At 65.3% G+C, this 54,801-nt stretch carries 55 protein-coding genes and 1 tRNA gene (1 of these 56 only partly in view); 24 read left to right on the top strand and 32 right to left on the bottom strand.

The genetic code is table 11. The features are described from left to right. A protein-coding gene (locus HYH08_RS35755; protein WP_220014513.1) for a serine hydrolase crosses the window boundary here: on the bottom strand, positions 1 to 917 show its 5' portion. 145 nt of this gene lie to the left of the window's left edge; 917 of the gene's 1,062 nt are visible here — the first part of the coding sequence; the start codon lies at positions 915 to 917; its stop codon lies beyond the left edge, outside the window. Between the two features lie 289 nt (positions 918 to 1,206). Between HYH08_RS35755 and HYH08_RS35750 the strand changes: the two genes are divergently transcribed. After that, positions 1,207 to 1,599, top strand: a complete 393-nt coding sequence (locus tag HYH08_RS35750; protein WP_220014512.1) for an ArsR/SmtB family transcription factor — start codon at positions 1,207 to 1,209, stop codon at positions 1,597 to 1,599. Between the two features lie 2 nt (positions 1,600 to 1,601). Then, on the top strand, positions 1,602 to 2,093 hold the full coding sequence (locus tag HYH08_RS35745) for an SRPBCC family protein (protein ID WP_220014511.1): 492 nt from the start codon (positions 1,602 to 1,604) through the stop codon (positions 2,091 to 2,093). A gap of 127 nt (positions 2,094 to 2,220) precedes the next feature. On the opposite strand, the gene HYH08_RS35740 is transcribed toward HYH08_RS35745, so the two are convergent. Genes HYH08_RS35740 through HYH08_RS35730 form a run of 3 tightly spaced genes read right to left on the bottom strand, consistent with a single transcriptional unit; the run spans position 2,221 to position 5,355 of the window. Next, positions 2,221 to 3,447, bottom strand: a complete 1,227-nt coding sequence (locus HYH08_RS35740; protein WP_502789364.1) for an ABC transporter substrate-binding protein — start codon at positions 3,445 to 3,447, stop codon at positions 2,221 to 2,223. Between the two features lie 15 nt (positions 3,448 to 3,462). Then, complete coding sequence (locus tag HYH08_RS35735; RefSeq protein WP_220014509.1) at positions 3,463 to 4,437, bottom strand: Bug family tripartite tricarboxylate transporter substrate binding protein; 975 nt, start codon at positions 4,435 to 4,437, stop codon at positions 3,463 to 3,465. Positions 4,438 to 4,473: 36 nt separating this feature from the next. Beyond that, the gene (locus tag HYH08_RS35730; RefSeq protein ID WP_220014508.1) at positions 4,474 to 5,355 is read right to left on the bottom strand and encodes an IclR family transcriptional regulator; all 882 of its coding nucleotides are present in this window, start codon (positions 5,353 to 5,355) and stop codon (positions 4,474 to 4,476) included. A gap of 200 nt (positions 5,356 to 5,555) precedes the next feature. Between HYH08_RS35730 and HYH08_RS35725 the strand changes: the two genes are divergently transcribed. Then, positions 5,556 to 6,398: a hypothetical protein gene (locus tag HYH08_RS35725; protein WP_220014507.1), complete on the top strand. Its 843-nt coding sequence runs from the start codon at positions 5,556 to 5,558 to the stop codon at positions 6,396 to 6,398. Between the two features lie 3 nt (positions 6,399 to 6,401). On the opposite strand, the gene HYH08_RS35720 is transcribed toward HYH08_RS35725, so the two are convergent. From HYH08_RS35720 to HYH08_RS35700, 5 genes are all read right to left on the bottom strand, one after another. Next, on the bottom strand, positions 6,402 to 7,604 hold the full coding sequence (locus tag HYH08_RS35720; protein ID WP_220014506.1) for an ABC transporter substrate-binding protein: 1,203 nt from the start codon (positions 7,602 to 7,604) through the stop codon (positions 6,402 to 6,404). Between the two features lie 41 nt (positions 7,605 to 7,645). Further along, complete coding sequence (locus HYH08_RS35715; protein WP_220014505.1) at positions 7,646 to 8,497, bottom strand: fumarylacetoacetate hydrolase family protein; 852 nt, start codon at positions 8,495 to 8,497, stop codon at positions 7,646 to 7,648. Between the two features lie 22 nt (positions 8,498 to 8,519). Beyond that, positions 8,520 to 10,028 (bottom strand): bifunctional 3-(3-hydroxy-phenyl)propionate/3-hydroxycinnamic acid hydroxylase MhpA, encoded by a 1,509-nt coding sequence (mhpA, locus tag HYH08_RS35710; protein ID WP_220014504.1) that lies wholly within the window; start codon positions 10,026 to 10,028, stop codon positions 8,520 to 8,522. 83 nt (positions 10,029 to 10,111) lie between these two features. Next, entirely contained in the window at positions 10,112 to 10,531 is a 420-nt protein-coding gene (locus HYH08_RS35705; RefSeq protein ID WP_220014503.1) for a nuclear transport factor 2 family protein, read from the bottom strand. Between the two features lie 87 nt (positions 10,532 to 10,618). Next, the gene (locus tag HYH08_RS35700; RefSeq protein WP_220014502.1) at positions 10,619 to 11,311 is read right to left on the bottom strand and encodes a helix-turn-helix transcriptional regulator; all 693 of its coding nucleotides are present in this window, start codon (positions 11,309 to 11,311) and stop codon (positions 10,619 to 10,621) included. 100 nt (positions 11,312 to 11,411) lie between these two features. Between HYH08_RS35700 and HYH08_RS35695 the strand changes: the two genes are divergently transcribed. From HYH08_RS35695 to HYH08_RS35685, 3 genes are all read left to right on the top strand, one after another. Continuing rightward, complete coding sequence (locus HYH08_RS35695) at positions 11,412 to 11,564, top strand: hypothetical protein (RefSeq protein WP_220014501.1); 153 nt, start codon at positions 11,412 to 11,414, stop codon at positions 11,562 to 11,564. 140 nt (positions 11,565 to 11,704) lie between these two features. Then, positions 11,705 to 12,304, top strand: a complete 600-nt coding sequence (locus tag HYH08_RS35690) for a TetR/AcrR family transcriptional regulator (RefSeq protein ID WP_220014500.1) — start codon at positions 11,705 to 11,707, stop codon at positions 12,302 to 12,304. 55 nt (positions 12,305 to 12,359) lie between these two features. After that, a complete protein-coding gene (locus tag HYH08_RS35685; RefSeq protein WP_220014499.1) occupies positions 12,360 to 12,623 on the top strand; it encodes a hypothetical protein in 264 nt (87 codons plus the stop codon). Between the two features lie 94 nt (positions 12,624 to 12,717). Here the strand turns inward: HYH08_RS35685 and HYH08_RS35680 are convergent, their stop codons facing one another. Beyond that, the gene (locus HYH08_RS35680) at positions 12,718 to 13,509 is read right to left on the bottom strand and encodes a DNA-binding transcriptional regulator (RefSeq protein WP_220014498.1); all 792 of its coding nucleotides are present in this window, start codon (positions 13,507 to 13,509) and stop codon (positions 12,718 to 12,720) included. 147 nt (positions 13,510 to 13,656) lie between these two features. Between HYH08_RS35680 and HYH08_RS35675 the strand changes: the two genes are divergently transcribed. Next, positions 13,657 to 14,640, top strand: coding sequence for a VOC family protein (locus HYH08_RS35675; protein ID WP_220014497.1), 984 nt, complete (start codon positions 13,657 to 13,659; stop codon positions 14,638 to 14,640). A gap of 6 nt (positions 14,641 to 14,646) precedes the next feature. Here HYH08_RS35675 and HYH08_RS35670 read toward each other — a convergent pair whose 3' ends face one another. Both HYH08_RS35670 and HYH08_RS35665 read right to left on the bottom strand, forming a co-directional pair. Continuing rightward, positions 14,647 to 15,300: a response regulator gene (locus HYH08_RS35670; RefSeq protein WP_220014496.1), complete on the bottom strand. Its 654-nt coding sequence runs from the start codon at positions 15,298 to 15,300 to the stop codon at positions 14,647 to 14,649. Further along, the gene (locus tag HYH08_RS35665) at positions 15,297 to 16,682 is read right to left on the bottom strand and encodes a sensor histidine kinase (protein WP_220014495.1); all 1,386 of its coding nucleotides are present in this window, start codon (positions 16,680 to 16,682) and stop codon (positions 15,297 to 15,299) included. Before HYH08_RS35665 ends, HYH08_RS35670 begins: the two co-directional genes overlap by 4 nt. Positions 16,683 to 16,871: 189 nt before the next feature. On the opposite strand from HYH08_RS35665, the gene HYH08_RS35660 reads away from it, so the two are divergent. Next, complete coding sequence (locus HYH08_RS35660; protein ID WP_220014494.1) at positions 16,872 to 17,738, top strand: DUF3280 domain-containing protein; 867 nt, start codon at positions 16,872 to 16,874, stop codon at positions 17,736 to 17,738. Positions 17,739 to 17,965: 227 nt separating this feature from the next. On the opposite strand, the gene HYH08_RS35655 is transcribed toward HYH08_RS35660, so the two are convergent. Genes HYH08_RS35655 through HYH08_RS35645 form a run of 3 tightly spaced genes read right to left on the bottom strand, consistent with a single transcriptional unit; the run spans position 17,966 to position 21,043 of the window. Then, complete coding sequence (locus tag HYH08_RS35655; protein ID WP_220014493.1) at positions 17,966 to 18,997, bottom strand: L-idonate 5-dehydrogenase; 1,032 nt, start codon at positions 18,995 to 18,997, stop codon at positions 17,966 to 17,968. Positions 18,998 to 19,018: 21 nt separating this feature from the next. Then, a complete protein-coding gene (locus HYH08_RS35650; RefSeq protein WP_212345747.1) occupies positions 19,019 to 19,786 on the bottom strand; it encodes an SDR family oxidoreductase in 768 nt (255 codons plus the stop codon). A 12-nt stretch (positions 19,787 to 19,798) separates the two neighbouring features. Beyond that, complete coding sequence (locus HYH08_RS35645) at positions 19,799 to 21,043, bottom strand: mandelate racemase/muconate lactonizing enzyme family protein (protein WP_502789363.1); 1,245 nt, start codon at positions 21,041 to 21,043, stop codon at positions 19,799 to 19,801. A 133-nt stretch (positions 21,044 to 21,176) separates the two neighbouring features. Here HYH08_RS35645 and HYH08_RS35640 point away from each other — a divergent pair, with 133 nt between their 5' ends. Together HYH08_RS35640 and HYH08_RS35635 are read left to right on the top strand one after the other, a co-directional pair. Beyond that, a complete protein-coding gene (locus tag HYH08_RS35640) occupies positions 21,177 to 21,944 on the top strand; it encodes a GntR family transcriptional regulator (RefSeq protein WP_220014491.1) in 768 nt (255 codons plus the stop codon). A 114-nt stretch (positions 21,945 to 22,058) separates the two neighbouring features. Beyond that, the gene (locus HYH08_RS35635; RefSeq protein WP_220014490.1) at positions 22,059 to 23,423 is read left to right on the top strand and encodes an MFS transporter; all 1,365 of its coding nucleotides are present in this window, start codon (positions 22,059 to 22,061) and stop codon (positions 23,421 to 23,423) included. A gap of 48 nt (positions 23,424 to 23,471) precedes the next feature. Here HYH08_RS35635 and HYH08_RS35630 read toward each other — a convergent pair whose 3' ends face one another. The 9 genes from HYH08_RS35630 to HYH08_RS35590 form a co-directional block, all read right to left on the bottom strand. Then, positions 23,472 to 23,699: a hypothetical protein gene (locus tag HYH08_RS35630; RefSeq protein WP_220014489.1), complete on the bottom strand. Its 228-nt coding sequence runs from the start codon at positions 23,697 to 23,699 to the stop codon at positions 23,472 to 23,474. Positions 23,700 to 23,797: 98 nt separating this feature from the next. Beyond that, the gene (locus HYH08_RS35625; RefSeq protein ID WP_220014488.1) at positions 23,798 to 25,048 is read right to left on the bottom strand and encodes an arsenic transporter; all 1,251 of its coding nucleotides are present in this window, start codon (positions 25,046 to 25,048) and stop codon (positions 23,798 to 23,800) included. 25 nt (positions 25,049 to 25,073) lie between these two features. Continuing rightward, positions 25,074 to 26,336, bottom strand: a complete 1,263-nt coding sequence (locus HYH08_RS35620; RefSeq protein ID WP_220014487.1) for an MFS transporter — start codon at positions 26,334 to 26,336, stop codon at positions 25,074 to 25,076. A gap of 31 nt (positions 26,337 to 26,367) precedes the next feature. Next, positions 26,368 to 26,985 carry a hypothetical protein gene (locus HYH08_RS35615; RefSeq protein ID WP_220014486.1) on the bottom strand — a complete coding sequence of 206 codons (618 nt, stop codon included), beginning with the start codon at positions 26,983 to 26,985 and terminating at the stop codon, positions 26,368 to 26,370. 36 nt (positions 26,986 to 27,021) lie between these two features. Further along, positions 27,022 to 27,723: a hypothetical protein gene (locus HYH08_RS35610; protein ID WP_220014485.1), complete on the bottom strand. Its 702-nt coding sequence runs from the start codon at positions 27,721 to 27,723 to the stop codon at positions 27,022 to 27,024. Between the two features lie 110 nt (positions 27,724 to 27,833). Beyond that, positions 27,834 to 29,195: a sigma-54-dependent transcriptional regulator gene (locus HYH08_RS35605; protein WP_220014484.1), complete on the bottom strand. Its 1,362-nt coding sequence runs from the start codon at positions 29,193 to 29,195 to the stop codon at positions 27,834 to 27,836. Further along, positions 29,180 to 30,634 (bottom strand): sensor histidine kinase, encoded by a 1,455-nt coding sequence (locus HYH08_RS35600; protein ID WP_220014483.1) that lies wholly within the window; start codon positions 30,632 to 30,634, stop codon positions 29,180 to 29,182. The genes HYH08_RS35605 and HYH08_RS35600 overlap by 16 nt, the downstream gene beginning before the upstream one ends. A 3-nt stretch (positions 30,635 to 30,637) precedes the next feature. After that, positions 30,638 to 31,078 carry an EamA family transporter gene (locus HYH08_RS35595; RefSeq protein ID WP_220014482.1) on the bottom strand — a complete coding sequence of 147 codons (441 nt, stop codon included), beginning with the start codon at positions 31,076 to 31,078 and terminating at the stop codon, positions 30,638 to 30,640. A gap of 155 nt (positions 31,079 to 31,233) precedes the next feature. Next, the gene (locus HYH08_RS35590; RefSeq protein ID WP_220014481.1) at positions 31,234 to 33,711 is read right to left on the bottom strand and encodes a PAS domain-containing hybrid sensor histidine kinase/response regulator; all 2,478 of its coding nucleotides are present in this window, start codon (positions 33,709 to 33,711) and stop codon (positions 31,234 to 31,236) included. A 214-nt stretch (positions 33,712 to 33,925) separates the two neighbouring features. On the opposite strand from HYH08_RS35590, the gene HYH08_RS35585 reads away from it, so the two are divergent. From HYH08_RS35585 to HYH08_RS35570, 4 genes are all read left to right on the top strand, one after another. Further along, entirely contained in the window at positions 33,926 to 35,044 is a 1,119-nt protein-coding gene (locus HYH08_RS35585) for a zinc-binding metallopeptidase family protein (RefSeq protein WP_220014480.1), read from the top strand. 172 nt (positions 35,045 to 35,216) lie between these two features. Next, entirely contained in the window at positions 35,217 to 37,232 is a 2,016-nt protein-coding gene (locus tag HYH08_RS35580; protein WP_220014479.1) for an acetyl-CoA carboxylase biotin carboxylase subunit, read from the top strand. Between the two features lie 220 nt (positions 37,233 to 37,452). Continuing rightward, positions 37,453 to 38,319 (top strand): isocitrate lyase/PEP mutase family protein, encoded by an 867-nt coding sequence (locus tag HYH08_RS35575; RefSeq protein WP_220014478.1) that lies wholly within the window; start codon positions 37,453 to 37,455, stop codon positions 38,317 to 38,319. Beyond that, entirely contained in the window at positions 38,316 to 38,615 is a 300-nt protein-coding gene (locus HYH08_RS35570) for an acylphosphatase (protein ID WP_220014477.1), read from the top strand. The genes HYH08_RS35575 and HYH08_RS35570 overlap by 4 nt, the downstream gene beginning before the upstream one ends. 69 nt (positions 38,616 to 38,684) lie before the next feature. Here HYH08_RS35570 and HYH08_RS35565 read toward each other — a convergent pair whose 3' ends face one another. Beyond that, the gene (locus HYH08_RS35565; RefSeq protein WP_220014476.1) at positions 38,685 to 40,205 is read right to left on the bottom strand and encodes a PAS domain-containing hybrid sensor histidine kinase/response regulator family protein; all 1,521 of its coding nucleotides are present in this window, start codon (positions 40,203 to 40,205) and stop codon (positions 38,685 to 38,687) included. 152 nt (positions 40,206 to 40,357) lie between these two features. Between HYH08_RS35565 and HYH08_RS35560 the strand changes: the two genes are divergently transcribed. Genes HYH08_RS35560 through HYH08_RS35550 form a run of 3 tightly spaced genes read left to right on the top strand, consistent with a single transcriptional unit; the run spans position 40,358 to position 43,030 of the window. Next, positions 40,358 to 40,915, top strand: a complete 558-nt coding sequence (locus tag HYH08_RS35560) for a GbsR/MarR family transcriptional regulator (protein ID WP_220014475.1) — start codon at positions 40,358 to 40,360, stop codon at positions 40,913 to 40,915. Positions 40,916 to 40,931: 16 nt separating this feature from the next. Then, positions 40,932 to 41,597, top strand: a complete 666-nt coding sequence (locus tag HYH08_RS35555; RefSeq protein WP_220014474.1) for a DUF4166 domain-containing protein — start codon at positions 40,932 to 40,934, stop codon at positions 41,595 to 41,597. Continuing rightward, positions 41,594 to 43,030, top strand: coding sequence for a TIGR01777 family oxidoreductase (locus tag HYH08_RS35550; RefSeq protein ID WP_220014473.1), 1,437 nt, complete (start codon positions 41,594 to 41,596; stop codon positions 43,028 to 43,030). Before HYH08_RS35555 ends, HYH08_RS35550 begins: the two co-directional genes overlap by 4 nt. A gap of 4 nt (positions 43,031 to 43,034) precedes the next feature. Here HYH08_RS35550 and HYH08_RS35545 read toward each other — a convergent pair whose 3' ends face one another. After that, positions 43,035 to 43,886, bottom strand: coding sequence for a LysR family transcriptional regulator (locus HYH08_RS35545; RefSeq protein ID WP_220014472.1), 852 nt, complete (start codon positions 43,884 to 43,886; stop codon positions 43,035 to 43,037). Positions 43,887 to 43,997: 111 nt separating this feature from the next. Between HYH08_RS35545 and HYH08_RS35540 the strand changes: the two genes are divergently transcribed. Continuing rightward, positions 43,998 to 44,420, top strand: coding sequence for a tautomerase family protein (locus tag HYH08_RS35540; protein ID WP_220014471.1), 423 nt, complete (start codon positions 43,998 to 44,000; stop codon positions 44,418 to 44,420). Between the two features lie 45 nt (positions 44,421 to 44,465). On the opposite strand, the gene HYH08_RS35535 is transcribed toward HYH08_RS35540, so the two are convergent. Further along, complete coding sequence (locus HYH08_RS35535) at positions 44,466 to 45,179, bottom strand: DNA helicase (protein ID WP_220014470.1); 714 nt, start codon at positions 45,177 to 45,179, stop codon at positions 44,466 to 44,468. 199 nt (positions 45,180 to 45,378) lie between these two features. Beyond that, a complete protein-coding gene (gene lipB, locus HYH08_RS35530) occupies positions 45,379 to 46,116 on the bottom strand; it encodes a lipoyl(octanoyl) transferase LipB (RefSeq protein WP_220014469.1) in 738 nt (245 codons plus the stop codon). Between the two features lie 97 nt (positions 46,117 to 46,213). Between lipB and HYH08_RS35525 the strand changes: the two genes are divergently transcribed. After that, positions 46,214 to 46,456: a FliM/FliN family flagellar motor switch protein gene (locus tag HYH08_RS35525; protein ID WP_011088012.1), complete on the top strand. Its 243-nt coding sequence runs from the start codon at positions 46,214 to 46,216 to the stop codon at positions 46,454 to 46,456. Between the two features lie 180 nt (positions 46,457 to 46,636). Next, positions 46,637 to 46,721 (top strand) — tRNA-Leu (locus HYH08_RS35520). Positions 46,722 to 46,847: 126 nt separating this feature from the next. Here the strand turns inward: HYH08_RS35520 and HYH08_RS35515 are convergent. Beyond that, on the bottom strand, positions 46,848 to 47,786 hold the full coding sequence (locus HYH08_RS35515; RefSeq protein WP_220014468.1) for a GlxA family transcriptional regulator: 939 nt from the start codon (positions 47,784 to 47,786) through the stop codon (positions 46,848 to 46,850). 92 nt (positions 47,787 to 47,878) lie between these two features. On the opposite strand from HYH08_RS35515, the gene HYH08_RS35510 reads away from it, so the two are divergent. Continuing rightward, the gene (locus HYH08_RS35510) at positions 47,879 to 48,565 is read left to right on the top strand and encodes a DJ-1/PfpI family protein (RefSeq protein ID WP_220014467.1); all 687 of its coding nucleotides are present in this window, start codon (positions 47,879 to 47,881) and stop codon (positions 48,563 to 48,565) included. An 86-nt stretch (positions 48,566 to 48,651) separates the two neighbouring features. Then, positions 48,652 to 49,920 (top strand): ABC transporter substrate-binding protein, encoded by a 1,269-nt coding sequence (locus HYH08_RS35505; protein ID WP_220014466.1) that lies wholly within the window; start codon positions 48,652 to 48,654, stop codon positions 49,918 to 49,920. A 31-nt stretch (positions 49,921 to 49,951) separates the two neighbouring features. On the opposite strand, the gene HYH08_RS35500 is transcribed toward HYH08_RS35505, so the two are convergent. Beyond that, the gene (locus HYH08_RS35500) at positions 49,952 to 50,209 is read right to left on the bottom strand and encodes a hypothetical protein (protein ID WP_228748294.1); all 258 of its coding nucleotides are present in this window, start codon (positions 50,207 to 50,209) and stop codon (positions 49,952 to 49,954) included. A 295-nt stretch (positions 50,210 to 50,504) separates the two neighbouring features. Here HYH08_RS35500 and HYH08_RS35495 point away from each other — a divergent pair, with 295 nt between their 5' ends. Then, positions 50,505 to 50,879, top strand: a complete 375-nt coding sequence (locus tag HYH08_RS35495; protein WP_220014465.1) for a hypothetical protein — start codon at positions 50,505 to 50,507, stop codon at positions 50,877 to 50,879. Between the two features lie 4 nt (positions 50,880 to 50,883). On the opposite strand, the gene HYH08_RS35490 is transcribed toward HYH08_RS35495, so the two are convergent. After that, positions 50,884 to 52,212 (bottom strand): polysaccharide deacetylase family protein, encoded by a 1,329-nt coding sequence (locus HYH08_RS35490; RefSeq protein WP_220014464.1) that lies wholly within the window; start codon positions 52,210 to 52,212, stop codon positions 50,884 to 50,886. A 161-nt stretch (positions 52,213 to 52,373) separates the two neighbouring features. Continuing rightward, positions 52,374 to 53,180, bottom strand: coding sequence for a polysaccharide deacetylase family protein (locus tag HYH08_RS35485; protein WP_220014463.1), 807 nt, complete (start codon positions 53,178 to 53,180; stop codon positions 52,374 to 52,376). An 83-nt stretch (positions 53,181 to 53,263) separates the two neighbouring features. Between HYH08_RS35485 and mgtE the strand changes: the two genes are divergently transcribed. Then, positions 53,264 to 54,685 (top strand): magnesium transporter, encoded by a 1,422-nt coding sequence (mgtE, locus tag HYH08_RS35480; protein WP_220014462.1) that lies wholly within the window; start codon positions 53,264 to 53,266, stop codon positions 54,683 to 54,685. The last annotated feature ends 116 nt before the right edge of the window (positions 54,686 to 54,801 follow it).

Here is a 54,801-nt window from a genome sequence, read left to right as displayed (position 1 = left end):
TTGAGGCCGCCCGGCTTGTCGACGATCGTGACGTCGGGCAGGTGCACGGTCTCCCAGGCCATGCCTTGCCCGAACTTGTCGTCGACGCGGAAGACCTCGTGCTGCGTCATCCGCAACGCCTCGCGCAACTGCGGATCGACCGACCGGCCGCTGACGCAGGCCGCGATGAAGGTCGAGAGATCCCGCGCCGAGGAGAACATCTGGCCGGTGCCGGGGAAGTCGAAATAGCTCTGCTGGTTGCCGGGTGGCCCGATCGCCATGCCCTGGTCGGAATAGCCCTGCACCACGCGCTGCATCCAGGCCGCGTCCATGACGGCGCGGTTGTCCTCGCCGCGATCCGGCACCGAGGTCGCCAGCATGCCGAGCGGCTTGAAGATGCGCTGCTCGAACAGTGTTGCGATCGGCATGCCATAGCAGCGCTCGAGCACGAGCTGGAGCAGCACGTAGCCGGCATGGCTGTAGATGCGCTGCTTGCCGGGCGCTTCGCCGGCCTCGGGCTTCCAGGCGTTGAGCATGTCGACGAACTGCGCGCGCGAATATTGCTCGTTCGGCCAGGGCGGGTGGTCGGTCGGCAGCAATAGTCCGGACGTGTGCGTGGCGAGTTCGCCGACGGTGACGCGGCGGACATAGTCGCCGGTGAGCTCGGGCAGATATTTCGGCAAGGCATCGTCGAGCCGCAGCTCGCCGCGGAGCGTGCCGAGCGCGACCAGCGTCGCCTCGAACGGCTTGCGCAGCGAGCCGACGTTGAACAGCGTGTCCGGCGTGACCGGCCGCCGCGTGGCATCGTCGGCAAAACCGTAAGTGAAGAACTCGACGTGGTGGCCGGCATAGAGCGCGGCGGCGAGGCCGCCCGGCTGGTCCGGCGTCGCGGTCGGCGCGAGTTCCGCGCCGACGATGTCGCGCATCTGCGCGATCATGTCGGAATCCGCCGATGCCCGCCGCGGCGCAAGCGCGAGGGCCAGGGGAACGAGCGCAGCCTGGCCGAAGCTTCGCCGGGTGATCGGAGATGAGGTGACAATCGGCGGCACGTGCTCTGATGAATCATGCTTGTGCGCCCCCGATCCATCTTTAGCGGGGCGGGCGCGATGGCCCAATTCACGATTGCGCGTTGTGGGTTCCGTGGGAGGGCCGCGGCATTCCAATTTAACTTAGCCATTTGGCTAACAATCATTGACACCGGCGAGGCGCAGCTTTATAGTTAGCTCCATGGCTAACCAATTATCCCGTCTCGACCAGGTCTTCGCGGCGCTTGCCGATCCCACGCGGCGCGCCATCGTGATGCGGCTGTGCGCCGGCGAGGCCTCCGTCGGCGAGCTCGCCGATCCCTTCGACATGGCGCTGCCGAGCTTCATGAAACACATCCATGTGCTGGAGACGAGCGGGCTGGTTCAGTCCGAGAAATCCGGCCGCGTGCGCACCTGCCGTCTCAGCCCGGATGCGCTGCTCGGCGCGGAGGACTGGTTCCAGCAGCAACGCGCGATCTGGGAGGCGCGGCTCGACCGGTTCGAGGCTTACGTGATGAAGCTCAAGAAGGAGAGGGAGGCTGCGAGGCGGCCGTCCAAGACGACAAGCAAGACAACCAAAAGGAAAGGTTCCTGACGATGACGAGTTCTGCCAATCCCGCTTTGTCGCAATGGTCGCTCGACCGCGAGATCGTGATGTCGCGCGTCATCGACGCGCCGCGCGATCTGGTGTTCGAGGCCTGGTCCGATCCGAAGCATCTGCCGCAATGGTTCGGGCCGAAGGGTTTCAAGCTCGAGACCTTCGAGATCGACGTGCGCGTCGGCGGGGTCTGGCGCTTCAACATGATCGGGCCGGACGGCACCGTCTATCCGAATCGGATGCGCTTCCGCCGCATCGAGCGTCCCTCGCTGATGGAGATGGATCACGGCGCCGACCAGGACGAGGATCCCGGCATGTTCCGCTTCACCGTCACCTTTGCCGAGCAGGCCAACGGCAAGACCGTGCTGATGATGCGGCAGCTCGCCTCCAGCACCGAACAGCGCGACGGCATGATCGGTTTCGGTGCCGTCGAATACGGCTACCAGACGCTGGACAAGCTCGCGGCGTATGTGGGTGGGATGAAGCGGTAAGTCACGCTCTCCGTCGTCGTGCCCGGGCTCAGCCCGGGCATCCGCGTCTCCTCACTGCGATGTCTGGTGGATGGCCGGATCATAGGCGAGCGGAAGCGGGGAGATCGGACCGCCTCACCGGACAGCCTCACTCCTTCGCGTCGTCCGTGATGATGTCGCCGAGCTTCTGCCACCGTTGGCCGTCGAATTGCACCATCTGGAACTGCTTGTTGACGCGGTAGTCGGTTGGCGTCGTCGTGACAGAAATACCCGGCAGCGTCAGATCGAGCTCGATGTTCTTGAGGTTGGCGGCCTGACGCATCACGTTCTCGCGGGTCAGATCATCGCCGCATTGCTTCAGGACCTGCACCAGAAGCTGGGCGGTGATGTAGCCGTAGACGTTCAGATTCGAATCCTTATCGCCATCCGGGTAATATTTCGCCATGAAGGCAAGATAGCGTTTCATGCCGGGATCGTCCTTCCATTCGGCATCGGCGGAATCCTTGACGTAGCCGACGCTGACGACGCCCTTGGCGTTGTCGAGCCCGGCCGGCTTGAGTACGGCGCTCACCGAGGAGGCGTTGATGTCGATGATGTGCAGCGGCTTCCAGCCGATCTCGGCGACCTTCTTGATCGCTTGCGCCGCCTGCTTCGGTGTCGTGGCGCTGAACAGGACGTCGGCCCCTGCGTCTTTCAACCGCAGGATCTGGGAGTCGATCGTCGGCTCGGTGATTTCGTACGAGGTCTCGGCCACGACCATCTTCGCCTTGTCGCCGAGACCGGCCTTGAGGCCGGCGAGATAGTCCTTGCCGAGATCGTCGTTCTGATAGAGCACGCCGATCCTGGCGTTCGGATGGTTCTTCAGGAGATACTGCGCATAAATCCGGCCCTCGACGAGATAGGATGGGTTGAAGCCCATCGTCCAGGGAAAGTTCTTCGGATCGGTGAAGCGCGCGGCGCCCGTCGCCGCGAAGAGTTGCGGGACCTTCTTGGCGTTGAGATATTTCTGTACGGCGACGTTTGGCGCTGTGCCGATGATCTGGAACGTCAGCAGCACCTCGTCGCTCTCGACCAGCCTGCGGGTCTGCTCCACGGTCTTGGGTGGCGAATAGGCATCGTCATACTGGATCAGCTCGACTTTGCGGCCGTTCACGCCGCCCTCATCGTTGATCATCTTCATATAGGCGGCCTGGGTCTTGCCGATCACGGCATAGGCCGAGGCCGGACCGCTGAGCGGCACCGTCTGGCCGACCTTGATCTGGGTGTCGGAGGCGCCCGGATCGTATTTCTTCTGGGCTTGGGCGGTCGCGATCGACAGCGCGAGAACCAGCGCGGAGGCGGCGGTGCGTTTGGTGAGTGCGTTTTTCATGTCCATTCCCGTTCGTGACAATCATTCGCCCTTGAGGCCGGCCTCGCGGATCAGCCCGGTCCACTTTTGCGTCTCGCTGTCGATGAACTGGCCGAATTCGGCGGCGCTGCCGGCGCGCATCTCGAGGCCCTGGGCGGTCAGCCTGTCCTTGATCGCGGGAACGGCGAGCGCGCGCAAAACCTCGGCCTGCAGCTTGTCGACGATCGCGCGCGGCGTTGCCGACGGCGCCATGAAGCCGTACCAGCCGGCCGCGGCCACGTTTGGAAAGCCCTGCTCGCGCAGGGTCGGCGCTTGCGGGTAGAGCGCGCTGCGCTCGGGAGAGGCGACGCCGAGCACGATGAACTTGCCGCTCTGGATATAGGGCAGCGCGGTTGGCAGTGCCGTGAGCGTGGCGTCGACGCGGCCGGCAAGCAACTCGGTATATGACGCCGCATCGCCGCGGAAGGGAATGTTGAGACCCTTGACGCCGGCATCCCGGAACAGGAGTTCGCCGGCAAGATGCGGCTGCGAGCCGGCGCCGGGCGAGGCGAAGGTCAGTCCGTCCGGCTTCGATTTGCCGTACGCGATCAACTCGGGGAGCGCCTTGAACGGCGCGTCCGCGCTGATGATCAGGAACAGCGGCGCGAGCACCGCCATGGCGACCGGCTGAAGGTCTTTGCGATCGTAGGTCAGCTTGCCGAACAGGGCTTCGGCGGTGGCGTAGGGAGCCGCGACGTAGAGAAACGTGTAGCCATCACCCGGCGCATGCGCGACGAGATCGTTCGCAATGCGCGTGCCGGCGCCAGGCTTGTTCTCGACGATGAATTGCTGGTGCAGGCTGCGACTGAACTCCTCGGCCAGCAGGCGTAGCGAGATGTCGTTGGATCCGCCGGGCCCGTAGGGCGAGATCAGCCGCACCATGCGCGACGGCCAGGACTCCTCAGTGCGCGCGGAGAATGGAAAGCCGGTAAGGGAAAAGGCGAAGGTGCCCAGCAATGTTCGGCGTGTGATGGTCATGTTGGCCTCCCGGTGGTGGAGCGCCAGCGTTCTTGTTCATTTCCTGGCCCTCGTCTTGTTTTGCTTTTGTGTTTCGGTCGCCGGCCCGGCTGCGTCGACGATGGTGCGGATGCTGTCGGCGAGCGCGGCGATGCGCGGGCCGATTTCGCCCTCGAGCTGGCCCGGTTGAAGCCGGAACGCGGGGATGCCGCAATTGATGGAGAACGACTGCTTCGTCTCGCTGGCGTGAAACAGCGGTGCGGCGACGGCGTGGATCGAAGCTATGTATTCGCCCCAGCAGGTGCAGAAACCGCGGCTGGCGCATTGCACAAGGCCGGCGCGGTATCTGTCGCGGAACGCCGACCACAGCTCGGCATCCTCGTTCGCAATCCGCGCTTCGAGCAGCGCAGCTTCGGGCGGTGGCAAGGTCGCCGCCGCGGCGCGGCCCATCGCGGTCATCACGACGGGAATGGGCATGCCGACGTCGGGGACGTGCGGGCCGACATCGCCGGAGCGCGCGGTCTCGACATAGATCATCGATGTGCCGTCGAGCAGCCCGACCGAGACCGTGCCGCGCACGCTTTGCGCCAACTCCTGCATCATGGGACGCGCGACCTGACGGAACTGCATGTCTGCGAGCAGGGGATGCGCCATCCGCAAGGCGCGCGCGCCGAGGCGATATTTCGCGCGTTCGGAATCGTAGCGGAGGTAGCCGAGCTCGGCGAGCGTGTGCGTCAGCCGTGCCACCGTCGGCCGCGGAATCCCGGTCAGCCGCGACAGCTCCATGTTGCCGAGCAGTGTCGTCCCGGCCTTGAAGGTCTCGAGCACCACGAGACCTTTTGCCAGCGTCGTGGCGAACGCGGCGTCATCGGCACTTTCCGCCAGCACCGCGGCGGCGGACGAGGAAGGCGGAGGCGGTTTGGACGCGGTTCGAGCCATGCGCGTTTAATGAACCCGGCCGCCACCGTTGTCCAATAGATTCACAAAATCATCTAATATCGTCCACTATGCGGACATCGTGACGAGAGCAAAAGATGCGCGGAAAGCCCCGCAGCGCACAGATTTTTGTCGTGATTCCATGGCGTCTTGTGACAGCATTATTACGAAGACGTGTCACATCGATTACGGCGGAGCGATTCATGTTGCAGTGGCAGGCGCGGTCAAATCCCCTCGCGTGGTGGTGGGGGGCCCTGACGCTGGTGAGCGCCGCCAACATCCTCGTCTGGTTCATGCTGTACCGCGAGTTCTATCCGACCGTTGCGGGCAGCCTTGGCGGCGGCTCCGACATCGGCCTGATGTTCCTGCTGTGCGCGGCCTATGTGTTCGGCTGCGCCTTCCGCTCGGTGCTGCCGCGCGCCGACGTGCAGCGCATCTGCCTGTTCGACACCTGGCTCTCCAGCGTCTTCGTCGGCCGCACGGTTGCGACCGTGGCCGAGGTGTGCTTTGCGGCGCAATGGGCGATCATCCTGCATCAGCTCGGCAAGATGACGGGTGCCGAGACCGCGGTGAACATCGCGCTGCTGATCGTGCCCATCATCATCATCGCGGAGTGCTTCTCCTGGTACGCGGTGGTGACGACCAACTTCCTCTACAACGCGATCGAGAACTCGCTGTGGGCGGTGACGTTCTTCCTCGCCGGCATCGCGCTGTGCCGCCTGGTGCCGGAATTCCAGGGCCCGGTGCGCTGGGCGCTAATCGCGGGCATCGTCGGCATCGCCTGCTTCCTCGCCTTCCTCGTCACCGTCGACGTGCCCATGTATCTCAGCCGCTGGCGGGCGGGGCATGAAGAGGGGGGCCGGTTCTTAGGGCTGCTGGAAGGCCTGCACGACGTGTCGACGCGCTGGGTGGTGACCCACGACATCGCGCACTGGAAGGGCGAGCTCACCTGGATGTTCCTGTATTTCAGTGCCGCGGTGTGGTCGAGCCTTGCGCTCTGCGCGCTCTACGCCATGGAAGGCTATCTCACGCGCTATCTGGCCTGAGAGTTACTTGCCCACGAGCCCGCACTTGCTGCGGTCGAGCGGGCGAAAAGCCTGGTCGGGCGGGATGGTCGCGACCAGCTTGACGAAGTCCCACGGGCCCTTGGACTCTCCGGGCGTCTTGACCTGCACCAGATAGAGATCGTGCACCATGCGCTGGTCTTCGCGGATGCGGCCGTTCGGCGTGTACGCATCCGACACGGGCGTCGCCTTCATCTTCGCCATCACGGTGGCGCTGTCGTCGGAATCGGTGTCCTTCACGGCTTGCAGATAGTGGCGCACGGCGGAATAGAATCCGGCCTGGATCTGTGACGGCATCGCCTTGCGGCGGGCATAGAACGCATCGGAGAACTTTCGGGCCGCCGGCGAGACGTCCTCGAAGAACGAGGTGACGATGAGATCGCCGCGCGTCGCCTTCAGCCCGACCGCCTCGATGTCGACGTTCTGGAACGACATCGGCACGATCTTCATGCCCTGGTCGGCGAGGCCGAATTCCTCGGCCTGCTTGATCGCGGTGGCGTTGTCACCGGCGACGTTGATGGCGAGGATTTTTGCACCCGACGACTGCGCCTGGAGCAGGAACGACGAGTAGTCGGGTGTGCCGAGCTGGGCTTTCACGCTGCCGGCGACCTTGCCGCCGAGCGCTGCGATGCGGTCGCGCGCGGTGGCCTCGATCGAATGGCCGAAGGCGTAATCGCCGGTGATGAAGAACCACGGCTCCTTGCTGGTCTGCATGATGCCGGAGACGACCGCGGTCGCGGTGGAATAGGCGTCCTGGGTCCATTGCACGCTGGTCGGCGCGCAGGCCTCGTCGGTGAGCTGGTTGGCGCCGGCGCCGGAGACGAGGAAGATTTTTCCGTTGCCGCGCACCAGTTCCTGCACCGCGAGCGCTGCGCCGGAGCTGCCGCCATCCGCGATCGCCTGCACGCCGTCGCTGAACCATTTGCGGGCGAGCGAGGCCGCAAGGTCCGGCTTGTTCTGGTGATCGGCTTGCAGGATCTCGATCGGCCTGCCGTTGACCTTGCCGCCGAACTCCTCCGCCGCCATCCGCGCCGCCTCGACCGAACCCGGTCCCATCGCGGTCGCGAAGATGCCGTTCATGTCGGTGAGGACGCCGATGCGGATGGCATCGCTCTTGATCTCGGCACGCGCGGCGCCTGCGAGCGCCAGCGCGATGAGCAAAGTGGATGTCGTGCGGCTTGTCGTCATGGCGTTTCCTGATTTTATCGTTGATTGAGCGGCGTCGGCGGTCAGGTCGGCTCGGCGATGACCTCGTTGCGCAAGGTTCCGATGCCGGAAATCTCGACCTCGACGGTGTCGCCGGGGCGCATCCACAGCGGCGGCGTGCGCTTGGCGCCGACGCCGCCCGGCGTGCCCGTCACGATGACGTCGCCGGGGGCGAGCGGGCAGATCGTCGAGATGTAGGCGATCAGCTCGGGGATCGCCGTGATCAGGAGATCGGTGGTGGTGTCCTGCACCGCGGTGCCGTTCAGCCGCGTCTGCAGGGTGAGCTTGGACGGATCGGGAATTTCGTCAGTTGTGACCAGCCAGGGGCCGAAGCTGCCGCTCTCCGCAAACGTCTTGCCGGAAAGGAACTGGCTGGTGTGGCGTTGCCAGTCGCGGATGCTGCCTTCGTTGTAGCAGGAATAGCCGGCGATATGGCCGAGCGCATGGCTCGCGGGGATGTGACGGCCCTCCTTGCCGATGACGAGCGCGAGCTCGCCCTCATAGTCGAAATCGTCGCTCACCTTTGGTTTCACGATCGGCTGGAGATGGCCGACCTGGCTGCAGGGAAATCGGACGAACAGTGCCGGCTTCTCGGTGACGGTGCGGCCGGTCTCGGCGACATGGTCGCGATAGTTGAGGCCGACGCAGATGATCTTGCCGGGATCGGGGATGACAGGCGCGAAGGCGATCCCGTCCAGCGGATGATCGGGGGCGGTGGATGCGACCAGCTTTGCCGCCTCGGCAAGGCGACCGGCTTCGAGCAATTGCCGCAGCGTGGTGCAGGGCGCCATCCGCGTGCCGAGGTCGACGACGCCATTGCCCTTGACGGCCCCGAAAGAGGCGCGGCCATTGGCGATGAAAGAAAGCAGCTTCATAGGATGTCCTTGAGAGGTTCGGTCAGGCCGCGGACGGCTCGTGGGTTGGAGGCGTGATGGCGGCGATGAGCCGGTCGAGCTCGGCATCGTTGCGGGCGGCGCCGCGGATGTAGCGGTCGGGGCGAACCAGCGCGGCGATGATGCGGTGCTCGCGGAGCCAAGGACCGATGCCCTCGGCCTCGTCGCCGGTGAGGAGTTCGATTCCCGACTGTGAATGGGCCAGACGCGACGGCAGCGTGGCCGCGCTCGCGACAAGGAGGACGTGGCCGTAGCCGATCCGGTCGTCGCCGCGGCTGCCGTCGTTCAGCTTGAACTGCGGCGCGAGATGGCCGGCCAGAGGCAGGTCGCCGAGTGCAAGGCCGGGGCCGAGCAGGGGCTTCTTCACCTCCAGCTTGACCGGCGCGTTCTCGCGCGCTTCGCCGGCGGCGAGGCCGGCTTCGATCGCCTTGGTGTTGATGACGCCGCCGAGGCGAATCGCGAGCTCGATGAACTCGCGCACATGCGGCTGGCGCTCGCTCTGATAGGTGTCGAGCAGCTCGGATGCCGCGCCCTCGCGGATGACCGCGGCGAGCTTCCAGGCGAGATTGGCGGCATCGCGGATGCCGGCGCACATGCCCTGGCCGAGGAACGGCGGGGTCTGGTGCGCGGAATCGCCGGCGAGGAGCAGCCGGCCGCTGCGCCATCGCTGCGCGATCACGGAATGAAAGGTGTAGACCGCCGCGCGCTCGAGGTCGGCATCCTCGGGCGTGATCCAGCGCGACAGCAGTTCCCAGACTTTCGCCGGCTGCGCCACCTCCTGGGAGTCCTCGTCCGGAAGCACCGTGATCTCCCAGCGCCGGCGGGTGCCGGTGCCGCGGACGTAAGTCGCAGGCCGCCTGGGATCGCAATGCTGAAGGCTGTAATCGCCGAGGTCGTCGCGCTCGCGCTTGAGCAGCACGTCGATCACCAGCCAGCGTTCGTGGAAGCCGAGATCGTCCATGCCGGAGCCGATGAAGCGGCGAACGAGTGACCGCGCGCCGTCGCAGCCGATGACATAGGCGGCGCGGACCTCGGTCAGCCTGCCGTTGGACAGGTCCTCATAGCGGACGCGCACGCCGGTCTCGTCCTGATCGAGCGCGAACACGTCGCAGCGGCTGCGCAAGGTGACGTGCGGCCAGCGCGCAAGGCCCGAGATCAGGACATCCTCCAGATCGGGCTGATGGAAGCGGTAACTGAGATTCCAGCCCATAAGCGTCGGCGTCTGCGGCCGTGACCAGTCCAGCAGCATCTTGCCGTTCGCATCGAGGAAAAGCATGCCGGGGCTGAGGATGGTTTGCGGCACGATCGCGTCGGAAAGACCAATGGTCTGGAACACGCGCATGCATTCGTCGTCGAAATGCACCGCCCGCGGCAAATGATAAGTCCGCGCCTCGCGCTCCAGCACCAGCGTCCGCACGCCGCACAGGCCGAGCAGGTTGGCAAGCGTGGCGCCGACCGGGCCGCGGCCGACGATCACGACATCATAGTCTTCGGGGGCGGATTTATCTTGCATGGGGGTATCTCTTCCCCAAGCCGCGCTGCAGTATCAACGCCGCCGCGCCAAGTGTCCGCCCAGCGGACAATTGGCCGGTCGGGCTAAACGATCGGCAGTGTCGGTGCGTCACCCTTGCGCCAGACGTTGAAGGTCGCCTCCCATTTGGCGATCGCGTCATCGCGCATGGTCAGAATTTCGATCCCGCGGCCTTCCATTGGGAGCCCGTCGCATCCGTCCTCCCATTCGGCGTCCCAGTAACAAACGATGACGTTGCCTGAAACGGCGCGTAGCTGCTTCTGCAATCGGTAATTCTTCTGCCGAGCGAATCGTGCCCTCAGAAATGCCTCGAGCGGCGGCTTGCCGCGGGTTACGGGAAAGTCCGCGAAGTGGACCACGACGTCGGACGCGAAGGTTTCCATGACTAGCGTGATGTCACCGGTGTTGAGAAGCCGCTCAGCACGCTCGAGCACGGCCTTAGCGTCGTCAAACGTGAGTTCCCCATTGCATCGATTTGCCGGCATATGAATGCTCTCATTGTGCGACCGGAACGATCGCGTGAAGAGCCTGAGTCTGCGATATCGCTGCGACAGATTTCGTCAGCAGCGCTGTCAGCTCGGCTTGGGCAGACCTTCCAGTTTGCGCCATTCCTTCATCAAGGTGCGGCGTTGTCGTGGGTATCGTTCTCCGAGCACCACCAGGTCCGCGATTCGATCGGTCCGGAAATGACGATAGTCCTCGCGCAGTTCACACCATGCGGCGAGGAGACGGATCTGGGCGCAGTACGTTATGGCAATGGGCCATATCCGTCGCTCGGTCGCGACCCCGTCTCGGTCGTGGTATGCGATCCTCACCTTTTGCTCGGCGCGTATCGCGCCACGAAGGGGCGCGAGGTCGACGGGATCAATCACGGAGGGTTTGATAGGACCTGCAAATAGCCCTGATGCCTCGATCTCGCTGCTCCGGCCCTCCGGCAACACGGCCGCAATCTTTGCCAACGCGTTTTGCGCAGCCGAGGCCAGGGCGGAGTCGGCCGCTCGCGCGACCATGCAAGAACCGAGCAGCAGCGCTTCGATTTCGTCGCTGGAGAACATCAATGGTGGCAACATAAATCCGGGACGAAGCACGTAGCCGATCCCGGCTTCTCCCTCGACCGGCACGCCCTGGGCAACTAAAGTCTGGACATCGCGATAGATCGTGCGCAGCGACACGGCATGCTCTGTGGCAAGTTGGGTGCCGCGGACAGGGTGGCGATATCGCCGCAAAGTCTGAATCAGATCGAGCAGCCGTTCGGTTCGTGACATTACATCCTTCCTCGGGTCCGTCGACAGCGGATCATTTGGTCGTGCTTCCGATCCTCATCTGCTACAGATTGACCGGAATTGCCGCCGCAGTCTCCCGAAGTTGCGCCGCAAACTGCGTCTATTCGCCTTCGCCATGGATCGCGTAACCGCGCCCGGCAGTCTTTTCGATCATCCGGTCGAGGCGGCCCTGTTCGAGGAAGGGACGGTCGTCGGCCTCGTCGATCCGGCGGACGATGAGGTCACGCTCGCGTGACGGGCAGGTGCGGAATTAGCCCTTGCAACGGGCGCCCGCGAGTATATGTTCAAATGAACATATACTCGTCGGTGGTGATGCCTAAGGCCAGGAAGAAGAGTGTTGTGCCGTCCCGCCCGCGAGGGCGGCGTAGCAAGGATATGCCGGATGGCCGCCAGGCGCTGCTGGCGGCGGCCACTCACGCATTTGCCTGCCACGGTTTCGACGGCGCCGATCTGCGCAGCGTTGCTGCGGCCGCCAATGTCAGTGCCAATTTGGTTCGTGTTCACTTCGGCAGCAAGGCCGCGCTCTGGGAGGCGTGCCTCGATCGGGTCGTGGCGATCGGACTTCCCGCGATCGCCGGTGTCCATCAGATCGCCAGCGATTCCACGCGTCCCCTAGGAGATCGGCTGTGCAGCGTCATCTCGGAGATTGCCGCATTCTATGCGGCGCATCCGGAGGTCAGGGAATTCGTTCTCCGGCATGCCACCGAAGCGCCGGAGCGGGCCGTGCTGGTGTCGGATCGACTTCTGCGTCCTGCCTATGCGACGGTGCGTGAGCTTTTTGCCGCCGGCATTGAAGCCGGCATCATCCGCAGCCGTCATCCGGCGTTGTTCTTCGCTCTTCTCAACGGCGCGCTGAACCAGCCACCCGCTTTTCCGATGCTGCTCAATCGGATTGCGCCCGAGATCGACCCGGAAACCTCTCGCGATCTTTTGATCGAGACGACCATTGCGACGTTTCTGCATCTTCCCTCATGACGCTGGACGCCATCGCCAGCTTCGCCAGACATCCAACCCGAGAGTGAAAGTCCCCATGAAAATTCGTCTTGTTCTTGCTTTGCTGGCCGCAACGATCACCCCGGCCCTTGCCCAGTCCGGGCCGACCGAGGCCGACCAGCGGCAAGCCTGCATGGGAGACGCGCTTCGGCTTTGCGCCGCCTACGTTCCCGACCGCGCCCAGATCAGGAATTGCATGGCGGCTCAGCGAGATCAGCTCAGCCCGCAATGCCGCGTTGTCTTTGATGCGTCTTCCCAGGCGTCGAATCCGCAACGGCGTGCCGGATCCAGGGCGCCCTAAAGCATGATCCGGAAAAGTGCGAAGCGGTTTTCCGAAAGATCATGCGTAAACAAAGAACCTAAGCGCGATGGGTTCATCCAAATCTCATCGCGCTTTAGGGCTCGACTGGAATGGTCGCCGCCGTTTCGCGCAACGCCGTCACGAACCCGGTGACGGCTTCGTCGAGGGAAAGCGCCGACTTGATCCAGATGATGGAGATGCATCCGAACACGGCGCCGTCGCGGACGATGGGCACGGCTATCGATGCCGTCTTCGGATTGTATTCGCCCTCGCTGCGGATCGCATAGCCACGCGCCTGTGTTTCGGCAATCATCCGGTCGAGGCGGCCTTCGGCGAGGAAGGGACGATCGTCAGCCTCGTCGATGCGGCGCAGATGACTGACGATCAGGTCGCGCTCGCGCGCGGGGCAGGCGGCGAGATAGGCACGGCCCGCTGACGTCCGCAGCATCGGCAGGCGCTTGCCGATCATGCCGCGGTCGATCGAAAGCGGGCTGCGGGAATGGGTGGTCTCCTGCACCACCATGGCGGCGTTCTCATAAGTCGAGAGATCGACCGGCCAGACCAGGTTCTTGCTCAATTCGGCGAGATAGGGCGCGGCCGCCTGGCAGATCACCACGCCGGGGTCGTAACCATCGCCGAGGCTGAGGGCGAGCCGGGTCACCCGAAAACGATCATCGCTGGCGCTGCGGGCGACATAACCGAGTTCCTCCAGCGTTTCGAGCAGGCGATAGACGGTCGGGCGAGGCAGGTCGAGCGCGCGGGCGACGTCGCCGGCGCGGATGCCGCCGGAGCGGTTGACCTCCTGCAGCACGTCCAGCCCGCGCTTGAAGGCGCGGACGCCCTCAGACTGCCGCGGCTGTCCGTTCCGCGTCCGCTCCTTGGACACTTCGTATTTCCTCCCTTGTGGCGGATCGCGGCGCGATTATCGTCTTTGCGAACGCGAAGCGATTGCGGCACGCCACCGTAGGATCGCACGCGGCCGGTATCAAGTTCGCCGCATTGCAACGAACGCGATGCTTTCGGGAGGATGTCGATGGAAATCACCGCGCTCGGCTATATCGGGATCAACTCATCCCAGCTCGATCAGTGGGGCCGGATGGCGACCGGGCTGCTCGGCATGCAGCAAGTCGACCGCGGCGGCAAGATGCGCGCGTTCCGCATGGACGATCGCAAACAGCGGCTGATCGTCGACGGCAGCAGCGATGCGGGTCTGGCGGTGATGGGCTGGGAGGTTCCGTCGACCGCTGAGCTGGATCATTTGGCGGGTCGGCTGGAGGGCCATGGCGTCAAGGTGGCGCGTGGCTCGCGCGCGCTTGCCGAAGAGCGGCACGTCGCCGAGCTGATCGTGTTCTCCGATCCTGCGGGCAATCGGCTGGAGGTGTTCTGCAAGCCGGAGGTTGCGAGCGAGCCCTTCAAGCCGGGCCGGCCGATCTCGGGCTTCCGCACCGGTGCACTCGGCATGGGGCATGTCGTGCTCAATGTCGAGGATGTCGCGCCGCTGCTGCCGTTCTATCGCGACGTGCTCGGCTTTCACGTCTCGGATTTCGGGCTGAAGCCCTATGGGCTGTACTTCTTCCACGTCAACGGCCGGCACCATTCCTTTGCCATGGTTGGCTCGGGGCGCAAGGCGCTGCATCATTTTATGGTCGAGCTTGGCAGTCTCGACGATGTCGGGCAGGGCTACGATCTCGCGCAGCTCGAGGACGGCCGCGTCGTCTATACGCTGGGCCGTCACACCAACGACCATATGACCTCGTTTTATGTGAACACGCCGTCGGGCTTCTTCATCGAATATGGCTGGGGCGGACGCATCATCGATCCCGCGACATGGCAGCCGCACGAGACCTTTGACGGTCCATCGCTATGGGGGCACGAACGGCTCAACATGCCGGACGAGCAGCGCAAGCGGCTGCGCGACATGCGGCTTGATGCAGCGGCGCGCGGCGTGCGTGTCGCCGATCCCCGCGTGCCGCCGCTGAACTGCGCGTGGCTGGACCAGGTGATCGCGCAGGAATGATCGGGATCAGGCCTCGCCGAGATCGACCTCAGTGAGCAATCCCTGACGCAGCGCGAGGCGAACCAGCTCGATGTCGGAGCCGACCCCGAGCTTGTCCTTGATCAGCGAATGCAGATTCGCCACCGTCTTCGGGCTGACGTGCAGGGTCTCGGCGATCTCCTCCGTCGTGTTCTCGGCGAGCAGCAGCCGCAGCACCTCGAACTCGCGTGGCGTGAGCACGTCGGCGGCCGAGCTTTCGCCGGCGAGGCGGCTCAGCGCGAGCTCGTGGTCGATGTCGGGGCTGATGGCGATCTTGCCGGCGAGCACGTCCATCACCGCGCGGACCAGCGTCTCGGGCGGACTGGTCTTGGTGACGTAACCGCGCGCACCGGCGCGGATCGCCTGCACGGCGAAGCCGGCATTCTCGTGCATGGTGAAGACGAGGATCTTTGCGGCCTTGTCCCATTGCCTGATCCGCCTGACCGCCTCGATGCCGCCGATGCCGGGCATGCTCAGGTCCATGATGACGAGGTCGGGCGCTTCGGATTTGAACAGGCGGTAGGCTTCCGCACCGTCGCCGGCCTCGGCAATGACCCGCAGGCCCGGCTGTTTCTGGAGCACGGAGCGATAGCCTTCGCGGACGACGGAATGGTCGTCGACCAGCAGGATCGTCGCGCTCATGCGGCGCGCTCCAGCGCCGGCGGATCGGCGGCGGGGAGGGGAATCACGACGCGCAGCGCCGAGCCGCCGTTGGGGCCGGCCTCGAAGCTCAAGCGCCCGCGCAGCGCCGCGACGCGCTCGCGCATGCCGAGCAGGCCCATGCCCGATTTGGAGGCAGGATCGTGCGAGCGTCCGTCATCCTCGATCGCCAGCGCGATCTCGTCGGTGTGCATCGCCAACTCCAGGCTCACCTTGGCGGCGCCGGCATGCTTGGCGGCGTTGGTCAGCGCCTCCTGCACGATGCGGTAGAGACTGGCGCTGATCGCGGCCGGCAGGCTCTCGAATGCGCCGTCGAAGCGGATCGAAAACCGCGTCTCGCCGCGGCTGCGCCCGTTCCACCCCGCGACCAGACCTTCGAGGCTGGCGACGAGCCCGAGCTCCTCGACATCGGGCGGGCGCAGCCGGAACAGCGCGCCGCGCAGCGTCTCCATCATCCCGGTGGCGGTCCGCGCGATGCCGTCGCATTCGCCGAGCAAAGACGGGCAGTCCTGCGCCGCGGTCTGGCGGGCGGAGGCGGCGAGGGCGCGGATGGCGGCCAGCGACTGGCCGAACTCGTCGTGCAGCTCGCGGGCGAGATGGCGGCGTTCCTCGTCCTGGAGCGCGATCAGCTTTCGCGTCAGCTCGGCGCGTTCGGCGAGCGCGGTGTCGAGGCTCTCGGCGAGATGGTTGAAGACGTCGCGGATCGCGGACAGCTCGGCGAGGTCGAACGGTGGCAGCCGCGCGGTGAGGTCGCCGGCGGCGATCTGCTCGAGCCCGGTACGAATCATGCGCGTCGGGCGCAGCGCGCGGGCCAGCGCAGCATAGACCAGCACGCACAGCAGCGGCAGCGCGATTCCAAGTGCCAGCATCAACCGGCCGGCCTCGTGCCAGGCCTCCGCCGTCTGCACCGCCGGATCGACCGAGACCACGGTGTCGCCGAGTTTCACGCCACGCACGATCACGGGCCGCGCCGCCTCCCGGCCGGGGTCGAACAGGCTGTGATAGAAGGCGGTGAAGATTTGCGGCGGCGGGCTCGCCGGGATGGGCGCGCCGCTACAGAAGCGCTGAAGGATGTCGCCGCTGGCGCCGCGGAATGCCAGGCACAGGCCGGGCGTCATCACGTAAGCCGAAACCGGGTCAAGGTCGGGAAAATCCGAGCGCGGGTTGGTGCCCCACTGGATCTTGCCCTGTTGCAGCTCCAGCGTCTTCGCCACGATGGCGGCGATCCCGTCGATGCGCGCATGGGCCGCGCGGTCGGCCGTGATCAGGAAATACGCTGAGATCGCCGCGAAGCAGGCGGCCGATATCGCGGCCACGCGCAACGTCAGACGGACCTTGAGATCGAACCTCGGACGGTTCCACATCGGCGGGCACCTTGGTGCGAGCGGGTTTGTCGCTTCCGCATTAAACGGCAGAACGGAAGCTGCGGAAAGCACTGCGCATAGTGCGGTGCAACGTCGTGAAATTTTCCCGGCTCAGGGCGGGACCTGTGCTGCTGCGCAGTCGGAGATCGCCCCCCAGATTGCGGCGCCCCTCCATCACACGAGGCCCGCATGCGCCGTTTCAGCTCGATCCTCTCTGCCTTCCTTTTCGTCGTCCTTCCGGCGGCCGCTTCGCCAGCCGGTGCCGAGGCCGCCATCGGCGTTGCCGTGGACGATTTCAGCTACACCGACACCTCGGCCGAGCCGGCCGACCAGAGCGCGGCCCATGAGCGCCGGCTTGCCGCGTTCATGGCCGCGCTCAGGCGGGACATCGCGGCTGATCAGCGCTACCGGCTGGCGCCGTCGGCCCAGGATGGCGCAGCGTTCAAGGTGATCGGCGGCATCCAGAAGACCAGCACGCTGGTGCAATGGGCCAAGGTCGCCGTGATCGACGTGAACGCGAAGAAGCTCGTGATGGACAAGCTCTATATTTTCCGCGGCGACAATGATGAATCCTGGGAGCGGGCCGAGATGTTCGTGTCCCGCGAGGTGATGGCCGCGCTCGCAACACCCGCGCCGGTCGCGCTCGCCGTGTTCGATTTCGAGCTGGAGGATACGACGGCGGCTTCAGCAGGCGCGTCGGCCACGTCGGATGCCTCCTACCTCGCGGAAGTCACCGCCGGCGTGCGCGAGGCGCTCGGCCAATCCGGCCGCTACCGCATCGTCGAGGTCGGCGGCGAGGCGGCAAGCGTGCGCGCCTTGCGCGATTGCAACGGGTGCGAGGCTGCGATCGCGCAAAAGCTCGGCGCGGATCAATCGCTGATCGGCGTGGTGCGGCGGGTCAGCCGCACCGAATACACGCTGGGCTTCCAGGTTCGCGACGCCAAAACCGGCGCGGTGCTGGCACGCGGCGACAGCGGCCTGCGCATGGGCGCGGATTATTCGTGGAAGCGCGGAGCCGTGCGGCTGGTCAGTGACCGGCTGGTCGAGAACCGGTAGGGCGGTCGTTGTAGTCGATCGGCGGTGCTTGCTTCAACGGGGAGAGGTCGGATTGCGCCTGGCGATGCGAAGCATCGTTTAGTGCAATCCGGGTGAGGGGCCGCAGCATTCGGTGAGAGCTTAAGCCCTCACCCGGATCGCATCTTGCGATGCGATCCGACCTCTCCCTACGGGAGAGGTGGTCTGAGTTCTGGGCGCGCGACTGAATCAAGCAAGCCGCATCGCGCTCAGAACGTCAGCTGTACCTTCATCGACTGCGAACGGTCGGTGGCGAGCTCGAAGGCGGCGACCGCGTTCTCGAAGGGCAGGGTCGCCGTGATCAGCGGCTTCACGTCAATCAGGCCTTCGCCCATCAGCCGCACCGCGAGCTCGAACTCGGGATCGAAGCGGAAGGTGCCGCGGAGCTGCAATTCCTTGGCGACGATGGCGTTGATCGGCAGCGTCATCTCGCCGCCGAGGCCGAGCTGCACCAGCGTCGCGCCGGGACGCAGCACGTCGAGCGCGGTGCGCAGCGCCGCCTGGTTGCCGGAGGCCTCGAACAGCGTGTCGAACACGCCCTTGCCGGCGCGCCAGGGATCGAGCGCGGTGGCATCGGTCGCGACATTGATGGCGCGGCTGGCGCCGAGCTTTCTTGCGACCGCGAGCGGCGCATCGGCGACATCGGTGACGACGATCTCGGACGCGCCGCCGAAGCGCAAGACCAAAATCATCAGCGCGCCGATCGGGCCGCAGCCGGTGATCAGAACGCGCTTGCCGAGCAGGGGGCCGGCCTGCTTGCCGGCATGCAGGCACACTGCGAGCGGTTCGGCAACCGCGGCCTCCGCCAGCGACAGCTTGTCGGAGATCGGCACGGCCTGCGTGGCGTCGACCGTGATGAACTCGCGAAAGCCGCCCTGCACATGGGGGAAGCGCATCGCGCTGCCGAGAAAGCGCATGTCGAGGCACTGGTTGCGCATGCCTTCCTGGCAATGCAGGCATTGGCCGCACGGCTTGCTCGGATTGACCGCGACGCGCGTGCCAGCTTGAACGCTGGTGACACCGTCGCCGATGGCTGCAACCACGCCGGCGATCTCATGCCCCAGCGCCATCGGCTGCTGAATGCGGACGACGCCGAAGCCGCCGTGGTGGTAATAGTGCAGGTCGGACCCGCAGATGCCGCCATTGGCGATCTTGACGCGGACCTCGCCCGGGCCGGGCGCCGGATCAGGATAGGTATCGATCCGCAGATCTTTCGGGGCATGAATGACGACGGCGCGCATGGTCTCGTTCCCTGTTCGCGATTACATCGCGGCGATCATGCCGCCATCGACATAGATGATCTGGCCGTTGACATAGGTCGAGGCGTCCGACGCCAGGAAGATTGCCGCGCCGACCAGCTCGTCCGGCTTGCCCCAACGCTTGGAGGGGATGCGGCCCATCAGCCAATTGTTGAAGTCGGGATTATTGACCAGCGCCTCGTTCATGTCGGTGAGCATGTAGCCGGGGCCGATCGCATTGGCCTGGATGCCGTGCTGGGCCCATTCCACCGCCATCGAGCGCGTCAAATTCTTGATGCCGCCTTTAGCCGCAGTGTAGGGCGCGATGGTAGGACGCGCGAGCTCGCTGCCGAGCGATCCGATATTGATGATCTTGCCGCGCTTGCGCGGGATCATGCGCTTGCCGGCCTCGCGACCGATCACAAAGGCGCTGGTCAGATCGGTCTCGATCACCTTGCGCCATTCGTCGGTGGTGAATTCCGCCAAGGGCTTGCGGTGCTGGATGCCGGCATTGTTGACGAGAATGTCGACCGCAAGGCCTTCGCGATCGAAACGCTCGAAGGCGGCGACGATCGCCGGCTCGTCGGTGACGTTGAAGGCGGCGCCTTCGGCCTGATGTCCGGCGGCGCGAAATTCGGCGACGGCCTGCTCGACACGCTTCGGGTCGACGCCGTTGATGATGATCTTGGCGCCGGCTTTGGCCATGCCTTCGGCGATGGCGCGGCCGAGCCCGCGGGAGGAGCCGGTCACGAGGGCGGTGCGGCCGGACAGGTCGAACAAAGCGGTGCTCATCTCAAAAAATCCTCAAGCGTTGGAGCGGCGCACGGTCAGATCGGAGCGCTCGAATACGGCGGGCAGAAGGTCGACGCCAAGGCCCGGTCCTTCCATCGGGAAGACGTAACCGTCCTTGATGGTGGGCATCGTGGTGACGAGCTCGTTGTACCAGCCCCTGTAGAAGGCGCGCACGGATTCCTGAATCAGCGTGTTGGGCTGGCTGAACGACATGTGGATGGCAGCGATGAATCCGATCGGGCCGATGCAGTCATGCGGCGCAAAGGGCCGGTGATAGGTCTCGGCCATCGCCGCGATCTTGCGGCCCTCGGTGAGGCCGCCGGTCCAGCACAGATCCGCCATCACCACATGCATGGCGTCGCGATCGAGCATGTCCTTGTAGGGGAAGCGCGAGCCCAGCGTCTCGCTGGCGCAGACCCAGACGTCGGTGGAACGGGCATATTCGGCGAGCGCCTGCGGCGAGTTCATGCGGATCGGGTCTTCGTACCAGGTCGGCTTGTAGGGCTCGAGCGCGCGCGCGATCTGCTTGGCGGTCGGCAGATTCCACAGCGAGTGGAGCTCGACCATGATCTCCATCTTGTCGCCGACCGCTTTGCGGATCTTCTCGAACGGCTCGATCGCCTGCTTCATCTGCGCGGCGGTGATGTAGAGGCCCTTGTTCTCCTGCGCCGCGGGATCGAACGGCCAGATCTTCATCGCCGAGATGCCGCTCTCCAAGAGGCTTTCGGCCAGCGCGTCGGCGTGGTTCATGAAGCCGTCGAGGTCCTCATAGGGACCTTTGGACGCGCCGAGATTCCAGTTCGCGACCGGGCTGATATTGGTGGAGCGAACATATTGCGTGCCGGCGCAGGTGTTGTAGATGCGCTGCTTGTCGCGGCAGAGACCGCCGAGCATCTGGTGCACTGGCTGATTGCAGACCTTGCCGAACAGATCCCACAGCGCGATGTCGATGGCTGACGCCGCGCGGTATTCGACGCCGGTGGATGACTGCGCCATCGGCAGGTTCAGCATGTCGCGATGGATGGCTTCGATGTGCAGGGGATTGCGGCCGAGCAGGCGGCCGGCAAAGGTGTCGTGGATCTGCGCTTCGACTGCGCCTGCGCCATAGAAGGTTTCGCCGAGACCAATCACGCCGGCGTCGGTGTGAACGCGCACCCAGATGACATTGGAGAATTCCTCGGTGCGCAGCGTCTCGATCGACGTGATCTTCACAGGCCTTGTCCTCCCATCATCGGCGCCTCGCGCCCGCCGTTTCATTTTGCGCTGCAACATGTTGCAGGGCGCGCGGGAGTCTTAGCCCTGCTTGTAATATATCACAACATGTTTTAAGGGTGCCACAAATATGGCGCCACCCAGCAACGAGAGCGCGGACCTGAAGGGAGAGAACGACATGGCACGCCGCAAGCGCGCGCTCGAGGTGGTGAAAAGCGATGACGACGGCGAGGGCAAGCCCTCGCGGCGCAACCGGCTCAATTTCTTCGAGCTGGCCTACCAGAAGATCGAAGAGCTCCTCGTTCATTGCGAGCTCAAGCCCGGGCAATTCATGACGATGCTGGAGCTGCAGCAGATCACCGGTTTCGGCCGCACGCCGGTGCATCACGCCGTCAATCGTCTGTCCGCCGATACGCTCATCATCATTCGTCCGCGTCACGGCCTGCACATCGCGCCGATCGACCTTTCGCGCGAGCGCATGCTGCTGGCCTTGCGCCGCGACATGGAGCGCTTCGTCGTCCGGCTTGCGGCCGATCGCGCCAGCCTGTCGCATCGCAATCAGGCGCTGCACATCGAGCGTCTGTTGCGCGAGCGCCGCGCCACGCTGACGCTCGACGAATTCAACAGCCTCGACCGCCGCATCGATGCGCTGGTGCTAGAAGCCGCCGGCGAGCCGTTCCTGGTGCACACGCTGCGGCCGCTGCACACGCTGTATCGCCGCATCGGTTACATCCACCACCGCTTCATGCCGGGGCAGACCGATCTGTCAGGCACGATCGATCACCATCTCGCCATTCTCAGCGCGGTTGCCGGCCGTCGCATCGAGGACGCCGTGAAGGCGAGCGATGCGCTGATCGACTACATGGACCAGATGTTCACGGGCATGGAGGCGGGGATCGATCCGCGCCTGCTCGATTGCAGCATCGAACCGCTGCTTGACGCGTAAGCATGATACGGAAAAGTGCGCAGCGGTTTTCCGAAGAGATCATGCTCAAACCAAATGGCTGAAGCGCGATGACCTCATCGCGCTTCAGAGAGTTTCGAAGAGAGGACCCAAGAAATGTCAACGATGGCCGTGCCACAACCGACCGCGAGCGAAGCCGCGGTCCGCTATCTCATCACGAACTACAGTCCAAAGGGCAACAAGGTCGGCTGGCTGATGATGGCCTCGATCCTGGTCGAAGCCTGGGATCTCTATTCGATCGCCTTCGTGCTGATCTTCATCAAGGAGCAATACAATCCCGATCCGCTGATGCTCGGCCTCGCCGCGGCGGGCACGCAGGGCGGCGCGCTGATCGGTGCGCTGCTCGGTGGCTGGCTCTCCGACAAGATCGGCCGCCGCGTCATGTTCCTGATCACGATGGTGATGTTCATCGTGCTGGCGCTGGCGCAGGCCTTCGTGCCCAGCGTCGGCTGGCTTGTGGTAATCCGCTTCCTGCTCGGCATTCCGCTCGGCTCGGACATCTCGACCGGCTACACCTACATCATGGAATCGATGGCCAAGGGTGAGCGCGAGGTGATGGGCAACCGCTGGCAGTTCATGTTCGCCGTCGGTGAGGTGCTGACCATCGGCGTCATCGTGATCTTCCTGCTGCTCGACATCCACCACGAGACGCTGTGGCGCGTGACGCTTGGTCTCGGCGCGCTGCCGGCGCTGATCATCCTGATCATGCGCCATGACGTGCCGGAGACGGCGGTGTGGCTGGTGCAGAAGGGACGTTATCGCGAGGCCAAGCAGGTCGCGCGCGAGATGTTCAACGACAACCTCGACATGCTGCCGGACCAGGACGTACCGGTGCAGAAGGTCACCACGCGCGACTTCATCGCCGATCTCAGGAAGGACCCGATCCGCTGGCGTGCCACCATCTACGGCTGGATCGCCTGCTTCGCGCAAGGCAGCGAGTTCTCGACCTTCGCGTTCTACCTGCCGGTTCTGTTCGTGATGGTCGGCGTATCGAGCGTGCTCGGCAACAACCTGGTGACGATGGCGCTGTTCTGCTTCGCCGCCCTGTCAGGCTGGGTCGGGCCGCTGCTGACGCCGAAGATCGGCCATCGCGGCATCGCCATCGCCGGTTTCGGCATCGTGCTGTGCGCGCTGCTGCTCGCCGCCTTCGCGCTCTACACCGACAACAAGATGCTGCTGCCGTTCGCGGCTGCCGCCATGCTGTGGGGCCATTATTGGGACGCGTCGAACTGCATGACGATCCCGACCATGGTCGCCAAGCCGAAGTACCGCGGCACCGCCAGCGGCTTCGCCTACATGTTCGTGAAGCTGCCGTCGTTCCTGGCGATCTTCCTGTTCCCGTCGCTGTTCGCGGCGATCGGGCAGGCCAACGCCACGCTGTTCGTCGCGATCTTCCCGCTGATCGGATTGCTCGCCGCAATCTTCATCCTGCCGGAAGTCTACGGCTACGAGAACGACTGACGATCGCGACCCGGTCGCGGCCTCATGGCCGCGACCGGGCTTCTCCCGCTATGGGCCCAGAAAGATCGGGTCGATTCCGGTCGCGCCGTGGCCGAGCAGGCCGATCGCCTGAAGCTGGGCGCTGTGCAGGTCGATCTGCACGATCGCGAACAGGGCCAGCAGCACCACGGCCGTGAAGACGAGCATCGGATGAGATGTTGCACCCGGCGCGGTGGAACGGAGAAACGCGCCGCGCAGGGAAAAGCTCTGCGGCAATGCCTTCGATTGAATCTGCATGATGAACCTCCTTGCCGCGCGGCATGGGACCCGCGTGACAAGGTGCAGTGTAGGTCGGGTTCAGCCGGCCGCATTGATGCGCCGCAAACTGCGCGGGATTAATGGATCGCGGCCGCGAGCGCTGCGATCAGGGCCGGCGGCGTCACCAGCATGCCGAGCTTGAGGAACGGCCAGGCGCCGACTTCGATTTTTTCGCGGCGGAGTGCCACCAGCCACAAGATCGTCGCGAGCGATCCCGTGACCGACAGATTGGGCCCGAGATCGACGCCGATCAGGATCGCGCTGATGACGGGCGCGGGCAGGTGATCGCTGGCGGCGACGGAGCCTGCGACAAGACCGACCGGCAGATTATTGGCGATGTTGTCGGCAATGGCGGTCGCGATGCCGACACTCCAGGCCGCTTGCGTCACCGATTGCGCCACGGCCTGATGGAGCAGCGCGCTGAGCTGCCCGATCACGCCGGTCTTGATCAGCGCTTCCACCATGACGAAGAGCCCGCCGACCAGCGGCAACACGCTCCAGGACACGCCCCGCAGCACGGGCAGGGGTGATTGCCGGCTGATCAGCAGCACGATCGCGGCCGTGACCACGCCGCAGATGAAGGTCGGCAGGCCGAGCTGCCTGTCGAGCGCGGACGCCGTGACCAGCACAATCCCGATCGCGACGATGCCGACCGCCGTGAGCTTGCCGCCGCGGCCAAGCTTTGGATGCGGCACGCTGCGGGCGATCGTCTCCTCGTTCAGCGCGCGGTGCTGGGTCAGGCGCAGCACGATATAGGTCAGCAGGATCGAAGCCGCCGAGGGCAGGGCGAACAGGCGCAGCCATTCGGTCAATTGCGGCATCCGCGCGCCGAACACGACGAGATTGGCCGGATTGGAGATCGGCAGCACGAAGCTTGCGGCGTTCGCGATGAAGGCGCAGACGAACAGATAGGGCAGCGGCTTGGCGCCGCCCGCGCGCGTTGCGGCATAGACGGCGGGTGTCAGCACGATCGCGGTGGCATCGTTCGACAGCAGCACGGTGACGATTGTGCCGACGAGGTAGATCAGCAGGAACAGCCGTTGCGGCGATCCGGCTGCATATTCGACGGCAAGGGCCGCGAGATAGTCGAACAGGCCTTCGAGCCGGGCGAGCTCGGCGATCAGCATCATGCCGATCAGGAAGAGATAGACGTCGAGGCCTTTCTCGATGCCGGTGAGCGCGTCCTGCCACGGCAGCAGGCCGAGCAGCACCAGCGCCGCGGCGCCGATCACCGCCCAGATCGCCTCAGGCAGGCGAAAGGGGCGGATGATGACGCAGGCGGTCGCGGCGACGATGATGCTCCAGGCCAAGATGGCGTCAGACGGCACGTTCAATCCCCGGAATGGCACGAGTTCATTCGGCAGCGATAGCGGAAGCGGACGCCGCTGTCTTCCCCCGCGCCGGCAGGGGAGCATGCCGCGTCTCGGGCAAAGCGAGGAGGCAGACGACGGCGCCGATCGCCGCGACCGCGCCGAGGGTGATGAACGCCGCGCTGTAGCCGGCGCCGACCACGACGAAGCCGGCCAGCGTGGTCGACAGCGCAGCCCCGATGCTCTGGGCCGTGATGACCGCGCCTTGCGCGACGTTGAAGCGGCCGGTGTTGCGCATGAGGTCGGCGACGATGACGGGGAAAATCGCGCCAAAGATACCGGCGCCGACGCCGTCGAACAGCTGCACGCCGACCAGCCAGAACGGATTGTCCGAGAGCGTGTAGAGGGCCGCGCGGATCGGCAGGATCAGCAATGCGGCGAGGAAGAAGCGCTTGTGGCCCCAGCGATCGGCCTTGGCGCCGACCAGCATCGCGAACGGCACCATCACCAATTGCGCGGCGACGATGCAGGCCGACATCAGGCTGGTGCCCAGGTTCTTGTCCTGGAGCGCGAGCTTTTGTCCGACCAGCGGCAGCATCGCCGCGTTGGAGAGGTGAAACAGCGCCGTGCAGATCGCGAAGACGAGCAGGGGACGACAGGTCAGGAGTACCGCGAGACCCGAGGGCTGCTCGCTGTGCGTATCGACGTTATCCAACCCGCGAGCGAGCTCGTGGTCGATGGCCCGCTCCGGAATCGCAAGGATGCTGACGAGGCTCGCGATCGCCATTGCGCCGAGAAGATAGAACACAACCGTCGGACCGAACCAGTAAGCACTGAGGCCCGCGAGGGCGGCTGCAACGGCGTTGCCGGCGTGATTGAAGGTCTCGTTGCGGCCGATCCGGCGCGTGAAGGCGGCGTGACCAAAAGTGCCGAGCGAGACGGCGGCGATCGCGGGCGGGAAGATCACCGCGGCGGCCTGTGCGACCCCTTGGGAGATCGCGACCGGCAGGAAGGTGGGAAACAGAGGCAGCGACAGCGAGGCCAGCGTGACCATGACGGCCGCGACGACCATCACCATCCGCTTTGCCCGCGTCGCATCGACGAGTGCGCCGGCTGGCGTTTGAGCCACGATGCCGGCCACGGTCGCGATCGACATCACGAGGCCGATGCGCGCCTCGTCCCAGTGCTGCTCGGTGAGGAGATAGACGGCGAGATAGGGGCCGAGCCCGTCGCGGACGTCGGCGAGGAAGAAATTGGCGGCATCCAGCGCGCGGCCGGCGCGTGCCTTGTCGTCGTTGTCAGACATGACGGTCTTCCTTCCTCGCCTTCGTCGCGCCTTACGCCGCGTGAGCGCCTTCGCCGTGGCCGTGTTTCGGCTTCTTGTCCTTCGGCTTGGGCTTCTTCGCCGGCTTCAGCCGCTCGGAACTAGGGCCGATCTCCTCGACGTGGATCACGCGCCCGTGCCTCGTTTGAACGCCGTCGCCGCGGGCCGCGAGCTGTGCACCCGGAGCAAGCAGGGCGGCCACGTGCCCGGCCTCCTTCGGGCCGACACGCACCACGGTTCCGTCGGACAAGAGCGCGCCGCGCAGCTCGCCTTTGGGGCCGAACAGCGACAGCTCGACCACGCCTTCCGCCGACATCGGTGTGTGCTTCACCTTCGGATGCTCGCGGTCGTGCTCCGGACCGTTGTCCACGATCTCGCGACCGCCGGCGGTGGTCACCGAGACTGCGGCGAGCAACTCTGCGCCGCGCGGGCGCACACCGCGCACGCGGACCGTCTCGCCTTGCTTGAGATGCCGGGTCAGCTCTCTGTCCATATGCGGCGGCGTATGGACCAGGATGCGGGTTTTCTTGTCCTTCATGATGAAGCCGTCGACCTCGCCGTGGGGATTGAGCACGAAGCGGTCGAAGGTGCCTGCGGTCTCCGGCAGGCTTTCAGGATCTATCCAATGCATGATGTCAGCTCTTTCCTGTCGATGTGAACGGTTGGATCAGCCGCGCGGCGGAGGCGGCGGCGGGGGACCGCGGCGATCGGGTCCATCCTTCGGTCCGGGCGGACGTGGGCCGCGCAACTCCGTCATCTGGTCCTGGGACGTACCGATGGCGCGCACGTCGACGACCTTGCCGAGCGCGGTATCCAGCATATCGCCCCGGGCCGAGACCGTATGGCCCTGCTGCAATTGATCCTGCATCCGTTCGGCTTCCGGCGGCGGCAGCCTCAATGTGGTGCCGTCATCGAGCACAACGCCGTTCACCTCGCCGCGCTTGCCGTGCAATTGCAGCGCGATGCGGCCGCTGACGGTCTGATCGTCTCCGCCGCCGCGACGGTCCGGCGGCCCATTGTCGATCACGCTCTTGCCCGTCGCGACATTGGTGATTGAGGCCGCGTCGACCAGCGCGATGGCCCGCGCGCGCAGGCCGCGCACCGACACTTGATCTCCGGGACGGATTGCGTAGACGGTCTGCGCGCTGAGGTGAGGCGGCAGCTTCACCTCAGTGCCGTCGGTGAGAATTACGCCGTCGACGTCGCCCCGCGGCGTCAGCGTGTATTGCTTGACCGTTCCGCGCGATTCCGGAAGTTGCGAGGAATCCCACATCGGGCCCGTCGCCTGTGAGTACGCGGCCGCTCCGCCGCCGATCGCGGTGGTGGCGAGCAGCGCCCAGAACATGGTGCGCATGCGTGTCGTCTTCATGGAACAACTCCTTTCGATGTCGCGACCTCGTCGCTTGCGGAGAGTTCAGCAAGCAATATGCCAGCCACAAAACGATTGATTTGAAAGGATTTATTCCGGCAGCGACGTCATCAGGCGTCATCTTTCCCGACGCGGTCCGTCAGCTTTTCTGACATCTCGGCGAGGCCGTAACGCTGCATCTTGGTGTAGAGGAGCTGGCGGTTGATGTTGAGCCGGCGCGCCGCTTCGGTCCGATTGCCGTCGCACGCGTCCAGGGCCCGGATGATCATCGCCTTCTCGAGTTCAGCGACGGCGGCGGGGAGATCCGCACCGGATGGCGCCGGGCTCGTCGCCGCCTCGTGCACGCTGGTGTCGATGTCGTCGGGCCCGATGACGTCGGCGCGCGTCATGATGCAGGCGCGCTCGATCGTGTTGCGCAGTTCGCGAACATTGCCGGGCCAGGAGTGGCGCTGCAATTTGTCGATCGCGGCCTGGCCGAGATGCTTGTGCCGGCCGCCGCTTGCCGCCACACGGGCAAGGAAATGACGTGCGAGCGGCAGAATGTCGGTGGAACGATCACGCAGCGGCGGAATCGCGATCTGCAGGACATCGAGGCGATAGTAGAGATCTTCGCGGAATTCGCCGGTCGCGACCAGCCTGGCGAGATCGCGATGGGTGGCCGCGATGACGCGGGCATTGGTATGCACCGGCTTGCCCCCGACTGGTGTGATCACCTGCTCCTGCAACGCGCGAAGGATCTTCGCCTGCATCACCAGCGGCATGTCGCCGATCTCGTCGAGGAACAGGGTGCCATTGGCTGCATCGCGGAAGGCGCCGGTGCGATCCGCGGTCGCGCCGGTGAAGGATCCCTTCACGTGGCCAAACAGCTCGCTCTCGAGCAAATCTTCGGGGATCGCCGCGCAGTTGACCGCGACGAAGGGGCCGTCCTTGCGCTTGCCGTGAACGTGAAGCGCACGCGCTACCAGCTCCTTGCCGGTGCCGGTCTCGCCGAGGATCAGCACGATAGCGTCGCTGTCGGCCGCGAGCCCGATCGCCTTCTGCACGCTGCGCATGGGCTCGCTCGACCCGATCAGGCCATCCTCGTGGCCCGCGTCCGGATCGTTGACCGCCGGTATGCGCTCGGGCAGGCGGCCCAGCAGGTCTTTCAGCTCCGCGCGTCCGATCGGCTTGCTGAGATGATCGAACGCGCCGAGGCGCATCGCCTCGATCGTGTTGGCGGCACTGGCGAAGGCCGTCAGCACCACGACGGGCGGCGCGTCAGCGCGCGCGCGTATGCGGCGGAGCACTTCGATCCCATCCATGCCGCCAGGCATTCGCAGGTCGAGCAGAACGACATCGATATCATCGTCGAGCGCGGCGAGACCTTCGCGGCCGGAGGCGGCGAGGCGGGGCGCGTGGCCGAGATCGGTAAGTGCTTCGGCAAGGCCGTCGCGGAGCGCCGCGTCGTCGTCGACGATCAGGACTGTCGCCATGGCACTTCGATCTCGAAAATTGCGCCGCCGATATCCCGGGCCAGCCGCACATGGCCATGATGATGCCGTGCGATCTCGCGAACAATAGCCAGCCCGAGGCCGGTGCCATCGGCGCGCCCCGTGACGAACGGCTCGAACAAGCGCTCGCGCACATCCTGGGCGATGCCGGGGCCGGTGTCGGTCACCCGTAACAGCAAGCTGTCGTCGCGCCGGCTCGCCTCGACGGTGATCGTCCCGCCGGCTGGCGTGTTCTGGATGGCGTTGATGACCAAATTGTCCAAGGCCCGCTGCATCTGGGACGGATCGAATTGTGGTAACGGCGAAGATGAGGGCCCGGTTCCCACGGTCAGGGTAATGCCACGGGTGGCGGCGAGATCGCGATGGCTCTCGACAGTCTGCCCCAGGAAGGTTTCGAGATCGACCTTCGCCAGCCTGGGCTCGCGGGCCTGCGTCATCTCCAGCAAGTCGCGCAGCAGCGCGTCGAGCCTGTCGACCTGCTGCAGGATCGTGGTCAGGGCCGCCTCGCTGCGCGAGCCGTCGGGGACGGCCAGCGCATTCTCCGCTTTCAGTCGCATCGCTGCGATGGGGTTGCGGATTTCGTGGGCGAGGCCGGCCGACATGCGGCCGAGCGCGGCGAGCCGTTCGGCCGCGGCGGCGCGGCGGCGTTCCAGCGACAAGCGCTCGCCGGTGCTATTGAGCGCATCGACGAGGCGGTCGAGTTCGGGAGCGCCGGTCTGTGCCAGCTTCGGCAGATCGATTGCACCGTCGCGCCGGTCATCCAGCGCCGTTTCGATCTGGTTGATCTTGCGCGACCAGACATAAAGCACCCGGGCGAGCCAGGCGGCCGAGCCGAAGATGGTCAGCGCCAGCAAGATCAGTCCCGCCAGCAACTGATTATAGGCGGGGCCCTCCGCCGTAAAGGCCCGCGTCATCGTCCATCCGGTGATTCCCGTCAGCGGGCCGCGCAGCGGGCAGGCCTGAAGGATGAGCACCTGGGACCGGCCGGGTTGCCGGATCGACACCGCGCGCCCCGATCGCAGCGCCTCGGCATTGACCTCGCGGATGGTGTTGAGCTCGGCCGCGGGAAGGTCGGTCTTCGGCCCGCTGCCCTCATAGGTCGGAAACGCGTAGGCGAGCGAGCCTTCGTCGGCCTGCCAGATGCCGCCCTCGACGCCGGGCGCGCCTGCAAGCGCGGCCTGGGCCACCGTCGTCAGCTGCCGCTTCAAGGCGTCGTCGATCGGTCCGCCAGACCAGCCGCTCACGAAGAACTGGTAGCGGTCGGCAAGGTCGCGGCAGGCGCGTGCGACCAGATCCTCGGAGCGGGCGAGCCGTGCGTTCGCCGTCTGCTGAAAGGATTCGAACAGCAGGTAGCCGGTTGCGATGCCGGAGACGACCAGCATGATCCAGAGGGCCAGCAAACGGGAGCGGAGCGAACGCATGCCTCAGAATTTCACCGCCAGCAGCACCGCGCCGGCGCCGATCATGGCGATGCCGATCCAACCCTGCGCCGTCGGCCGCTCACCGAGAAAAGCGAACGCGAACAGGGCGACCAGCACGACGCTGAGCTTGTCAATCGGCGCCACCAGCGTGGCTGGGCCGAGCTTCAGCGCGCGGAAGTAACAGAGCCACGACGCGCCGGTCGCAAGGCCCGACAACACCAGGAACGTCCATGTCCTCGACGAGACCGCCGAAGGCACCGTGAACTGGCCGGTGACAAACAGCAGCACCGAGGAAGCCAGCAGCACGACGACGGTGCGGATGAAGGTGGCGAGATCCGGGTTGATGTTCTCGACGCCGACCTTGGCGAAGATCGCGGTCAGTGCGGCAAAGCAGGCGGAGAGCAAAGCCCAGGTTTGCCAAGCGGAGAGGAGGGCGGGTTTCATGCGATGTTCGCCTGTTAGAGTGCGACTGTGTCACCGCCGTCATTGCGAGGAGCGAAGCGACGAAGCAATCCAGACTACCTCCCCGGACGGATTCTGGGTTGCTTCGCTGCGCTCGCAATGACGGAGTGTGAGGCAGCGTTTTGTGCCCAAAACACTCACCGCGTCAACGACAGCTTCTCCGTGATCGCCTTGCGCAAAATGCGCGAGAGCGATTCCACCGAATACGGCTTCTGGATCAGCTCGAAGCCGCGATGAGCGTTCTCCGCGAGCACGTTGCTGTAGCCGCTGGTCAGCACCACCGGCAGCCCCGGATAGCGCTCACGGATGATGCCGGCGAGCTCGACGCCGTTCATGCCGGGCATGATGACGTCGGAGAAGACGAGGTCGACGGCGAACTCGTTCTCGCCGAGGATCGCGAGCGCCGCATTGGCGTTGGCGACGCGGCGGGTGACGTAGCCGAGGTCTTCCAGCAGCTCGGTGGAGAACTGTCCGACATCGTCATTGTCCTCGACCACGAGCACGCGGTAGCCGCGCCCGGTGGTGGCGGTCTCGCTGCTCAGCGCAGCCGCTTCCTGCTCGGCAGCCGGGCTCTGAGCCCGGGGCAGATAGATCGTGAAGGTCGCGCCCTGTCCGTGCGTGCTCGTCACTGCGATGTCGCCTTCGGATTGCTTGGCGAAGCCGAACGCCTGGCTGAGGCCGAGGCCGGTGCCCTTGCCGACCTCCTTGGTGGTGAAGAACGGCTCGAAGATGGCATCGATGTTCTCGGGCGCGATGCCGCTGCCGGTATCCGCCACCGAGATCGCGACGTAGTCGCCGCCGCGCGCCGATTGGGCGCGCAGGCTCGGGATGCCCAAAACCTTGCGCACGGCGATGGTGAGGCGGCCTTCACCGTCCATGGCGTCGCGGGCGTTGATGGCGAGGTTGATCAGCGCCGTCTCGAATTGAGCGATGTCGGCGACGGTGAAGCAATCGGCATCGTCGATCTCGACGACGATCTCGATGCGGCCGCCGACCAGCGGGCGGACCAGCTGCGCCACACTTTCGACCTGGCTGCCGACGTTGAAGATCTGCGGCTTCAGCGGCTGCCGGCGCGCGAAGGCCAGCAGTTGCGCGGTCAGCTTCGAGGCGCGTTCGACGGTGTCGGAGATGGCGTCGACATAGCGGCGGCGGCGCTCCTCCGGCAGCTCGCGCCGGCGCAGGAAGTCGGTCGCCGAGCGGATGATGGTGAGCAAATTGTTGAAATCGTGGGCGACGCCGCCGGTGAGCTGGCCGATCGCCTCCATCTTCTGCGACTGCCGCAGCGCTTCCTCGCCGCGGCGGCGGTCGGTGATGTCGACGGCCTCCGGCACCGCGCCGGTGATCTTGCCGTGGCGGTCAAGCACGGGGCGCATGCCGAACTCGAAATCGCGCTCGCCGATCGGCAGGCGCAGCCGCATCTCGATCCGCACCGCTTCACCCTTCAGCACGGTGTGAAAGGCGTCGCGAACGAGGGCGCTCATGCCCTCGGTGGTGCTGAACCAGGGCGTTTCCCAGAGCGGCTTTCCGATCACATCCTCGCTGCGCGCCTTGATGCCGTCGAGCGCGGTCTTGTTGGCGTAGACCAGCTCGCCCTTCAGGTTGACGAGGCCCTGATACTGGTTGCTGGTCTCCAAAATCGCGCGCAGCCGCACCTCATTGGATTCGAGCTCGGCGGTGCGCTCGGCGATGCGCTCCTCCAGCGTCTCGTTGAGCCGCCTGAGCTCGATCTCGGCCTGCTTGGCGACGGTGATGTCGTGGGCGACCCCGATGAAGCCGATATGCTTGCCGGTCGGGTCCCAGCGCGGCTGCGATTCCGAGCGCAGCCAGCGCCATTCGCCGCTGGCATTCTTGTAACGCGCCTCCAGCACGAAGGGTTTTAGTGAGGCCTCGCCCTGCACCGATTGCTGGAGCACGTGCGGCAGGTCGTCCGGGTGCAGCACCTTGCGCCAGTCGAAATCGATCGCCTGGTCGTAGGGCAGGCCGACGAAGTCGACATAGGCCTGGTTGGCGAAGGAGCGCCTGCGGTCGAGTTTGGTGACCCAGATCGGCACCGGCGCGCTGTCGGCGATCAGCCGGAAGCGCTCCTCGCTCTCCCGCAGCGTCTCGCGCGCAAGCGCCTGGGCAGTGATGTCGATATGGGCGCCGACGAGGCGGATGGCGCGGCCGTCGCCGTCGCGCTCGATCTTGGCGACGACGCGGATCCAGCGGGTCTCGCCGTCGCTCGGACGAATGATGCGATATTCGGCGGTGTAGTCCTCACTGGTCCCGGAAAGCGCCTTCAGGAAGTGCTTCACCGTGGCGTCACGATCATCCGGATGGATGCGGTTGACCCAGTCGTCGTGGCTCTCGTCGGCGGCCGCCGGCGGCAGCCCGTGGATCATCAGGTATTCAGGGGATCGGCGGTTTCTGAAACCCTCGCGGAAATCGACTTCGAGGCCGCCGACCTTGCCGATGCGCTGGATGCGCGCGAGCTCGGCCTCGCGCTCCTGGAGCGCGCGATAGGCGTTGTCGCGCTCGCGCGCGATCTCTTCGAGGTGCTGGCGCAGCCGTTCGGCGGCGATGGTCTCGGGCAAAGGATCGTTCAAGGCGTCGGCCGTTGTGATGCGTGAGCGCACGTGCCGAGCGGATATTCACACAGACAAAGCGCGATAGCCATTGCTCAAAAGGAAATAACAGGGAAACGCGCCGCCAAGCGGAGTCTGGCGGGTATGGATGAACACCTGGTCTGGCTATTTGTTCCAAATGTTGGAACGATGGGCCGGCGCCGCGCGTATTTGCGAGGCGCCACAACTCTCATTCATAAAACTCCCTTTCCCAAGAGGCTCAATCTTGAAGCTCTTTGTCTGCCAGTCCTGCGGCAACGTCCTCTATTTCGAGAACCGCGTCTGCGAACGCTGCGGCCATCGGGTCGCCTTCCTGCCGGAGAAGGAGACGATGTCGGCGATCGAGCCCGATGGCGACGCTGACAGTGGTGCTTGGGCCACCTTGGCCGACAAGGGCAGGGGGCGGATGCTGTGCCGCAATGCCGAATATGATGCCTGCAATTGGCTGACGGATGCCGGCGACACCACCGGCTATTGCCGGGCCTGCCGCCACAACGGCATCGTGCCCGACCTCTCCGATCCCGCCCAGCTCGCCGGCTGGCGCGAGCTGGAGGTGGCGAAGCACCGTCTGTTCTATTCCCTGATCCGCTGGAAGCTGCCGCTCCAGACCCGCCAGGACAACGCCGAGCACGGTTTGATTTTCAACTTCCTCGCGGACGATCCCAACAGCGGGCAGCGGGTCATGACCGGCCACGACAATGGCCTGATCACCATTGCGCTCACCGAGACCGACGAGATCGAGCGCGAGCGGCGCCGGCTCGAGATGGGCGAGCCGTACCGGACGCTGCTCGGGCACTTCCGCCACGAGGTCGGACACTATTTCTGGGACGTGCTGGTGCGCGACGGCGGCAAGCTCGAGGAATGCCGCGCGGTATTCGGTGATGATTCCGTCGATTACGGCGAGGCCCTGCAGCGCCATTATGCCGAGGGCGCACCGCCTGACTGGCAGCAGAACTACGTCTCGGCCTACGCCACCACGCACCCCTGGGAAGATTTCGCCGAGACCTGGGCGCATTATCTCCACATCGTCGACACGCTGGAGATGGCTGGCGAGTTCGGCATGGAGGTGCGCCCCAAGGTCGACCGCGACGGGGAGTTGACGGCGCGGATCCGCTTCAACCCCTATGAGGCAAGAGACATCCAGACGCTCGTCGACGCATGGCTGCCCTTTACCTTCGCCATGAACAGCGTCAACCGTGCCATGGGATTGCGCGACCTCTATCCCTTCATTCTGTCGCCGGCCGTGGTCGCCAAGCTGGGCTTCATTCACGGCCTGGTCCGGGGCGTGGCCAGGGAGTTGGCCAAGGAGTCGGCTAAGGCCGGACCCGAGGCCGGGAAGCCATAAGCTGTCCAAGGACTTGCCCGGCCAGTCCCGGTCTTGCGCTGGTACGCCAGAGGGGGCGGATTTAGACCGTTGCCTCCGGCCCATTTTGATGTACCACGGAAGCCACACGGCCCGTCCCATAGGCCCCACGACCGGGGACAGGTCCCGCCCAAGGTCGAGATTCAAGAAAAGCATGTTCAAGAAGATCCTGATCGCCAATCGCGGCGAAATCGCCTGCCGGGTCATCAAGACAGCCCGCAAGATGGGAATATTGACGGTTGCCGTCTATTCCGAGGCCGACCGGGACGCCCTCCATGTCGAGATGGCCGACGAGGCCGTGCTGATCGGCCCGCCCGCTGCGGCCGAGAGCTACCTGGTGATCGAGAAGATCGTCGACGCCTGCAAGAAGACCGGCGCGCAGGCCGTGCATCCCGGCTACGGCTTCCTGTCCGAGCGCGAGGCGTTTCCGCGGGCGCTGGAAGCCGCCGGCATCGTCTTCATCGGTCCGAACCCCGGCGCGATCGCCGCGATGGGCGACAAGATCGAATCCAAGAAGGCCGCCGCCAAAGCCAAGGTCTCGACCGTGCCGGGCTATCTCGGCGTCATCGAGGACGACAAGCACGCCGTCAGGATCGCCGACGAGATCGGCTATCCCGTGATGATCAAGGCCTCCGCCGGCGGCGGCGGCAAGGGCATGCGGATCGCGCATTCGAAGGCCGAGGTCGCCGAAGGTTTCAATCTCGCCAAGGCCGAAGCAAAAGCCTCGTTCGGCGACGACCGCGTCTTCGTCGAAAAGTTCATCGTCGATCCCCGTCACATCGAGATCCAGGTTCTCGGCGACAAGCACGGCAACGTGATCTATCTCGGCGAGCGCGAATGCTCGATCCAGCGCCGCAACCAGAAGGTCATCGAGGAGGCGCCGTCGCCGCTGCTCGATGAAGCCACTCGCCGCAAGATGGGCGAGCAGGCGGTCGCGCTGGCCAAGGCCGTGAACTACGATTCCGCCGGCACCGTCGAGTTCGTCGCAGGCCAGGACAAGAGCTTCTACTTCCTGGAGATGAATACGCGCCTCCAGGTCGAGCATCCCGTCACCGAGCTCGTCACCGGCGTCGATCTCGTCGAGCAGATGATCCGCGTGGCGGCCGGCGAAAAGCTCGCACTCGCGCAGAAGGACGTCACGCTGACCGGCTGGGCGGTGGAATCGCGCCTCTATGCCGAAGATCCGTTCCGCAACTTCCTGCCCTCGATCGGACGCCTGGTGAAGTACCGCCCGCCGGCGGAAATGAGCAAGGACGGCATCACCGTGCGCAACGATACCGGCGTGCAGGAAGGCGGCGAGATCTCGATCCACTACGATCCGATGATCGCAAAACTCGTCACGCACGCGCCGTCGCGCGCTGCGGCCATCGAGGCGCAGGCGACCGCGCTCGACTCATTTTATGTCGATGGTATCAGGCACAACATCCCGTTCCTGTCGGCACTGATGCATCATCCGCGCTGGCGCGAGGGCAATCTGTCGACCGGCTTCATCACGGAAGAATTCCCCAAGGGCTTCTCCGCGCGCGTGCCCGAGGGCGAGGTCGCGCGTCGGATCGCCGCGGTCGGCGCGGCCATCGATCACGTGCTCGGCGAGCGCAAGCGGCAGATTTCCGGACAGATGGGCGGCCGCGTCGTGCAGCGCGAGCGGCGCCGCGCTGTCTGGCTCGACCGCCAGGAGATCCCGCTCGAGGTCGCCCGCGAGGGGGAGGCGATCGCGATCCGCTTCATTGGCGCCGACGGCAAGGCCGGCAACGCGCATCTGCTGCAGTCCGCGTGGAAGCCGGGCGATCCGGTCTGGCAGGGCACCATCGACGGCCATGTCGTCGCCGTGCAGGCGCGCCCAATCGCCAACGGCATTCGTCTGGCGCATCAGGGCGTCGAGGTGCCGGTCTATGTCTGGACCGAGGCGGAAGCGACTTCCGCGCGGCTGATGCCGGTAACGGCGGCATCCGATACCGGCAAGAAGCTGCTCTGCCCGATGCCGGGGCTGATCGTCTCGATCGCGGTGACCGAAGGGCAGGAGGTCAAGGCCGGCGAGACGCTGGCGGTGGTCGAAGCCATGAAGATGCAGAACGTGCTCCGCGCCGAACAGGACGGCACCGTGAAGAAGGTCCACGCCAGCGCCGGCGCGACGCTCGCGGTGGACGCGCTGATCCTGGAGTTTGCGTAAGGAAGCCTAATCTCGTGTCCCGGACGCGATGCAACGCATTAGCGTTGCTTCGCAAAGCCGGGACCCAGATCGTTAGCTTGTCACTCAGCAGCATGGGCCCCGGCTCTGCAGCGCATCGCTGAAGGGCACTGCGCTGCGTCCGGGGCACGAGGGTGCCATATTTCCGTCGCTCGCAATGACCGAGTATGCTGCGGCTGCGTCGCAACAATTGAGAGGGCACATGGCCTTTCGTTCCCGCCGCGAGAAACTGCGCTTCATTCTGTCGGGCGCAAATTGCGTCCATCCGGGTTCGGTCTACGACGCCATTTCGGTCCGCATCGCCGAGGATCTCGGCTTCCCCCTCGGCATGTTCGGCGGCTCGGTCGCCTCGCTCGCGGTGCTCGGCGACCCCGACATCACCCTGATCACGCTCACGGAGCTGGCCGAGCAGATGCGGCGGATGTCGCGCGCCTCAAGCTTGCCGGTGCTGGTCGACGCCGACCACGGCTATGGCAACGCGCTCAACGTGCGCCGCACCGTGCAGGAGCTGGAGACCGCGGGCGCCGCCGGCCTCACCATCGAGGATACGCTGCTGCCGGCTGCGTTCGGCGAAGCCAAGCCGCAGCTGATTTCGCTGGAGGAGGGCGTCGGCAAGATGAAGGCGGCGCTCGACGGCCGCGGCGATCCCTCGCTGGTCATCATGGGCCGCACGGGCGCAGCCTCGATCACCTCGCTCGAGGACGCCATCAGCCGCGCCAGGGCTTATGAGGCGACCGGCGTCGATGCGCTGTTCTTCACCGGCATCAAGTCGCGCGCCGAGCTGGAGGCGATCGTTTCCGCCACGCATCTTCCGATCGTGCTCGGCGGCGCTCCGGAGGATCTGAGCGCACTCGATTATCTCGCCAGCCAGCGCGTGCGCATCGCGCTCCAGGGCCATGCGCCGATCGCGGCTGCGACGCAGGCGGTCTACGACGTCCAGAAGGCGTTGCGCGAGGGCACGCCGCCGAAGGCGCTCAAGGGATTGCCATCGGCGGAGCTGACCAATCGCGTCATGCGCGAGGCCGAAACCAAAGCGCGCAGCGCCGATTTTCTCGGACTGAAGAAATGAGCCGGGCGATCCTCCAGGTCATGATCCGCGGGCGCGTGCAGGGCGTTGGCTATCGGGCCTGGGTGGAGCATACCGCCGGCACCTGCGGTCTCGAAGGCTGGGTTCGCAACCGCCGTGACGGCAGCGTCGAAGCGCTGTTTGCGGGCACGCCGAAACATGTCGCCGACATGGTTGCGCTCTGCCGCCACGGTCCGCCGTCCGCGCGCGTCGACAGCGTGACGAGCGAGACGGCGAGCGTGGATGAGCTGGATTTGCGCAAGCCAGGGGAAGCGTTTTCGGTGTTGCCGACGGTGTAGGTGCGCTTTCTCGCCCCGCGGTCGGTGCGCTCCCTCGCCCCGCTGGCGGGGGGAGGCGAAGAAGAAAGCTCACCGCGGCAATTTGGAGATCGCCTCGCTCAGCTCGTGGATCTCGTAAGGCTTGCGCAGGATCGGGAAATCGCCGCGCACGCCGGCGGCGACTTCGCTATAGCCGGTGGCGAGCAGGATCGGCAGGCCGGGGTGGCTCTGGCGGAGGTGATGGGCGAGGGTGAGGCCGTCCATCTTGCCGGGCATCACGATATCCGAGAACACGAAGTCGACGCCATTGTGCTCGAGCTCGCGCAGGGCGGATTCGGCGTCGGGAACGCGGCGTACCCGATACCCGAGCTGCTCGAGGAGGCCGATGCTGACGATGGCAACGTCAGGATTGTCCTCGACCAGCAGCACGGTCCCGCTGCCGCGGAACGGCACCGGCTCCACTGTATCCCGCACCGGTGCGTCCGTGCAGCGCGGCAGCAGGATGGTGAAAATCGTGCCCTTGCCGAGCTCGCTTGCGACCTTCACCGTGCCGCCGGCCTGGTGCGCGAAGCCGTGCACCTGGGACAGGCCGAGGCCGGTGCCCTTGCCGATCGGCTTGGTGGTGAAGAACGGCTCGAAGATCTTGTCGACGACATCGGCGGGAATGCCAAGCCCGGTGTCGGCGACGTCGATCGCCACGAACTCGCCGGCGAGGGTGGTGTCGTCCAGCACGACGTTGCGGGCTCTGATCGTCACCGTGCCGCCGTCGGGCATCGCGTCGCGGGCATTGATGACGAGATTGAGCAGCGCGGTCTCGAGCTCGGAGACGTCGGCCCTGATCGGCCAGACCTCGTGGTCGATGTCGAGCGTGAGGCGGACGGTGCTGCCAATGCCGGCATCGAGCACTTCGCGAATCGCCGCGATGCGTTCGGCGAGATCAATCGCCTGCGGGTTGACGCTCTGTCGCCGCGCGAAGGAGAGGAGCTGGTTGGTCAGCGCTGCGCCGCGCTTGGTCGCGGTCTCGATCGCCGAGACCGCCCGCTGGAATCTGGCATCGTCCTCCGTGCCGCGCTTCATGATGTGCAGGCTGCCGCTGATGATCATCAGCAAATTGTTGAAGTCGTGGGCGACGCCGCCGGTGAGTTGGCCGAGCGCGTCGAATTTCTGCGATTCGGCGAGTTGCCGCTGCATCGCCTCGAGCTTGAGCTGGGCGTTGCGTCGCTCGGTGATGTCGCGCGTGATCTTGGCGAAGCCGACCAGCTTGCCGTCCTCGTAGATCGGATCGATCACCACGCTGGCCCAAAAGAAGGTACCGTCCTTGCGGACGCGCCAGCCTTCCTCCTCGTAGCGGCCCTGCTCGCGCGCGATCCCGAGGGCGCGCACGGGCTTGCCGTTGGCGCGGTCAGTCTCGGTGTAGAAGCGGGAGAAATGCTGGCCGAGAATCTCTTCGGGTGAATAGCCCTTGATGCGTTCGCCGCCGATGTTCCAGCTGGTAATGATCCCGTTTGGATCGAGCATGTAGAGTGCGTAGTCCGCAACGCCTTCAACCAACAGCCGGAAACTCCGTTCACTCTCGAACAAGTCTCTCTGCTGACTGAACTTTTTAACCATTCCCACGATCCTGCCTGAACCGGTGCAAACGCTCAGCAGGGCATTTGGTTCCCTCTCGCTGTGAGAATTTTAGGCAAGTGCGGCGGAGGGTATGCAGGAACGCGAGCGTGTCGGCGCTTGACAAGTAGTCGCTTCCGTCAGACATTTCTGTTATGACAGAAATAACCGGAAAAAAGAAACTCCCCGCCGCCGTCGAGCGCTTCATCCTGCATTGGGGCGACATGGGCGATCAGTGGGGCGTCAACCGCTCGGTCAGCCAGATCCACGGGCTGCTCTATCTCGCCGAGGCGCCGATGACCGCTGAGGACATCGCCGACACGCTCGGCATGGCGCGCTCCAACGTCTCCAACTCGATCAAGGAGCTGCTCGCCTGGAATTTGATCCGGCGGGTGCCGATCCTCGGCGACCGCCGCGATCATTTCGAGGCCGAGACCGACATCTGGGAGGTTGCGGCCCGCATCGCGGCGCGGCGCAAGGAGCGGGAGCTCGACCCCGCGATCGCGGCGCTGCGGGCCTGCGTGTCCGATGCAGCCGAGGATCCCACCATCAATCCGGTCGCGAGCAAACGGCTGAAGGAGATGCTCGCCTTCACCGAGCTCGCCGACCACTGGTTCATGCAGATGCTGAAAGTGCCCCGGCCGCGGCTGGTCGCCTTGATGCGGCTTGGCGAGAAGATCGCCAATCTGCTGCCGCTCGGCAAAGCCAAATAGTATCAAGGAGGGTGTGATGACGTCGGCTCGATTATCAGGCTCAAGCGTAACTCCCTCCGCTCACATCAAACTCCTCGACGACCGCCGCTTCCGTTCGCTCCTGTCGGACGAGGATTGGGGCCGGCTGCCGCTCGCGACCTGGCGGCGCTTTTCAAAACGCGTCGCCGACGGCGACAGCGTCGTCTATGTCGGCATTGTCGACGAGGTCGCCTTCAGCGACATCGGCTGGTGGTTCGCGCAGGCCGCGCGCCTGATCGGCGGCCCGCTGCCCACGGGGCGCGACACCGGCGTGCCCATGATCGTGACCGTCACCGAGGACGGCGCCACCGGCGGCCAGACCTGGACCCGCATCTGCGCGCGCAAGCGCGGCTTTCCGCAGGTGATCCATTCGGCAAAACGCTTCGCCGGCCCGACCGGGCTCGAAGAGTATGTCGGCTTCGGCGTCTCCATGGCGCTGCGCATCGCGGTCGAAGGCGAGGCGCTGACCTTCCGGAGCGCCGGCTATGGCCTGCAGCTCGGGCGGCTCTGGATCCCGCTGCCGCAATGGCTCACGCCCGGCGATCTCACGGTGACGCATCGCGATCTCGGCGAGGGCGCTTTCCGCTTCACCCTCGACGTCATTCATCCGCGTTACGGCGCGCTGATCCACCAGTCCGCATTGTTCAGGGAGGCCATATCATGACCCCGCTGTTGTGGACGCTCATCGCCATCCAGATCGTGATGGGTGTGTTCGACACCTTCTATCATCACGAGTTCACCGAGCGCCTGGCCTGGCGTCCGTCGCAGCGCTTCGAGCTGAAGCTGCACGGCATCCGCAACATGCTCTATGCGCTGTTGTTCCTGCTGCTCGGCTGGCTCGAGGTCCATGGCGTGCTGGCGTTGCTGATCGTCGCGGTTCTGGTCGCGGAGATCGTGATCACGCTGATGGATTTCGTCGAGGAGGATCTGAGCCGAAAACTGCCGCCGAGCGAGCGCATCAACCACACGCTGCTCGCGATCAACTACGGCGCCATCCTGGTGCTGCTGCTTCCGGTGCTGGTTGACTGGGCGATGCAGCCCTTCGGCGTGAGCGTCGTGTATCAGGGCCTGCTCAGCATCGCCGCGACCGCCTGCGCGGTTGGCGCCTCGCTCTGCGGCGTCCGGGATTTTGCGGCCATGCGCCGGCTTGGCCGCATGCGAAGCGTTCCTGCGAAAGGACTGGTCGAAAAGCTTCCCGGACGCAAGACGGTGCTGATCACCGGCGCCACCGGCTTCATCGGCAGCCGCCTTGCGGCAAGCCTTGGCGGGGCGGGGCATCACGTCATCGCGCTGATCCGCAATCCCGCCAGGGCCGAGATGCTGCCGCCGCCGGTGACGCTGATCACCAGTCTCGATCAGCTCGCCGCGGACACGCATATCGATGCCATCGTCAATCTCGCGGGCGAGCCGATCGGCAACGGTCTGTGGACCGAGGCGAAGCGCGCAAAAATCATCGGCTCGCGCGTCGACATGACCAATGAGGTCGTCAAGCTGATCGCGCGACTCGATCGCAAGCCCGAGGTGCTCGTCAGCGGCTCGGCGATCGGCTGGTACGGATTGTGGGCCGACCAGGTGCTGACGGAGTCGGCGAAGTCGCATGCCTGCTTCAGCCACGAACTGTGCGCGGCCTGGGAGACCGCGGCGCGGCCGGCGGAGGAGCTTGGCGTGCGCGTGGTGAACTTGCGCATCGGCCTCGTGCTCGGCACCGAAGGCGGCTTCATCACCCGGATGCTGACCCCGTTCGAGTTCGGCCTCGGCGGTCCGCTCGGCACCGGGCGGCAGTGGATGTCCTGGATCGAGCGCGACGATCTCATTCGGTTGATCGCCTATGTGATGGCGACGCCCGATCTCGCCGGTCCCGTCAATGCCACCGCGCCGATCCCCGTCACCAACGCAAAATTCACCGAAGAGCTCGGCCGCCGTCTGCATCGGCCCACCCTGTTTCGCATTCCCGGCGGCCTCTTGCGTCGGATCGGCGGCGGCTTTGCCGACGAGCTTTTGTTGGGCGGCCAGCGCGTGCTGCCGAACAAGGCGCTGAGCCGCGGCTTTGTGTTCCGCCACGAGACGCTGCGCAGCGCGTTCGAGGCGATTTTGTAGGACTTCAGGCGGCGGCGCTTCGGAACGTCGCCGCCACCGCGCGGAGCGCCGCAAGCTTGGCGGGATCGCTGACCTTCGAGTGCAGTATCACCTTCGAGCTGCCGAGTTTCGGCAGCTTGTGCGTCGCTCCGATATCGAAGAGCCCGGGCGGCGCGATCCGCCGTGCCAGCGGCGCGATCGCGAGCCCGGCCAACGCGGCCGCGACAACCGCCGTGACGCCGCCGCCGACAAAGCGTTCGCGCCAGGCGATACCGGCCTTGTCCAGCGCGCGCACGGCGATGGCGCGGACGCCGCAGGGCGGGGCGAGGGTGGCGAGCGGCAGCGGTTCGCCTTTCGGCAACGTGAAGCGTCGTGATGCGAACCAGCCGAATTCGTCCTCGGCCAGCTTCTCGCCGCCGCGGCGGCTGCCTTCCTGGCGGACGATCACCGCATCCAGCTCGCCCGCGTCATAGGCATCCTGCATCTCGCGCGAGAAGCCAATGGTGACGGCAAGGGTGAGATTCGCCGACATCGCGTGCAACCGTTCCAGCAGCGGCACCAGTTCGGGGCCGGCGGCATGATCGGAGATCCCGAGCGACAGCGATTGCGCGGCCGATGCCTCGCCCGACAGCGCATGGTCATGCGCCGCCATCAGCGCGCGGGCGCGGTCGAGGAAGCCTGCGCCGTCGGCGGTGAGCCGGACCGCGCGCGGCGAGCGCTCGACGAGGCGTTTTCCCAGCAGCGTCTCCAGCCGCTGCAGCTTGAGACTAATGGCCGCCTGCGTCGTGCCGAGCGCCTCGGCCGTTCGGGTAAAACTCTGGAGGTCGGCGACCAACAGGAAGGCCTTGATGGTGGCGATGTCGAGTGTGGTCGTCATTAGGTATGCTTATCACTGATATCAATATGGATAAGATACCAAAATGACAGCTGGACGTCTAGCTTCTCGCCAACGCCGCGCAAATCGCGCGACATGTTGAGGAGAACGAGCATGCCCCTGATCACCGTGTCCTATACCAGCTCCCGCCAGTCGCCCTCGCTGAAGGCCGAGATTGCGAGCGCCGTGTCCGAACTTACCGCCGAGATCCTGCACAAGGATCCGAAGGTGACCGCCATCATCGTCAAGTCGGTCGATGCCGGCGACTGGTTCGCCGGCGGCAAGTCGCTCGCCGAGCAGAAGCTCGCCAGCTACTGGATCGACATCCACGTCACCGAAGGCACCAACACCAAGGACGAGAAGGCGGCCTATCTCGCCGCGATGTTCAAGCGCATGGCCGAGATTTTGGGACCGCTGCATCCCGAGACTTATCTGCACGTCGATGAGGTCAAGGGCGATGCCTATGGCTTTGGCGGCCTGACCCAGGAGCGCCGCTACATCGCCGGCAAGCTCGAGGTGTCCCTGAAGGCGGTGTGAGAAAGCAGGCCGCGGGTAAGCCAACTCACCCGCGGCCTGACGCCATCAGCTCGCCGCGCGGAACTGCACCTCGGCGTCGTTGATGAAGCACGTCTTGTCGAACAGTTTGAGATCCAGCGGGTTCGGCAGCCTGACGTCGCTGAGATCGGGGCAGGGTTTTGTCGCGGGATCGTAGGACCGGTCGATCTGCGAGATGAAGACGACGATCAGCCCCTTGTCGCGTGCGAAGGATTTCAGTGCACGCACCTGAACGGTGAGATCGGGGTTCTCGCGTCTCTGGTCGAGCAGTTGCAGATAGTCGATCACCACGACGGTGCCGCGCGGTGCGGCGGCCATTTGCTTGACGACGTAATCGGCGCTGATGGCGTCGGAGCAATCGACCTCGAACAGCCTGTCGAACTGCGCCGGCTCCACGCCGATCGCGCGCAGGCGCTCCAACACATCTCTTTGCGTATATTCGAGCGAGAAGAACGCGGCGCGATGGCCCGACTTCATGGCCTCGACCGCAAGCTCGAGGCTCATCAGCGTCTTGCCCTGGCCCGGGCGCGCCCCGACCAGCACGAGATCGCCGGGCTTGAATTGCGGGAACAGCTTGCCGGCCGGCGCCGCTGCCGCAGCTTTCGCCGCAAGCATGCTCCAGGCCGAAAACCCTTCCGCCCCGGCGATGCGATCAAGCGCATCGTGCAGCGGAATGCTGTCCTCGCGGGACAGGCGCTTTGCCTTGCGCTTCAGATGATAGATCGGTGCAGACAGTTTCATCGTCAGAACCTCCTGATGCGAGCAGAAAGCGCAATCCCTCCTTATGCCCAGTGCTCGAACAGTCGGTCCGATGGTTTAGTCGCCCGGCATGAGGTCTGCTTTCCCGGCGGAGGGGGGAGGCGTGGGCGGCACCGGGCGCAAGCATAGCCGATTCCCCGACGAGCGGAGAGCGCACGCAATCCGACTCCAGCAGGAAACGTCAGGCGGCAGCTTCCGGCAGCAGCGCGCGCGTCGGCCCGAACAGCTCCTCGAACGCCTGCCGGAGCGCGACGTCGACATCGGCCATGGTCACGAGCTGGCCGAGATCGACCAGTGACGTGACCCCGTAGCGGGGATCGGCGACGCCGCAGGGCACGATGCCGGCAAAGTGCTCCAGCTCCGGCTCGACATTGATGGCGATGCCGTGGAACGAGACCCAGCGTTTCAGCCGCACGCCGATCGCGGCGATCTTGTCCTCGTGGTCGGGTCCCTTGTCGGGCCGCTTGACCCAGACGCCAACCCGGTCCTCGCGCCGCTCGCCGCGGACGTTGAAGGCCGCCAACGTCTTCAGGATCAGCTCCTCCAGGCTGGCGACATAGGCCCGCACGTCCGGCCGGCGGCGCTTGAGGTCGAGCATGATGTAGGCCACCCGCTGGCCCGGCCCGTGATAGGTCAATTGTCCGCCGCGCCCGGTGGCGAAGGTCGGGAATCGGGGATCGAGCAGGTCTGAGTCCTTGCCCGAGGTGCCGGAGGTGTAGAGCGGGGGGTGTTCCAGCAGCCAGACCAGCTCCGGCGCCTCGCCGGCCGCAATCGCCGCGACTCGCGCCTCCATGGCGGCGACGGCCTCCGGATAGGGCACTGGCGCGTCTGAAATCCGCCACTCCACCGGGGAGCCCGAGGAGGCGGAAAACGACGTCAAATCGAGCTGTTGGCGGGGGTTTTGAGGCGAATTAACCATTGGCTAACCATAACGTGGTGATGATCGCGGGAGCAAATGCCAAAGTTGTTTGGTTCAGTCCCAAGTCTCGAGCTTTTAAGTTGCGGCGGTCCTGACAGTGCCCACTCTCGATAAAGTCACCGTGGATCTCATGGTCGTCCTCGGGACGACCACCATGCCGATCCATCAAGTATTACGTCTTTCCCGCGGCGCCATCATCGAGCTGGACGCGACCGAGGCCGACGAGGTCAAGGTTCTCGCCAACAACCTGCCGGTCGCCTCCGGCGTCGTGCTGGTCGACCGCAACCGAATCGCGGTCGAGGTCAAGCAGATGCTTCCGCGCACGCCGGGGACCCGGTAGCGCCCCCGGCGGCTGCGGTAGGGTCGGCAGTCGATGAGGCCGATCCGGGCAGGGATCGCCAAGTTTCCTGCCAAGCTTGTGGAATTCAGGGCCTTTGCAGGCTTGTATCCCCCTGATGGATTTGTTAGATCGGCGGCCGCTGATCCGGCCAGCCCAATCACCTCAGGTCGGTATCTTCTTGCGCTCGTGGCGGAACTGGTAGACGCGCTGCCTTGAGGTGGCAGTGGGTAACACCGTGGGGGTTCGAGTCCCTCCGAGCGCACCAACTCTCAGAAACAGCATTGAAATCGCTCCGGTTTTGGGCCGGATTGTCCGCACTTGCCGATTGCGGCGGGACGCGGTGTGAATTCGTCGACCAGACCGCGTGGCTGTGGCCCGACGAACCGCTGCCTCACGCGCTTCGCGCGGTACGGCGCAGCGATTGCGGCGCTTGGCCGAATGCACGGATGAACGCCCGGCGCATCCGCTCGGGATCGCGAAAGCCAGTGGACCGCGCGACGAGCTCGATCGCCTCGCCGGAGGACTGCACGCGCTCGCGCGCGACCTCGACCCGCAAGCGCTCCAGCGCCTTGGATGGGGTGGACCCGGTCTCGGCGATGAAGGAGCGCACGAAGTGCCGTGCGCTCAAGCCGGCCCGATCGGCAAGCGTGTCGACCGTGAGCTGGGCATCCAGATTTTCGCGCATCCAGGACAGCAGGCCGGCGAAGCGGCCGTTCGGCGTCTTGAGTTCGAGCAAGGTCGAGAACTGCGACTGCCCGCCGCCGCGGCGCTGATAGAGCACGAGCTGTCGTGCAACTGCCCGAGAGACTTGTTCGCCGTGGTCCTCAGCAATCATGGCGAGCGCGAGATCGATCCCTGCAGTAATCCCCGCCGAGGTCCAGACGCGATCGTCCCGGATGAAGATCTGGTCCGGCTCGAGCCGCACATTGGGATAGCGTCCGGTGAAGTCGCGTGTGCAGGACCAGTGCGTGGTGGCGCAGCGGCCATCCAGGAGACCTGCCTCGGCGAGCAGATAGGCGCCGTTGCAAACACTGGCCATGCGCACGCCGCGCCTTGCCAGTCTCTGAATGAAGGCGATCGTCGCCTTGCAGCGCGTCGCGGCCTCCACGCCTTCACCGCCTGCAATGAGGAGCGTCGTGACAGCGCTCGCCGATCGCAAGCTGCGCGCAAACATCTCGGTGCCCGACGAACTGCGCACGGCGCCCGCCTTGTTTGCGACCGTGATGACGTGCGCAGCGTTTGGCGCGTGGCGCCTTGCGATCTCGAACACCGAGATCGGACCGGCCGCGTCTAGCAACTGGAATTCGGGAAAGATCAGGAAGCCGATCATGGACGCGTCCAAAAATGAGGGAATTACGCCGTTTCCGGCGCTAAGGCCAACATGGCAGGCTCCAACCGTCAAGCGCGATGTCGAGGTTGGTCATGTCGGACCCGTTGCAGATCGGTCTTCTGGTTTTTCCCCGCGTCACCCAGCTCGATCTCACCGGCCCTGCGCAGGTTTTCTCAAGCCTGCCTGACGTGAACGTGCATCTGGTCTGGAAATGCATCGAGCCGGTGCCGAGCGATTCCGTGATCCTGTTGACGCCGACCGTCACCTTCGCCGATTGTCCGCAGCTCGACGTGATCTGCGTTCCCGGCGGCTACGGCACCGACGAGCTGATGCTCGACGAGGAGGTTCTCGCATTCCTGCGCCAGCAGGAGAGAGGCGCCAAATACGTCACGTCGGTCTGCACCGGGTCGCTCGTGCTTGGGGCAGCCGGTCTGCTCGAGGGATATCGCGCGGCGACGCACTGGTCGGCGATCGATGCGCTGCCCTTTTTCGGTGCCTCGGTGTCGCGGGAGCGGGTCTGCATCGATCGCAATCGCGTCACCGGCGGCGGCATCACCGCGGGCATCGACTTTGCACTTACCTTGGTTTCGATGCTGCGAAGCCGTGCCGCCGCGGAAATGATTCAGCTCCGCATGGAATACAACCCCGCGCCGCCGTTCGCGGCCGGCTCGCCGGACACGGCGCCGGCTGCGATCGTCGCGGCGATGAAGGAGCGCGTCGCGCCGGCGCAGGCGCGGCGGCTGGAATTCGTCAGGAAGGCCGTCGGTCGGCAAGGATAGCAGCTGCGCGACTGCCGATCGGACGTCGAGATAAGTCGGTCAGATCATCGCTGACATCCGTCCGCGATGCTGGAATGGAGAGGGCAATGGCGCCTTGTCGTATCAGGAAGTTGCAGTCATGGCGTGTCCCGTTCGCCCGGTTCGCCGTCGGACTTTCCCTGACGTTGAGCCCGGTCCTGCTTGCGGAGCGGAGCGCGGCGGCCGACTTTTCCGGCGGGGTTATCAAGATCGGCATCATCAACGATCAGTCCGGCCCATTGTCGGACAATTCCGGACCGGGTTCCGTCGTCGCCGCAAGGTTGGCGATCGAGGATTTCCAGAAGGCTGTGCCCGACATCAAGGTCGAGATCGTCTTCGCCGACCATCAGAACAAGCCGGATATCGGGGCGCAGATCGTCCGCAAATGGTTCGACGTCGATGGTGTCGACATGGTTGCCGATGTCGGCAATTCGGCGGTGGCTCTCGCCATCCAGTCGATCGCGCGCGACAAGAGCAAGATCGTCATCTATTCGGCGGTCGGCACCACGGAGATCGGCGGCAAGCAATGTTCGCGCACCGGATTGATGTGGCTGCACGACAATTACAATCTCGTCTCCGGGTCGGTTCGCAGGTTGGTGTCCCAAGGGTACGACAGCTGGTTCTTCATCGCGGCCGACTACGCTTTCGGACGCAACATGGTGGAGGTGTCGCAGCGTGTGCTGGCGGAGGGAGGGGCAAAGTCGCTTGGCGCCGTTTTTCATCCGCTCGGAAACGCCGATTACGGCTCGTTCCTGCTGCAAGCCCAGGCCTCGAAGGCCAAGGTCGTCGCGTTTGCCAATGCCGGTGAGCAGCTCGTGACCGTTATGAAGCAATGGCACGAGTTCGGAATGAATTTGGGATCGCAGAAGCCGGTGGCCGAACTGATGTTCCTGACCGATGTGCACGCCATGGGCGTCGAGACCGCAAAGGGGCTGACGACCGTCACGGCCTGGTACTGGGGCCTGAACGAGGAGACGCGCGCGTTCGGCCAGCGCTTCTTCAAGCTCCACAAGGCGATGCCGACCGCGCCCCAGGCTGCGGTCTACTCCGCCGTGCTGCAATATCTGAGAGCGGCGGCTGGGGCTGGGACGGACGAGACCAACGCTGTCCTCGACAAGATGCGGGCGATGCCCGTCGATGATTTCTACGCGCGAGGTGCACGGCTGCGTGCCGACAACAAGCTCGTCCACGATTTCTATCTCGTCGAGGTCAAGAAGCCCGCGGACGTCAAGATGCCCTGGGACTATTATAACGTCGTCGAGAAAATACCCGCTGAGGATGCTTTTCTCCCCTTGAGCCAGAGCGAGTGTCCGCTGCTCAAGGCGTCGGCCAACTAGCCGCGGCGAGGGTGAGGCTGCAGCAAAGCCCTCAGCCGTACTCCTCGCCGATGCCGTATTCCCGGTAGATCTCCAGCGGATCCGACTCCGGAAACAGGCGGCATTTGGCCTGGGCAAGGTGCAGGCTCACCGCCGACGGCTCCTTGCCGTTCGCCAGCATTTTGCGGATGTCGTCCATATGCGCGCTCGGCTGGTGTTTGGGTTCGAGCTGCTCCAACGCGACCAGTGCGGTCGCGAGGGCCTCGGTCAGGACCCAGTCGTCGTGGCCCGTGATTCCCTTTTTCGGCATCGGCAGACCCCACATGCGGGTAGCTGCGCCAGTGTACCGCAGCCTGCCCCAAATCTCCATCATGCTGACTGGAAACCTCGCGTTTACGTGGAACGCAGCGGCTTCTGTCCTGCCGCTTGCATTATGACCGCACGGGGCTAAAACGCGCCGGGCGTGGGGCGTATCTCTGCTGAAACAAAGTTGGTGTAGACCCGGGATCGGGGCGGCATCTCGTGCCGGCTGTTCCGGTCTGCAACCCCTGACATCACCGAGGTCGCGAAGCCCAACGGTCGTACTGCCCAAGGCTGGAGCCAGCATGGTCTTTCTTAGCTTCGTCTACCGCTTCGTCACCAACTTCGCGTTCCTGGCGATGGTGTATTTCAGCCTGAACTTCATGGAAAAGTATCCGAACCGGGCGATCCTGGCGATCCTGGTCTTGGTCTATACCGGCATGCGCGCGGCCTCGACGTTGCGGGCGTTCTACTTCTTCCAGAAGATCGAGAAGCTGGAGGCGGAGACCCGCCGCCTTCAGGCCCCGATCAATGACGGCTCCGGCGGAACCAATGCGCGCAAGCAGATCGTGGCCGATGTCGCGCGGCTGCGCCGCGACGGCGAGCTCAAATCCTATATGGACCTGTTCTTCCTGGCGCTGATCGTGCTGCTCTGCGTGGCTGCCATCATGCGGCAGTAGCGGCCTACTGCGCGCGCTTCTTCAGGCTGGCCACGCGGGTCGGACGCGCCGCTGCGGTCTTCGGCGAGGCGCTCTTTGATGCAGCGTTTCTGGGCGCCGTGCCGTTGGCGTCTGCGGCGTGCTTGGGCGCGACAGGAGCCGCATGCGCGGTCCGGGCCGCCGGTGACTTGCCGGTCTTGATGCTTCCGGATTTGCCTTTCGCCGCGCGGGGCGCCTCGGATGCCATCGCCAGCCGCGTCGCGGCGCGCCGCGACAGGGTCGTCGACAGCAGCACCTCGATCGAGCCTTCCGGGATCGTATAGAGATCGCGGCCCGGCGTGGGGAGGGTGGATGCGAGATTCAGCTGCCCCTTGGTCCGGTGCGGCAGCAGCACCTGGTGCTCGGTCTGCGCATTGAGATCGGCTGGCGAAGGCGCAGGCATCGTCCTCGTCTGCGTGAACACGAAGGTCGGTACCGAAGGCCAGCGTGCGATCGGCGTCGTCTCGGTCGGCGGATGCAGCAGCCATTCCACCGCCGTGGTCGGCGTCGCCGGCCGGTCCGCGGTTGCCGGCACCACATGCACGATGCGATAGCCCCGCGCCTTGAGGTCGCGGATGATTTTTGGCAAAGCCGCGACGGTGCGGGGCTGGATGTCGTGCAGCAGCAGAATGCCCTTGCCCTTCGCCTCCAGCCGCTGCATCGCGAGCTGGTAGACGCGGTCGGACGACACATGGCGCCAGTCGTCGGCGGGGAAGTCGGCGCTCCAGACCTGGATGCCGCGCGAGATCAGATAGTTCTCGACGCCTTCGGCGCGCATCAGGCCGGGAATGCGGAAGAACGGCGCGAGCTGCTTGGACGGATCGGTCATCGCGGCCGAGGTCCACTCGATGCCACCGTTGATCTCGGGCTCGTATTTCTCGACCGGCATCCGATCGAAGGTCAGCGGATGGTTCATGCTGTGGGTGCCGACGGTGTGACCCGCCGCAATCAGCTTGCGCACGCCTTCCGGGTTGGCCTTGGCCTGCTGGCCGATGATGAAGAACGTCGCCTTGATGCACTCGTCGTCGAGCATCTTGAGGATCTGGTTCGAATATTTCGGCAGCGGACCGTCATCGAAGGTCAGGACGACTTCATGGTCCTTCAGCGGCAGCGTCTCGCGGTACTGCATGGTGCCGATGCGCGGATGCTCGCGCGGATCGACCACGAGGGTGCGGGACGTCCCAAGCGCGTCGGGATGGCCGGGGCAGTCCGCCGCGACGGCTGCCGGCGTGCCGACGCTCAGCAACCCGAGGAATCCGCTGAGACAGAGGACGATCCACGGCCGCGTCCGCAAGACAACGCTACTTCCGATCATGAACCCCGTCTGCCCTCATACGCGATTGCCGCCATAGTAGGTCGGAGACGCCTTAAAGCGGTTCAGGCGCAAGTCCGCTCGCATCTTTGCATGCCGTATCATGAACAGATTGTTAATAGGGCTCAAATCACCCCATTTTGCGCCGGCGTGACATTCCGGCATCAGCGGGTGTCGGCGCTCTTCTGTGACGTGCCCGCCGGTACGATGTGGACGACACGATAGCCGTTCTCGCGCAAATACCGCAGGAAGGCCGGCATCATTGCGGCCGTGCGCGCCTTGTTGTCGTGGAAGAGGATGATGCCTTTGCCGTTCGCGGCGAGGCGCTCGGTGACGAGCTTCAACTCTTGCTCCGGCGTCATCTCCTCCCAGTCGCTGGCCCACAGATCGGCCCCGAACACCACGATGCCGCGCGACTGGAGCAGATCGAGCTGCGCTTGTGTCGACTCGAAATAGGGGAAGCGGAAGAACGGCGTCGAGGGCGTCGTCGTCGAGGTTCCGCGCAGCGCCATCTCGTCTGCGGCAATGCCCCGGTCGAGGTCGGCCGTGGCCTTCTCGAACGGAATATGCCCCATGAGCGGATGCGAGTAGGAGTGGTGACCGACGGTGTGGCCCTCGCGCGCGATGCGCTTGACCATGTCGGGGTGCTCGCTTGCGTGCTGGCCGATCAGGAAGAAGGTCGCGCGCACGCATTCCTGCGCCAGTGCCGCCAGCACCTTCGAGGTGGTCGGCGGATGCGGGCCGTCGTCGAAGGTCAGCACGACCTCGTGATCGGCCAGCGGCAGCGTCTGCGGAAAGCTCTTCAGGCCCACGCGCGGATAGGTCTTGGCATCGACGCTGAGCACGCGCGCGGTGCCGAGCGCGTCCTTGCGCGGGCACTCCGCGGCATCCGTCGCAGTGATGGCAATGAGGGCCGCGAGAAGCGCGCCCAGCGACGTCGAGGTCCAGCACGTGCGAAGCATCTTTGTCATTGCACTCGGCTTTGCCTTGTGGGTATTGCCTCAACCATCAGCTCACACCACCCGTTCCAACCTGTCAAACGGCGAGGCGCACCATGGATGAACATATGGACGGTGCTCCATCCGCTGCGGATTCGGTACTCGACCACGTGCCGATGCGCAATGAAGACGGTGAAATCAGGCACGAATTCGTCGAGGAAATCGCCCATGCCATCGCGGCCGGCGACAGCGCCGCGCTGCGCGCCTGTGTCGCGGAACTGCACGAGGCCGATCTTGGCGATTTGATCGGCGCCCTGGAGCCCGACGACCGTGTCCGCCTGGTCGAGCTGACGGGGCGCGACTTCGACTTCTCGGCGCTGAACGAGGTCGACGAGGCCGTCCGCGACGAGATCCTCGACGAGCTGCCGCCGGAGACGGTCGCCGAGGGCGTTCGCGAGCTCGAATCCGACGATGCGGTCGAGCTGCTGGAAACGCTCGACGAGGAGGAGCAGGAGGAGATCCTGGAGAAGCTGCCGCTGCCCGAGCGCGTCGCGCTCGAGCGCAGCCTGCTGTATCCGGAAAACTCCGCCGGCCGCCGGATGCAGACCGAGTTCATCGCCGTGCCCCAGGATTTCACCGTGGGGCAGGCGATCGATTACATGCGCGAGACGCCGGATCTGCCGGATCGCTTCTACGAGATCTACGTCGTCGACAAGGACCAGCACTGGCAGGGCGCGATCGCGCTCGACGTGTTGCTGCGCGCCCGCCGTCCGGTGCCGCTCACCGAGCTGACCGATGAGGACCGCCGCCGCGTCTCCGTCCTGGAGGACCAGGAGGAGGTGGCGCGCATGTTCGGCAAGTACAATTTGGTTGCAGCCCCCGTGCTCGACACCCAGGATCGCCTGGTCGGCGTCATCACCGTCGACGACGTCGTCGACGTCATCGAGGAGGAGGCCGACGAGGACCTCAAGGCGCTCGGCGGCGTCACCAGCGACGAAGAGCTGTCGGACACGTTTCTCACCATCGCCCGCGGCCGTTTCAACTGGCTGCTGGTGAACCTCGCCACGGCGTTCCTCGCGTCCTCCGTGCTCGGCCTGTTCGAGGGCCAGCTCGAGAAGATGGTGGCGCTCGCGGTGCTAGCGCCGATCGTGGCGAGCCAGGGCGGCAATGCCGCGACCCAGACCATGACGGTGGCGGTGCGGGCGCTCGCCACCCGCGAACTCGGCGCCTCCAATGCCTGGCGCGTGGTGCTGCGCGAGACGCTGGTCGGCCTCGTCAACGGCCTCGCCTTCGCGGTGATCACTGGCATTGCGGCGGTGCTCTGGTTCAGAATCCCGGGCCTCGGCATCGTCATCGGCCTTGCCATCATCTGCAACCTCGTCGCCGGCGCACTCGGCGGCATCCTGATCCCGATGGCCCTGGAGCGTGTGCGGGCCGACCCGGCGGTAGCGTCGGGCACGTTCGTCACGACTGTGACGGATGTGGTCGGGTTCTTCTCCTTCCTCGGGATTGCGACGCTCTGGTTCGGGCTGAGGTAGGGGGCGCACTCACTCTTGTGTCCCGGGCGCGCTGCAACGCCCTTCGCGTTGCTGCGCAGAACCGGGACCCATATGTGGACGGCCCCCGTGGCACAAGAGCTTTGTGAGGTTTGATC

Origin of the sequence: Bradyrhizobium sp. BR 10289 (assembly GCF_019455385.1) — a bacterium.
GTDB lineage: Bacteria > Pseudomonadota > Alphaproteobacteria > Rhizobiales > Xanthobacteraceae > Bradyrhizobium.
Note: the sequence above shows the minus strand (reverse complement) of the source record. Positions and strands in the feature narration are given on the sequence as shown.

Bases quoted from the DNA above. Each gene is read 5' to 3' on its own strand.
- HYH08_RS35725 (WP_220014507.1), top strand. From the start codon at position 5,556: ATGTTGCAGTGGCAGGCGCGGTCAAATCCCCTCGCGTGGTGGTGGGGG.
- HYH08_RS35720 (WP_220014506.1), bottom strand. From the start codon at position 7,604: ATGACGACAAGCCGCACGACATCCACTTTGCTCATCGCGCTGGCGCTC.
- HYH08_RS35500 (WP_228748294.1), bottom strand. From the start codon at position 50,209: ATGCCGAAAAAGGGAATCACGGGCCACGACGACTGGGTCCTGACCGAG.
- HYH08_RS35485 (WP_220014463.1), bottom strand. From the start codon at position 53,180: ATGACAAAGATGCTTCGCACGTGCTGGACCTCGACGTCGCTGGGCGCG.
- HYH08_RS35690 (WP_220014500.1), top strand. From the start codon at position 11,705: ATGCCGGATGGCCGCCAGGCGCTGCTGGCGGCGGCCACTCACGCATTT.
- HYH08_RS35715 (WP_220014505.1), bottom strand. From the start codon at position 8,497: ATGAAGCTGCTTTCTTTCATCGCCAATGGCCGCGCCTCTTTCGGGGCC.
- HYH08_RS35655 (WP_220014493.1), bottom strand. From the start codon at position 18,997: ATGCGCGCCGTCGTCATTCATGCCCCGAAAGATCTGCGGATCGATACC.
- HYH08_RS35515 (WP_220014468.1), bottom strand. From the start codon at position 47,786: ATGATCGGCTTCCTGATCTTTCCCGAATTCCAGTTGCTAGACGCGGCC.
- HYH08_RS35610 (WP_220014485.1), bottom strand. From the start codon at position 27,723: ATGAAGACGACACGCATGCGCACCATGTTCTGGGCGCTGCTCGCCACC.
- HYH08_RS35575 (WP_220014478.1), top strand. From the start codon at position 37,453: ATGGCCTTTCGTTCCCGCCGCGAGAAACTGCGCTTCATTCTGTCGGGC.
- HYH08_RS35535 (WP_220014470.1), bottom strand. From the start codon at position 45,179: ATGAAACTGTCTGCACCGATCTATCATCTGAAGCGCAAGGCAAAGCGC.
- HYH08_RS35545 (WP_220014472.1), bottom strand. From the start codon at position 43,886: ATGACGACCACACTCGACATCGCCACCATCAAGGCCTTCCTGTTGGTC.
- HYH08_RS35570 (WP_220014477.1), top strand. From the start codon at position 38,316: ATGAGCCGGGCGATCCTCCAGGTCATGATCCGCGGGCGCGTGCAGGGC.
- HYH08_RS35540 (WP_220014471.1), top strand. From the start codon at position 43,998: ATGCCCCTGATCACCGTGTCCTATACCAGCTCCCGCCAGTCGCCCTCG.
- HYH08_RS35745 (WP_220014511.1), top strand. From the start codon at position 1,602: ATGACGAGTTCTGCCAATCCCGCTTTGTCGCAATGGTCGCTCGACCGC.
- HYH08_RS35650 (WP_212345747.1), bottom strand. From the start codon at position 19,786: ATGAGCACCGCTTTGTTCGACCTGTCCGGCCGCACCGCCCTCGTGACC.
- mgtE (WP_220014462.1), top strand. From the start codon at position 53,264: ATGGATGAACATATGGACGGTGCTCCATCCGCTGCGGATTCGGTACTC.
- HYH08_RS35700 (WP_220014502.1), bottom strand. From the start codon at position 11,311: ATGTCACGAACCGAACGGCTGCTCGATCTGATTCAGACTTTGCGGCGA.
- HYH08_RS35505 (WP_220014466.1), top strand. From the start codon at position 48,652: ATGGCGCCTTGTCGTATCAGGAAGTTGCAGTCATGGCGTGTCCCGTTC.
- HYH08_RS35605 (WP_220014484.1), bottom strand. From the start codon at position 29,195: ATGGCGACAGTCCTGATCGTCGACGACGACGCGGCGCTCCGCGACGGC.
- HYH08_RS35595 (WP_220014482.1), bottom strand. From the start codon at position 31,078: ATGAAACCCGCCCTCCTCTCCGCTTGGCAAACCTGGGCTTTGCTCTCC.
- HYH08_RS35555 (WP_220014474.1), top strand. From the start codon at position 40,932: ATGACGTCGGCTCGATTATCAGGCTCAAGCGTAACTCCCTCCGCTCAC.
- HYH08_RS35510 (WP_220014467.1), top strand. From the start codon at position 47,879: ATGTCGGACCCGTTGCAGATCGGTCTTCTGGTTTTTCCCCGCGTCACC.
- HYH08_RS35645 (WP_502789363.1), bottom strand. From the start codon at position 21,043: ATGAAACGGCGGGCGCGAGGCGCCGATGATGGGAGGACAAGGCCTGTG.
- lipB (WP_220014469.1), bottom strand. From the start codon at position 46,116: ATGGTTAATTCGCCTCAAAACCCCCGCCAACAGCTCGATTTGACGTCG.
- HYH08_RS35635 (WP_220014490.1), top strand. From the start codon at position 22,059: ATGTCAACGATGGCCGTGCCACAACCGACCGCGAGCGAAGCCGCGGTC.
- HYH08_RS35495 (WP_220014465.1), top strand. From the start codon at position 50,505: ATGGTCTTTCTTAGCTTCGTCTACCGCTTCGTCACCAACTTCGCGTTC.
- mhpA (WP_220014504.1), bottom strand. From the start codon at position 10,028: ATGCAAGATAAATCCGCCCCCGAAGACTATGATGTCGTGATCGTCGGC.
- HYH08_RS35580 (WP_220014479.1), top strand. From the start codon at position 35,217: ATGTTCAAGAAGATCCTGATCGCCAATCGCGGCGAAATCGCCTGCCGG.
- HYH08_RS35640 (WP_220014491.1), top strand. From the start codon at position 21,177: ATGGCACGCCGCAAGCGCGCGCTCGAGGTGGTGAAAAGCGATGACGAC.
- HYH08_RS35665 (WP_220014495.1), bottom strand. From the start codon at position 16,682: ATGTGGAACCGTCCGAGGTTCGATCTCAAGGTCCGTCTGACGTTGCGC.
- HYH08_RS35550 (WP_220014473.1), top strand. From the start codon at position 41,594: ATGACCCCGCTGTTGTGGACGCTCATCGCCATCCAGATCGTGATGGGT.
- HYH08_RS35675 (WP_220014497.1), top strand. From the start codon at position 13,657: ATGGAAATCACCGCGCTCGGCTATATCGGGATCAACTCATCCCAGCTC.
- HYH08_RS35735 (WP_220014509.1), bottom strand. From the start codon at position 4,437: ATGACCATCACACGCCGAACATTGCTGGGCACCTTCGCCTTTTCCCTT.
- HYH08_RS35660 (WP_220014494.1), top strand. From the start codon at position 16,872: ATGCGCCGTTTCAGCTCGATCCTCTCTGCCTTCCTTTTCGTCGTCCTT.
- HYH08_RS35490 (WP_220014464.1), bottom strand. From the start codon at position 52,212: ATGATCGGAAGTAGCGTTGTCTTGCGGACGCGGCCGTGGATCGTCCTC.
- HYH08_RS35600 (WP_220014483.1), bottom strand. From the start codon at position 30,634: ATGCGTTCGCTCCGCTCCCGTTTGCTGGCCCTCTGGATCATGCTGGTC.
- HYH08_RS35705 (WP_220014503.1), bottom strand. From the start codon at position 10,531: ATGCCGGCAAATCGATGCAATGGGGAACTCACGTTTGACGACGCTAAG.
- HYH08_RS35670 (WP_220014496.1), bottom strand. From the start codon at position 15,300: ATGAGCGCGACGATCCTGCTGGTCGACGACCATTCCGTCGTCCGCGAA.
- HYH08_RS35730 (WP_220014508.1), bottom strand. From the start codon at position 5,355: ATGGCTCGAACCGCGTCCAAACCGCCTCCGCCTTCCTCGTCCGCCGCC.
- HYH08_RS35750 (WP_220014512.1), top strand. From the start codon at position 1,207: ATGGCTAACCAATTATCCCGTCTCGACCAGGTCTTCGCGGCGCTTGCC.
- HYH08_RS35740 (WP_502789364.1), bottom strand. From the start codon at position 3,447: ATGGACATGAAAAACGCACTCACCAAACGCACCGCCGCCTCCGCGCTG.
- HYH08_RS35565 (WP_220014476.1), bottom strand. From the start codon at position 40,205: ATGGTTAAAAAGTTCAGTCAGCAGAGAGACTTGTTCGAGAGTGAACGG.
- HYH08_RS35615 (WP_220014486.1), bottom strand. From the start codon at position 26,985: ATGCATTGGATAGATCCTGAAAGCCTGCCGGAGACCGCAGGCACCTTC.
- HYH08_RS35560 (WP_220014475.1), top strand. From the start codon at position 40,358: ATGACAGAAATAACCGGAAAAAAGAAACTCCCCGCCGCCGTCGAGCGC.
- HYH08_RS35685 (WP_220014499.1), top strand. From the start codon at position 12,360: ATGAAAATTCGTCTTGTTCTTGCTTTGCTGGCCGCAACGATCACCCCG.
- HYH08_RS35620 (WP_220014487.1), bottom strand. From the start codon at position 26,336: ATGTCTGACAACGACGACAAGGCACGCGCCGGCCGCGCGCTGGATGCC.
- HYH08_RS35630 (WP_220014489.1), bottom strand. From the start codon at position 23,699: ATGCAGATTCAATCGAAGGCATTGCCGCAGAGCTTTTCCCTGCGCGGC.